This is a genomic window from Streptomyces sp. Y2F8-2 (assembly GCF_014905555.1).
GTDB lineage: Bacteria > Actinomycetota > Actinomycetes > Streptomycetales > Streptomycetaceae > Streptomyces > Streptomyces cynarae.
In genome coordinates, this window is record NZ_BNGS01000017.1 from 1 (window position 1) to 57671 (window position 57671).

Here is a 57671-nt window from a genome sequence, read left to right on the forward strand (position 1 = left end):
GCCCGGGCCACCGCCCAGGTCGCCGAGACCGCACGGCAGGGCGTCGGCATCCTCGGCCCCGGCACCCCGGCCGGCGCCCGCCTCGAGAACACCGCCCGCTTCCTCGACTACGTCTCCGAGAGCCTCGTCCGCGCAGCGGACCAGGCCCGCGAGATCCTCCACACGAAAGCCGAAACGACCGCAGGTGATACCGCCGAGCCGAGTTCGGATCGCGGATAGACAGCCGTCCTGACGGCCGCGGCCGGTGGTGCCCGCGCCGGATCCGTCACCCCGAGCCGACACCGTCAGGGGGTCGCCGGTTCGCGGCGGGGGCCGGTTCCGGCCGTATCGGTGCGGGACGGACGGCCGGCTTGCATATCGCCATGCAGGGTTCTCGGTGCTTGAATAGTCGGGCGGTGATCAGGGACCCTGGGAGGGGGAGCACGTCATGAGCGTGGCCGACAGCCCCGCCACACGGCTGCAGGCGCTCTTCGAGGGGCACCGGCTCACGCCGACCCAGCGGCGCATCGCGCACAGCATGGTGCGACGGGCCGCCGACGTGCCGTTCCTGTCGAGCGTGGAGCTGGCCGAACTCGCCGGGGTCAGCCAGCCGTCCGTGACCCGCTTCGCGGTCGCTCTCGGCTTCGACGGCTACCCGGCGCTGCGCCGGCACCTGCGCGAGGTCGCGCCCCCGGAACAGACGGCGGGGGTCGGGGCGTACAACGAGTACCAGCAGGCCGTCGAGGCCGAGATAGAGAACCTGAGGCATCTGGCGGAGGCGCTGGCCGCCCCGCAGCCGGTGCACGAGGCCGGCCGGATCCTCGCCGCCTCGCGCCCCCTGCCGGTGCTCGGCCTGCGCGCCGCGGCCTCCCAGGCGTACGGCTTCGCGTACTTCGCGGCCAAGGTTCACCCGGACGTCCGGCTGCTCGACGAGGGCGGCACGATGCTCCAGGACCGCATCGACGCGGCCGTACGGGCGGGCGCGAGCGCGCTGCTCTGCTTCGCGCTGCCCCGGCATCCGCGCGAGGTCGTCGACACGCTGGCGTATGCCAGGGAGGCGGGCCTGACGGTGGTGACGGTCGCCGACTCGGCGTTCGCGCCCGTGGCCAAGGTGTCCGACCTGTTGCTGCCGGCCGCCGTCGGTACGGGGCTCGCCTTCGACACGGCCTGTGCGCCGATGCTCCTCGGGCGGGTCCTCCTCGAAGCGATGTGCGACGACCTGCCCGACGCCCAGGCGCGCCTGGAGGAGTTCGACACGCGGGCCGCGGCCCGGGGGCTGTTCGTCGAGTAGCCCCGTCCGCACGCCTTGGCCCGGGTTTTTTTCAGACTCGTCTCAGGTTCCCCCGCTAGCCTCCCTGCGCTGAGGCGCTTCACAGGAGGAGACGGGAGGCCGGACGTGGCGCGCGGAGGACAGGGACTGGCTCGGGTGGCCGTCGTCGTGCGGGCGGGGGCAGCACCGCTGTGGTGGCTCGGGGTGTTCGCGGCCGGGATCGGGGTGCTCGTGCCGGGTCTGACCGGACGCCGGATCGGCGTCCTGGCCGGGGCGGCGCTGTTCATCGTCGCGACCGCCGTCGTCGCCTGGTCCCGCCGCAAGCGGTACGCCGCCCTCGCCGGCGCTGCCGCCCGCGCCGGGAAGTACGACGTCCTCCAGGACCGCGCGGTCACCGTCCGCACCTGGCGGCGAGGGCACCGCTGGTGGCTGCTGGCCGCCTTCGCCGCTGCGCTCGGCAGCTCCTTGGCGGTGCCCGCCGCCGGGGGCCTGCTGCTCGCCGGAACCGGCGCCGGGCTGCGCCTGAAGGCCGCCTGGCTCGGGCGGCGGGAGAAGGCCGACGACGTGCTGCTGTGGGTGCGCGTCGACTGGCTGGGCCGCCGGGGCGGCGGCCCGGCGGGCAAGCCGGTCAAGGGCTACCGCAGCACCGGCATCGCGGCAGGCGACGCGGCCCCGGGCGGGGCGCGCCGCCGTACCGCTGAGCTGGTCTAGCGCCCCTGTCGGGGCACTGGTGGGGGAGCGGCCGGGCGGAGGGTCAGACCTCCAGTTCCTCCTCGATCTTCTTCAGCTGGTGGCGGGCCATCGCCAGGTTGGCCCGCTTGGCGTCCAGGACGAGGTAGAGGAACAGGCCGTTGCCGCCGCGGCCGGTGAGCAGCCGGATCAGGTGGTACTGGTCGGTCAGCGTGATCAGGATGTCCTCGATCTGGGCCTTGAGGCCGAGGTGTTCCATGGTGCGCAGCTTGGCCCGTACGACGTCGGTGTTGCCGGCGGCCGCGACGGTGAGGTCGAAGCTCTTGCTGCCGCCCATCGTGCCCAGGGCCATGCCGCTGGTGTAGTCGACGAGCGCGGCTCCGGTCGCACCCTCGATGGAGGCGAGCGCCTCTTTCAGCGCGGTTTCGGTGTTGGCCATTTCGGGATGAGTCCTTTCAACTTTCGGTGGTGGTTCGCGCGTCCGCGGCCGGACGTGGGGTCGCGGGGGTGCGCGCGGTGCGGGTCCGCGTGGGTGCGGGCCTGGTGGGTGGGGGCTGGGTGGGGGTCCATGGGGCGGGGGGCTGTGGTGGCGGCTCGGCGCGGGCGGCCGCCTCGTCGACCAACTCGCCGATCCGGGCGCTCGCACGGCGGCCCTCCAGGTGCAGCCGGCCGACGTTGACGCGGTCCTGGGCGAGTACCGTCAGGACGGCGTTGCGGCCCGCGGCGTACGTGGCCACATAGCCGTGGACGCCGCGGACGAGCACCTCGCGGAAGTCACCCTGTCCCGTCGCCTGCGCCAGCCGTACGGCGACGCCCAGCGCGGCCGCGGTGAGCGCGGCGACGCCTTCCGGTTCGACGCCGGGCGCGTCCTGGGCGAGGACGAGTCCGTCGACGCTGGCGGCGAGGGAGCCGGTCAGCTGGGGGATGCGGGATCTGAGTCGGCGGAGTTCGTCCAGGACGTCCGCCTCGGCTGTCATCAGCTGTCTCCTCTCGGCGCGAGGTCGCTGCCGCGCGGGGCGGTCAAAGGGCCTCCAGCGCATCTCTCAGCCTTTTCAGCAAGGTGATGTGGGGGTCTTGGTAGGGCAGCAGCTCTTCGGTGGGCGCGGGTGGTACCTCGCCCGGCACCGGGGCCGGCGCAGGGGCTGCTGTCGGCGCGGCGATGCGAGGCGATACGAACCCCGCCGCTGCCAGGCGCCTTATGTCCACGAGCGTGTGGAACGCCGGGCGGGCCAGTGCTCGTGAGATGTCCGCCGCCGTTCGTGTTCCGTCGATGCGGGCCAGTACGGCTTCCTGGCGGGGCGTGACCGTCGGGACCTTCGGGCGGTCGGCGCGGACCAGGGGGGCCTCGTCGATCGCGGGGTCGGGCCAGATGGTGTGGAGCAGGTCCCGGCGGCGCAGCGTCTCCCGCTCCACGGCGGTCACCGGAACCGGGTGCACCGGTCCCAGCCAGTGGGCCTCGCCGTAGCGGAAGCGGGCGGGGGCGCTGCTCGGGCCGAGCACGAAGTACACCGCGTCGAACAGCGCCCCCAGATGACACAGCTCCAGCGCTCCCTGGACGATCCGGCCGGTGTCGACGAGGAACCGGCCCACCAGCCGCTGGGGCCCCGCCTGCGTGAGCGCCTCCCGCCAGCCCTCCTCGTCGAGCACGCCGTGCGCGATGAGCAGGCTGTCGAGGCCGGGGGTCGCGGGGCTCTCCGCGTACACCACCTGGCCCTCGGACAGGTGGAGCATGCCGCCCTCGCGCATCAGCACACCGGTGGCCCGCTCGGCGGCGAGCCGGCTGAGCATGGGGGACAGGCCGCCGCCCGGGATCCGCGTCCCCTGCCGTACGGGCAGCGGGGGCGGTGAGGGGACTCTCACCGTCGTCATCCCAGCACCAGCCGTCCGGCCATCTCGCCGAGCCGGATGCGGGCGAGGGCCAGGTTGCCGTCCTCGCGCGCCAGCCACAGGTGCAGGAAGACGCTGCTGTCGAAGGTCGTCGGGACGAAGCGGAGCAGGTGGTAGCTGTCCCGGTTGGCGATGATCAGGTCCTCGACCGGGCAGGCGTCCTCGGACCAGTCGGCGTCCCCCTCCGGGGCGAACGCGCGGTGTTCGGCCGCCAGCCGGGCCAGTTCCGCCGCCTCCGCCGCCGTCGTCTCGTGGTCACCGCCGGGTGCGTCGCCGACCGTGCCCAGCGCGAGCCCGCTCGTCCAGTCGACCACCGAGGCACCCCGGGCACCGGGCAGGCGCATGGCTTCCAGCAGACACTCGTCGATTCCGGGCACAGCGGTGCTCCCCTCCCGCCTCGGGTACGGCTGAGTCACACAGACGCTACGCAACGTGTGCGCGAGGGGTGAGGGATCTGGCATTTTCCAGTGGAACATGCGCGGGACCACTAAGATGGGTCAACTGGCCCTGTTTGCCGGGGTGTTGGGTGCGAGTGGGGCTGCTCTTCGCTGACGTGCGGGGATGCGGGCCGCGTGCATACCGGAGGGGTGCCGGGGAGGGTGCGCGGTTTCCTCAGAGTTCCGACAGTGCTCCCGCGCGCCCCCCGCCCGACTCCGCCACGATCTCCTCGACCGACTGCGACTCCCGTACGACGGCGAACCGGATCCCGCCGTCCCCGTCCGGCGCGTAGCCGTACACCCCCGGCCGGGCAAGGGAGTTGTAGGCGTAGTGGTGCGCGAAGTAGTACGCGCCGGTGTCCAGTACCGCCACGTGGTCGCCCTGCTCCAGGAGCGGCAGCGCCCGTGCCTCGGCCAGCAGGTCGCCCGCGAAGCAGGCCGGTCCCGCCACGTCCTGCACCACCGCGGGTCCCTGCTTGGGGCGCCCCTTCGCGTCGTAGGCGGCGATCCGCAGCGGCCAGGACGCCGGCGCGTACACCGTCCGCACCGCGACCTGCACCCCCGCGTGCGTGACCGCGACGGCCCGGCCGCCCGCGCTCTTGGTGTACTCCACGCGCGCCACCAGCGTCCCGTGCTTGGCCAGCAGCGACCGCCCGAACTCCGTGACCAGTCCGTACCGCCCGTCGAACAGCCCCGGCACCGACTCCGCCAGCAGCCGCGCGTACTGCGCGTACGTCGGCGTCGTGACATCGGAGCCGAAGTCGACGTGCAGCCCGCCGCCGATGTCGATCGTGTCGATCTGGCGGCGCCCGACGTGCCGGTTGATCTCCTCGGCGAGCGCGTACGTCTCCGCGATGCCCCGCGCCATCAGCGACAGCGGCACCCCCTGAGAGCCGGAGTGCGCGTGCAGCCGCGTCAGCCAGGGCCGCTCCGCATAGGCGCGCACCAGCCACTCGCGCGCCCCCTCGTCCCGCAACGCCACCCCGAACTTCGAGGTGGCCGTCGCCGTCGACAGCGCCTGGATCGAACCGGCCCCGGTCTGCGGATTCACCCGGATCCCCAGCGGGGAGTCCGTCCTCACCGTGCGGACCAGCTCGTCGAGCCGCGACAGCTCCTGCGGGCTGTCCGCGTTCACGGCGACGCCCAGCTCCAGCGCCTGGCGCAGCTCGGCCGCCGTCTTGGCGGGCGAGTCCAGCACGATGCACTCCGGGGCCACCCCGGCCGCCCGGGCCAGCGCCAGCTCTCCCGGGCTCGCCACCTCGGCGCCGATGCCCGCCTCCCGCAGCAGCCGCAGCACCGGCACCAGCGGGGTCGCCTTGACCGCGAAGGCGTGCAGCACCGGCGTCCCCGGCGCCACCACCGCGTCGAAGGCCGCCCGCAGCGCCGCCGCCGAGTCCCGGATGCCCGCGACGTCCAGCAGGCCGGCGAGTGGAGCGTCCGGCCCCAGCAGCCCCTGTTCGACGGCGGCCCGCACGGCCTCGTCCCGCCGCGCCACCCGCTCGGCGGTGCGGTCGTCGCCGCGTTCCCCTGCCCCGATGTTCACCACGTTCACCGCGTCCCCCGTCCCCGTGTCACCGTCTGCGGTCATGCATCCAGCCAAACATCCCGGCCCGCGCCCTGCTGGCGCAAGGACGTATTGACTAGCTCTATTCAGACGGTCAGGATGTGAATAACCACTGCAACAGTCCCGCGCGCCCCCGCCGCGTGACGCCGTCCACCAGGAGGCAGACCATGTCAGGACCCCGGCCCGTCCGAGCGCCCCGCGGCACGGAACGCAGCGCCCTGGGATGGCAGCAGGAGGCCGCCCTGCGGATGCTGCAGAACAACCTCGACCCCGAGGTCGCCGAGCACCCCGACAAGCTCGTCGTCTACGGCGGCACCGGCAAGGCCGCGCGCGACTGGCGCTCCTTCGACGCCATGGTCCGCACGCTGAAGACCCTCAAGCAGGACGAGACGATGCTCGTCCAGTCCGGCCGCCCCGTCGGCGTCATGCAGACCCACGAGTGGGCGCCGCGCGTCCTCATCGCCAACTCCAACCTCGTCGGCGACTGGGCCAACTGGGAGGAGTTCCGCCGCCTGGAGGCCCTCGGCCTGACGATGTACGGGCAGATGACCGCCGGCTCCTGGATCTACATCGGCACCCAGGGCATCCTGCAGGGCACCTACGAGACGTTCTCCGCCGTCGCCGCCAAGAAGTTCGGCGGTTCGCTGGCCGGAACGATCACCCTGACCGCCGGCCTCGGCGGCATGGGCGGCGCCCAGCCGCTCGCCGTCACCATGAACGACGGCGTCGCGATCTGCATCGACTGCGACCCGCGTGCCATCGAGCGCCGCATCGAGCACCGGTACCTGGACGTCAAGGCCGACTCCCTGGAGCACGCACTCCAGCTGGCCGTCGAGGCGCGCGACGCCCGCCGTCCGCTGTCCATCGGCGTGCTCGGCAACGCCGCCGAGCTGGTCCCGCAGCTGCTCGCCATGGGTGCCCCCATCGACGTCGTCACCGACCAGACCTCGGCCCACGACCCGCTGTCGTACCTGCCGGTCGGCGTCGCCTTCGAGGACATGGCCGCCTACGCCGCCAAGGACCCGGCCGGCTTCACCACCCGCGCGCGCGAGTCGATGGCCCGGCACGTCGAGGCCATGGTCGGCTTCATGGACGCCGGTGCGGAGGTCTTCGACTACGGCAACTCGATCCGCGGCGAGGCGCAGCTCGCGGGCTACGAGCGGGCGTTCGCCTTCCCCGGGTTCGTCCCCGCCTACATCCGGCCGCTGTTCTGCGAGGGGAAGGGCCCGTTCCGCTGGGCGGCGCTGTCGGGCGACCCGGCGGACATCGCGAAGACCGACAAGGCGATCCTCGAGCTCTTCCCCGAGAACGAGTCCCTCGCGCGCTGGATCAAGATGGCCGGTGAGCGGGTCCACTTCCAGGGGCTTCCGGCACGTATCTGCTGGCTCGGGTACGGGGAGCGGGACAGGGCCGGAGAGCGGTTCAACGACATGGTGGCGAGCGGGGAGCTGAGCGCGCCGATCGTCATCGGCCGCGACCACCTCGACTGCGGGTCCGTCGCCTCGCCGTACCGCGAGACGGAGGCGATGCTCGACGGGTCGGACGCGATCGCGGACTGGCCGCTGCTGAACGCCATGGTCAACGTGGCGTCCGGCGCGTCGTGGGTGTCCATCCACCACGGTGGTGGCGTGGGGATGGGCCGGTCCATCCACGCCGGTCAGGTGACGGTGGCCGACGGCACCAGGCTCGGCGGCGAGAAGATCCGCCGGGTGCTCACCAACGACCCCGGGATGGGTGTCATCCGGCATGTCGACGCCGGGTACGACATCGCGGAGTCCGTCGCCGAGGAGCGGGGTGTTCGGGTTCCGATGCGCGAGGGTGACGACGCGTGAGCTTCCACAGCATGTGGGCGGAGTTGCTGCCGGTCGGCCGCGACTCCGCCTCCGGTGGCTACCGCCGCTTCGCCTGGACCGGTGCCGATGCCGAGTGCCGGGCCTGGTTCCAGGAGCAGGCGGAAGCCCGGGGACTGGTCCACGAAGTCGACCGGAACGGGAACCAGTGGGCCTGGCTGGGGGACCCCGCCCAGGGGGACGCCGTGGTCACCGGGTCCCACCTCGACTCCGTGCCCGACGGCGGGGCCTTCGACGGGCCTCTCGGGGTCGTGTCCGCCTTCGCCGCGCTCGACGAGCTTCGGAGCAGGAACGTCCGGTTCGCCAAGCCCCTCGGCATCGTCAACTTCGGCGACGAGGAAGGCGCCCGGTTCGGGCTGGCCTGCGTCGGGTCGCGGCTCGCCGCCGGGCAGCTCACCCGCGAGCAGGCCCACCGGCTCACCGACGGAGACGGGGTCACCTTGCCGCGGGCCATGGAGGCCGCCGGGTACGACCCCGACGCCATCGGGGCCGATCCCGAGCGGCTCGCCCGTATCGGCGCGTTCGTCGAACTGCACGTCGAGCAGGGGCGGGCGCTCGACATCGGCGGGGACGCCGTCGGGGTCGCCAGTGCCATCTGGCCGCACGGCCGGTGGCGGTTCGACTTCCGGGGCGAGGCCAACCACGCGGGGACCACCCGGCTCGCCGACCGGCGCGACCCCATGCTGCCGTACGCCGAGACCGTGCTCGCCGCCCGTCGCGAGGCCGAACTCGCCGGTGCCGTCGCCACCTTCGGGAAGATCGCCGTCGAGCCCAACGGGGTCAACGCGATCCCGTCCCTCGTCCGTGGCTGGCTCGACTCCCGTGCCGCCGACCAGGCGAGCCTGGACACCGTGCTCGGCGGCATCCAGAAGGCGGCCCGGGAGTGCGCCGAGGCACACGGTGTCGATCTGGACGTGGTGCGCGAGTCGTTCACGCCGGTCGTCGAGTTCGACCACGCCCTGCGGGACGAACTGGCCCGCATCCTCGGCCGGGACACCGGCCTGACCGTGCCCGTCCTCGGGACCGGGGCGGGACACGATGCCGGGATCCTCTCGGGGAGCATCCCTACCGCCATGCTGTTCGTGCGCAACCCCACGGGCGTGTCGCACTCCCCGGCCGAGTACGCCGCCGAGGACGACTGCCTGGCCGGGGTGGCCGCACTCGCCGACGTACTGGAAGGGCTGGTGTGCAGGTGACACGGACGTACTGGCTGGAGCACGCCTGGCTCGACCCGGCCGTCGAGCCGGGGGTCGCCCTGGAGGTGGCCGACGGGCGCATCACCGCGGTCCGCACCGGCGTCGACGCCCCACCGCCCGGCGCCGAGGTCCTGCGCGGGCTGACCCTCCCCGGGCTCGCCAACGCCCACAGCCACGCCTTCCACCGCGCCCTGCGCGGCACCGTCCAGATCGGCTCGGGGACCTTCTGGACCTGGCGGGAGGTCATGTACTCGTTCGCGGACAGACTGACCCCCGACACGTACCACGCGCTCGCCCGCGCCGTGTACGCGGAGATGGCGCTGGCCGGGGTCACCGCCGTCGGAGAGTTCCACTACGTGCACCACGCCCCCGGCGGCACCCCCTACGCCGACCCCAACGCCATGGGGGAGGCGCTGATCGTGGCCGCCGCCGAGGCCGGCATCCGTATCACCCTCCTGGACACCGCCTACCTGTCCGCCGGCTTCGGACAGCCGCCCAACACCCACCAGCTCCGCTTCTCCGACGGCACGGCCGAGGCCTGGGCCGAACGCTGTTCAGTTCTCAAGGAACGCGATCACGCACGGATCGGTGCGGCGATCCACTCCGTACGGGCGGTGCCCGCCGAACAGTTGGCGACGGTGGCGCGCTGGGCGCAGGAGCGGCGGGCCCCGCTGCATGTGCACCTGTCCGAGCAGACGGCCGAGAACGACGCCTGCCAGGAGGCACACGGCCGCACCCCGACCCGGCTCCTCGCCGACCACGGCGTCCTCGGGCCGCGCACCACCGGGGTGCACAACACGCACCTCACGGACGAGGACATCCGGCTGATCGGCTCCACCGGCACCGGCACCTGCATGTGCCCCACCACCGAGCGGGACCTCGCCGACGGCATCGGTCCGGCCCCGGCCCTGCAGGCGGCCGGCTCGCCGCTGTGCCTCGGCTCCGACAGCCACGCCGTCATCGACCTGTTCGAGGAGGCACGCGCGATGGAGCTGAACGAGCGGCTGCGCACCCGCACCCGCGGCCACTGGACGGCGGCAGCCCTGCTGCGGGCCGCCTCCGCCGACGGGCACGCCGCGCTCGGCTGGGACGGCGCGGGTGCCCTGGAGCCGGGCGCGCTCGCCGACTTCACGACGATCGCGCTCGACTCGGTCAGGACCGCGGGGCCCCTGCCACGGCTGGGCGCCGAGACGGCCGTATTCGCCGCGACGGCAGCGGATGTGCGCCATACGGTCGTGGGCGGCCGGCAGGTCGTCCGCGACGGAGCCCACCTGCTCGTACCGGACGTGCCGCGCGCGCTGGCGGACGCCGTCGAAGCCCTGCGCGCCTGACGACCCGAAGCCACACGTCCGCGACGCCGCCCGCCGACGGCCCGGCCACCCACGAGGAACCCATGAGCAGCACCGTCATCACCAACATCGCCAGCCTGGTCACCAACGACCCCTCCCTCGGTGACAGGTCCCCCCTTGGACTGATCCGGGACGCGGCCCTCGTCATCGACGGCGACCGCGTCTCGTGGACCGGTGAGTCGAGCAAAGCACCCGCCACTGACAATCGGGTCGACGCCGGCGGCCGCGCTGTGATCCCGGGCTTCGTGGACTCCCACTCGCACCTGGTCTTCGCGGGCGACCGCACCGAGGAGTTCAACGCCCGCATGTCGGGCCGCGGTTACTCGGCGGGCGGCATCCGCACCACAGTGGCGGCGACCCGGACCGCGACGGACGCGGAACTGGAGACCAACCTCGTCCGCCACCTCACCGAGGCCCTCCGCCAGGGCACCACCACTTTGGAGACCAAGTCCGGTTACGGCCTCACGGTCCACGACGAGGAACGCGCCCTGCGGATCGCCTCCGCGCACACCGACGAGGTCACCTACCTCGGCGCCCACATCGTCTCCCCCGACTACGCCGACGACCCGGCCGCCTACGTGGCCCTGGTCACCGGCGAGATGCTCGACGCCTGCGCGCCGCACGCCCGCTGGATCGACGTCTTCTGCGAGAAGGGCGCCTTCGACGGCGACCAGGCCCGCGCGATCCTCACCGCCGGCCGGGAGAAGGGCCTGCACCCGCGGGTCCACGCCAACCAGCTGTCGTACGGCCCCGGCGTGCAGCTCGCCGTCGAACTCGGCGCGGCCAGCGCCGACCACTGCACGCACCTGACGGACGCCGACGTCGACGCCCTCGCGAACAGCGACACGGTCGCCACCCTGCTGCCGGGCGCCGAGTTCTCCACCCGCGCCGAGTGGCCCGACGCCCGCCGCCTCCTCGACGCGGGCGTCACGGTCGCCCTGTCCACCGACTGCAACCCCGGCTCGTCCTACACGTCCTCCGTGCCGTTCTGCATCGCGCTCGCCGTGCGGGACATGCGGATGACCCCGGACGAGGCGCTCTGGTCGGCCACGGCGGGCGGCGCCCGCGCCCTGCGCCGCACGGACGTCGGCCGCCTCTCCCCGGGCGCCTACGCGGACCTGGCGTTCCTCGACGCCCCGAGCCACGTCCACCTGGCCTACCGCCCGGGCGTGCCCCTGGTCGACGAGGTGTGGCGGCGGGGCCGGAGGGTCGCCTAGGGCCTCTCGTTTGGATCATGCCGGGCTCCCGGGGCCTGGCACCGTGCCTCGCCGCGTTGTCGTCGGTTGCCATGGCTCCGCCATGGCGCCCTCCTCCGCCTTGCGATGCACGGCACCAGGCCCCGCTCCCTGATCCGGCCTGATCCAAACGAAAGACCCTAACCCTCAGACGCCCTGTCAGGCAGCGCCCGCCTTCCAGCGCTGTTCGTCGCCGCCCTGGTCCCACATCAGGAACACCGTGTCGCCGCCGTACGGCGTCACCGCGTGGTCCGGAGCGATCGCCGGGCGGATCACTCCGCGGGAGTCGACCGTGAAGCGCAGGTTCTGCCCGTTGCGGCCGTCGACCGAGGAGCACTCCCAGATGCCGACGCCCCGGTAGGTGGAGCCGCGGCTGTCCAGGCAGAAGGCGGGGTCGGCCTCCGACTGCAGGACGCCGCGCGAGGTGTCGACGCGCCAGCGCTGCGTCGGGGACGAGGTGCACGGGGCGGTGATGACGTCGGTGCCCAGGTCCATCACCCCGTCGCGGATGTCCAGGCACAGACCCGAGGCGACGTTCACGACTTGGGCGTACGTGCCGTTCGGCGGGTGCGGAGCGGGAGGCTTCGGCTTCGGGGACGCCGGGTGCGTCGTCGCCGTGCGCGAGGGCCTCGGCGTCGGGCTCGGTGACGTCGTCGGAGTGGGGGAAGGGGACGGGGAGGGCGAGGACGACGGCGTCACCGAGACGGTCGTCGTCACCGTCACGGCGGGCAGCGGCGTCGGCCTGCGGATCTCGCTCGCGGCCCGCGCCGGCTGCGAACCGCCCGAGGTCATCAGGTAGACCAGCAGCGGAGCCAGTGCCACGCCCACGGCCGTCGCCGCCAGCGCGAACCGCCGCGAGGGCCACCAGTCGGCGAGCCGGGCCCCGGCGGCCGCACACTGCTCCTCCCCGTCGCCCCTCACGTACGCGGCGCCGCCCCACGGCAGCAGCCCCTCGGCCAGTGCCGTACGCGGGGCGTCGCGCAGGTGCGACAGCTCCTCGTACGCGGTGGCGCAGTGCACGCAGTACGCCATGTGGGCGTGCAGATCGGCGCTGTAGCGCGGCTTGTCGGGACGCACCGACTCCTCGATGAGCCGCCGGAAGTCCTGGCAGCGGGGGTTGCCCGAGCCGGCGAGCCGGGTCTTCAGGACCGACTCGCGCAGCGCCTTGAACGCCGGTTCGATGTCGTACGCCACGTCCTGCGGGGACAGGCCGAGCAGGACCGCCGTGCGCTCCGGCGGCTCCTGGTCGACCACTGCGTACCAGACCAGCCCCTGCACCCGGACCGGCAGCGCCTGGAACGCCGCCAGCATCGCCGGAGTCACGCCCTCGGGTCCGACCGCGCTCAGATGCGCCAGCAGCCCCGGATCGAGCCGGGCGGCACGCTCGTCCGTCGCCCATGACTGGGTCACCTGGCCCGCGAGCAGCAGGAGTTGGTGACGCCAGGGGCCGCGCGGGTCGGCGCCGCGGGCGGTGTCGCGGGCCGCGAGCGCGAACGCCTGCGCGGTCAGTTGCCGGGCCGTCGGCTCGTCGACCGTGCACAGCCGTGCGTAGCCGAGGACGGCGGCGCGATGGCGCATGCGTAGTTCGCGCAGAGCTGGATACGCGGTCGGGGTGTCCGTTCTCAGCAGTTCGGTGAGGCGGGCGTCGGGCACCGTACCGTGCATACCGACGCCGGCCTCGACGTCATCGTCGTCGTCCCGCTCCGCCCGGGTCATCCCGCTGCCTCCTCGCAGCCCGCGTGTGTCGGCCGGCACGCCTGGGACCCAGACATACCGGCCGGTAGCGAGTGACCATAGTGAGGGAAGTCACTCTGCGGGAAAAGGGGTTCCCGCGGGTAACCGGGGAACGCGTTATGAGCGGGTGATGAACGGCAGCGAAACGACGTGTGAGACACCTGTCGAACGCAAGTCGCCCGGTGCCCGGCCGAGTTCGGGGATTCGGCCGGACACCGGGCGGCTGGTACCACTCGGCAGGTGCCACGTGGCGCGCGTCACTCACCGCGTACCGCGGCGGGCTTCACTCGTCGCCCACCGCGGCAGGGCTCACTCCTCGACGGTGAGGCCCTTCCGCAGGCGTCCCAGGGTGCGGGACAGCAGTCGTGACACGTGCATCTGCGAGATGCCCAGCTCCTCGCCTATCTCCGACTGCGTCATGTTGGCCACGAAGCGCAGCGAGAGGATCTTCCGGTCACGCTGCGGAAGTTCGGCGATCAGCGGCTTCAGGGACTCGACGTACTCGATGCCCTCGAGCCCGTGGTCCTCGTAGCCGATGCGGTCCGCGAGCGCACCCTCGGAGTCGTCCTCCTCGGGCTGGGCGTCGAGGGAGCTGGCCGTATACGCGTTCGACGCGGCCATGCCTTCGACGACCTCCTCGTTGGAGATGCCGAGGCGCTCTGCCAGCTCGGCCACGGTGGGTGCGCGGTCGAGCTTCTGGGCCAGTTCGTCGCCGGCCTTGGCCAGGTCGAGGCGGAGTTCCTGGAGCCGGCGCGGGACACGGACCGACCAGGAGGTGTCGCGGAAGAAGCGCTTGATCTCACCGACGATCGTCGGCATCGCGAAAGTGGGGAACTCGACGCCTCGGCTGAGTTCGAACCGGTCGATGGCCTTTATCAGGCCGATCGTGCCCACCTGGACGATGTCCTCCATCGGCTCGCTGCGCGAGCGGAAGCGGGAGGCGGCGAACTTCACCAGGGCCAGGTTCAGTTCGACGAGCGTGTTGCGCACGTACGAATATTCGTGCGTGCCTTCTTCGAGTGACTCGAGCCTCTCGAAGAGAGTCTTGGACAGGGCCCGGGCGTCGACCGGTCCCACTTCGTCGTACGGGGGAATCTCCGGTAGATCGGCGAGGCCGTCGGGCCCGGTGGGGCCTTCGTGGTCGGCCAGGCCGTAGCCGTGGTCCGGTCGTTCCAGGGGGGTTGTCGACGTCGCCCTCTGGGTCTGCGATGCGTCGAGCCGGGGTGACATGATGTCCTCCATCGTTGTCGGCATATGGCCGCCGATGCCCATATGTGCACTGCGGTGTGCGGCGCCCTCCAAAGCCGGCCGTGTTGAATAGGTGTCTGTACTAGGCCTACCCGCTTTCGTTGGCCGTTCGCAAGTGCGTACTGTGGCGAAATGTCCGAATTGGTAGGGTTGTTCGGGTGCCGAGAGGCGCACAGAGGGCGTAATGTTCGAGGGCGTCCAGCATCAACCACGACGGTCGGGAGAGAGACGGCATGGACCGCGGGACGGTCGGCAGCGCACAGTCGGGCCGGCTTCTGGTCGAGGTGCGACAAGAAGGCACGAGTGCCGTCGTGACCCCGGCGGGTGAGTTGGATCACCACACCGCCGATCTGCTGCGCGAACCTCTCGAGGACTGCCTCGAGAAGGGGTCCTCGCGCCTGGTCGTCGACTGCTCGAGGCTGGAGTTCTGCGACTCCACCGGGCTCAACGTCCTGCTCTCCGCCCGGCTGAAGGCCGAGTCCGCGGGTGGTGGGGTCCATCTCGTGGGGATGCAGCCGGTGGTGGCCCGGGTCTTCGAGATCACCGGAGCGGACGCCGTCTTCACCGTCCACGACACGCTGGACGCGGCGCTGGCCGAGTGACGCCGCCGATGCTTCGCGCTCCGGGTCCCTCCGCGTTATCGGCACGTTACGCGCGTCACAGATCGCCGACCGAATCCATGGGTGTTCCGGCGGTCCGGTCGGGCAGGAGACATGCTGACCATGTCGGCGGTGAGGGCGAAAGCCGCAAGAAAAGGGCCTCGAACGCACGGCACGAGCAACAATCGACGGATACCACGTCGACCCCGTACCGAGTCTTGAATCGTGAACTGGTGAATCGGTGAGGTGAAGCGCTGATGAGCACCACCCGGCCCTACCCGCCGGGCGACCGCGGCCCCGAGCCCAGCGGCGCTTCCGGAACGCCCGCGCAGGGCCCGTCGGGCGAGGGTGCCTCGTCCGGTGTGCCCGGGGAGGCGGCGTCCTCCTCCACCCGGCAGGTCCGCAGGATGAGCTTCGCGGGCGAGAGCGGTGTCGTTCCGCTCGCCCGCGACTTCACCCGCCAGGCGCTGTACGCGTGGGGCTGGCTGCCCGCCGCCACCGCCGACCAGCGGGCCGCGGCCGAGGACGTGCTGCTCGTCGTCTCCGAACTGGTCACCAACGCGTGCCTGCACGCCGAGGGTCCCGAAGAGCTGTGGATCGCGTGCGACAACAAGGTGCTGCGCATCGAGGTCTCTGACCGGGGGTCCGGACAGCCCGCCCCGCGCACCCCGCACCGCGCCGGACGACCCGGAGGCCACGGGATGTTCATCGTGCAGCGGCTCTGCCTGGACTGGGGCGTCGTCAGGACCCCCGGCGTCGCCGGCAAGACGGTATGGGCGGAGCTCGGCGCGCCCGCGTGACGCGGCTCGGCGCGCCCGGGTGAGGCGGCTCCGAGCGTCCGTGTGACGCGGCTCGGTCGCCTCGTGGGTGGGCGACCTCCGGTTACCCAGGGTTCGAACCCTTCTTCGTGCGACACGCCTCGCGCACCCGATCGCCACCGATCCCGCGCGCACTGTGTCTTCCCTCCCCAAGGCCCCGGGCGTACCTTGACGGCCGATCTGATGTGCCGTCAGGAATGAGGGGACCGTGTCGTACCACAAACGAAGCGCGGCGCTCGCGTCCGCCGCCGTCCTGGCCGGCTCGGCGGTCCTGACGGCCGCTCCCGTGGCCCGGGCCGACGTCGTCGACGTCGACTACCAGTGCAAGACGCCGATCGGCGACAAGAGTGCCGTCTCGCCCATCGACATCAAGGGCGTCCGGAGCGGCAGCGGCTACAGGATCACCATGTCCTGGCAGAAGGGCGTCTCCTCGAGCCCGGTCGAACTGGGCAAGGGTGCGATGAACCCGAGCGCCACGATCGTGCTGGGCGGCGCCGACAGCGGCACCCTGACGGTCACCGGCCCGGCCAACCAGGCGGCGATCCCCGCCGACACCCCCATCAAGATCAGCGACTTGAGCGGCACGTACACGCCCAGGAAGACCGGCAAGGTCACCTTCACCGCGGGTGTGCTCACCATCAAGGCGCTCGGTACGACGACCACGTGCACGCCCGCCCACCCCCCGGGCCCGTCCCTGACCCTCGACGTCACCGCGGCCGGCGGCGGCACCTCCGGCTCCGCCACGAGCGGCTCCGGCGCAAGCGGCTCCGCCTCCGGCGGGCAGCTGCCGCAGACCGGACCCGAGGACTCCGTGCTCGCCCTCGGCACCCTCGGCGGCACCGTCCTGCTCGCCGGCGCGGCCGGGGCGCTGTGGCTGACCCGCCGCAACCAGGCGGTACGCCACTGAGCAGACCTCCGTACCAGCAGGAGCCGCCATGCCGTACGTCCGCCCCGCCTCCGCCTGCGCCCTCGCTCTCGCCGTCGCCTGTGCGAGCCCGCCGGTCGCCGCGCCCGCCGTCGCCGAGGCCGGCTGGTCCCTGGGCGGTGCGGGCGGGCGGCCGTACGTGTACGCGGAGGGCGAGCCCGGTTCGGTCCTCGAGGACGCGGTGTCGGTGCGCAACCCGGGCGGGCGGCCGCTGACCGTCCGGCTGCGCGGCGCCCAGGAGGCACGGGGGGCACCGGGCGACTCCGGCCCGTGGATCGCCTTCGCACGCACGACGGGAGGGCACCGGATCCCGGTGCGCACCGTCTCGGTGACCGTGCCCGCCCGGTCCCGCGCCGACGTGCCGTTCACCGTGGCGGTGCCCGCGGGAGCGGCACCCGGTGACCACCCGGGCTCGGTCGTGGCGAGCGCGGACGGCCGCTCCACCGCCGTACGCCTCCGACTCCGCGTCGTCGGACCGGCGTTGTCCGCGCTGACCGTGGAGCACATGGCGGTGCGCGGCGGACGGATCACCTACGAGCTGGTCAACCGCGGTACGACCGTGCTCACGCCGAGGCTCGCCGTCCGTGCCGACGGTGTCCTCGGCCGGCTCCTGGACCGTCCCGAGCGCACCCTGCCCCTCGACCTGCCGCCCGGCCACCGGGTCCGGCTCACCGAGCCGTGGCCGCACCACCCGGTGCTCGACGCGGTGCACGTCCGGGTCACGGTCACGGCGGCGGGCGGGGCGCAGGCTTCCGGGTCGGCGTCGGCGCGGTTCGTGCCGTGGGGCGCGGTGGCGGGCAGCGGGGCGGGGCTGCTCGCGGCTGCGGTCGCCGGTGTCGCCGTACGGCGCCGCAGGCACCGGCCGCCGGACCGGCGGACCGGTGAACGGCCGTGTCCGGACCCCGAGTCGACGGGAGCGCTGAGGTGAAGGGGCGTATCTCCGCACTGGTGGCGGTGCTGGCGCCCGTGGCGGTGCTCGCGCTCGTCCTGGCGCCCCTGGCGGCGCCCGCCTGGGGCGCCGGCAAACCGGCCGTCGAGCTGTCCGCGTCCCAGGCGGGTTCCGGCGGTTCGATCACCGTGTCCGGCAGCGGCTGGCGGGCGAAGACGCTGCTGATGATCCTCATCTGCGGGCAGGCCACGCCGTCCCGGGGGGTGATCGGCGGCACCAACTCCTGCGCCAACGCGGACGGACGAGCCGTCACGACCGACGCGCGGGGCCACTTCAGCAGGAAGCTGCCGGTCGCCGAGCCGCCCGCGCCGTGCCCCTGTGTGGTGCACGTCGCCGCCGTCACCGGGGCCGGGGCCACCGCCGACGAGGCCTTCCAGGTCGCCGGGCATGCCGTCAGGCCGCTGCCCGGCGAGTCCGCCGCCGGGCGTCTTTCGGTGCTGACGGACACCCGTCTCGACGGCTCCAGTGGGCTGCTGACCTGGTTCGGGGCGCCGCCGCAGCGCACACTCGTGTTCACCGTCGGCAACGTCGGCTCGTCGCCGGTGAGGGAACCCGTCTTCCTTGTCGGCACCTCGCACGGCGTGTTCGCGCCGCAGTGGGACGAGCGGCAGTGGCACGGCACGGTCGCGCCCGGCAGGAAGGCGGAGATCAGGCTGCCGGTGGAGCTCACGGCGGGCGCCCACGGCGACTACACGGTCTCCCTCGAGTACGGCGGCAAGGTCCTCGCCGAGCAGCCGTGGGGTGTCGGCCGGCCCTGGGGCGTGACCGTCTTCTGGGTCCTGGTCTGCCTGGTAGTGCCGACGGCAGCCTTCCGCGTCGGCATGGCGGTCGTGGACCGGGTGCGGCCGCGCGGCGCGGTGGTACGCCACCGGGGGCTTCGGCTGCCAGGCGTCGCCCTGCGCCCGCCGAAGCCGCCCGCTCCCGCGAGGACCGGCACCACTTCGGCCCTCCCGTGGTTCACCCCGGACACGGATCCGGGGACCGCGGCGAGCGGCCGGCTCTCCGCACCGCACGAGGACAGTCCGGCGACCCCGACGAAGGGAAACACGTGAGAACGCAACGGAGAGTGTCCAAGGCGGCGGGCGGAAACAGCGCGGCCGGTGACAGGGGGAGAAGGACGGCCGCGGCAGGTGCGGCACTGATGCTGTGCGGTGCGGGGCTTCTGCTCGGCGTCGCCGCGGCACCGGCCCAGGCGGCCGAGGTGTCGTACGCCACCGAGTGCATCCCGCCCGCGATCTCCGGGCTGCCGCCGGTCCAGGGCACCACGAAGGTGGAGATCACGGCACCGGCCGAGGCCAAGGTCGGCGACGAGGTCACGGTCACCTGGAAGTTCGTGCGTGCCGCTTCCAAGAACCCCGACGTGCTCGACCTGGACAAGGACACGGTCAAGCCGACCGGCACGCTGAAGGCGGGCGGCGCGCAGACCGCCGGCATCGCCATGGCGGGGCCGCGGTCGAACCCGCCGATCCCCAAGAACAGCGACATGAAGCTGTCCGACATGACGGGCACCCTGAAGCTGACGTCGGCGGGCGAGGTGACGCTGACCCCGGACGCCTACACCATCAACGTCGACAAGCCGATCTCCACGGACACCAAGTGCACCCCGAAGGAGACGGTGGGACCGGCGGCGACCATCAAGGTGACCGGCGGGAGCGGGGGAGCGGGCGGTACGACGGGCGGGCTGCCGACAGTGGTGCCGACGACGCTCCTCCCCACCAACCCGCCGACGGGCCTGCCGACCGCGTCCTCCACCGCGACGTCCCCGACGGCCACCTCCTCCGCGTCGACGTCCCCGACGGCGAGCGCGAGTGCGACCGGCGGCGACGGCGGCGGGCAGCGGGACTTCACGGGAAAGGAGGTGCAGGTCCCGTACGCCTGCAAGACGCCCATCGGCGACAAGAGCGCCACGTCGCCGGTGCAGATCAACGCGAAGAAGGACGGCGGGAACTTCGATCTCACCGTGCGGTTCAAGAAGTCGGTGATGAACAGTCCGGTGGACATCCCGAAAGGCTCGGTGAAACCGTCGATGGAGGTCCTGGTGGGCGGCGCGGACAAGGGCGCGGTCCATGTCGAGGGCCCGGCGAACGCGCAGGAGGTCAAGTCGGGTGATCCGATCGAGATCCCGGACCTGACGGGAACGTACAAACCGGGCACGAGCGGGGAGTCGACGCTGTCGCCGGGCGTGCTGACCATCAAGGCCCTCGGCACGACCACGACGTGCACACCGGCGAAGACGGAGGTGTCGCTGACACTGGACACCGCCCAGCAGCCGGGCGGGACGTCCGGAGGCACGTCGTCGGGCGGTACGACGGGCGGCGGTACGACGGCCGGGGGTACGACAGGCGGCGGCCTGGCCCAGACGGGCACGGACGACCACGGAACCCTCAAGGCCCTCGGCCTGGTGGCGGGCACGGCGATCCTGCTGGGCGGCGCGGTCTTCACGTTCCTGCCCCGCCGCGTTCGCTGACCCTCAGAACGGCGGAGGGCCGCCGCATCCACGTGGGTGCGGCGGCCCTCCGAGAGCCCGGGCGCGACGTCAGTGCACGTCGCCCATGAGCTCCTTGACCTTGCTGCGGTACATCCACACCGCGAGACCGGCGAGCACGGCGAGCGCGGCCTGCAGGGCCACGATGCCCGTCTTGTTCAGGTCGACGCCCGCGATCGACAGCAGACCGGTCGTGGCGTCACCGGCGGTGACGGCCAGGAACCAGACGCCCATCATCTGGGAGGCGTACTTCGCCGGCGCCATCTTCGTGGTGACCGACAGGCCCACCGGCGACAGCGTCAGCTCACCGATCGTCTGCACGAAGTAGATCGCCACCAGCCACATCGCGGCCGCCTTGTGACCGCCGTCGGCGATCCCCAGCGGGGCGAGGAAGAGGAAGAAGGACGCGCCGATCAGGACCAGGCCCATCGCGAACTTCACCGCGGTGCTCGGCTCCTTGCCGCGCCGGGCCAGCGCCAGCCACGCCCAGGCGAAGACCGGGGCCAGCGCCATGATCATGACCGGGTTGACCGACTGGTACCAGGAGACCGGGAAGTTCCAGCCGAAGATCGTGTTCTTCGCCGAGGAGTCGGCGAACAGCGACACCGTCGAGCCGCCCTGGTCGTAGATCATCCAGAACACGGCCGCGGCGACGAAGAACCAGATGTACGCCGTCATCTTCGACTGCTCGGTGCGGTCCAGCTCCTTGTCCCGCTTGATGCGGGCGATGACCAGGACCGGGATGATCAGGCCGGCGAGGGTGATCGGGACCAGCAGCCAGTTCAGCGTGTAGACGCCGGAGAAACCGACGATCGCGTAGAAGACGACCGCGACGCCCGCCCACAGGGCGGCCTTGGTCAGGGTGGCCTTCTTCTGCTCGGCCGTCAGCGGGGTCGGGACGACCTGCGAGCGGGAGCTGAGGTGACGGCCCCCGAGCAGGAACTGGCCGAGGCCGAGCGCCATGCCGAGCGCGGCGAGCGCGAAGCCCAGGTGCCAGTTGACGTTCTGGCCGACGGTGCCGATGACCAGCGGCGCGGCGAAGGCACCGAGGTTGATGCCGATGTAGAAGAGGGTGAAGCCACCGTCGCGGCGCGGGTCGTCCGGGCCCTCGTAGAGGTGGCCGACCATCGTGGAGATGTTCGCCTTCAGCAGGCCCGAGCCGATCGCCACGAGGCCGAGACCGGCGAAGAAGGTACCGGCGGTGGGCAGAGCCAGCGTGAGGTGGCCCAGCATGATGACGAAGCCCGCCACGGCGACCGTCTTGCGCGGACCGAGGACCCGGTCGGCGAACCAGCCGCCCGGCAGGGCGAGCAGGTATACGAGCGACAGGTACACCGAGTAGATCGCGGTCGCGGTGGCCGCGCTCATGTGCAGGCCGCCCGGTGCCACCAGGTACAGCGGGAGGAGGGCCTTCATGCCGTAGTAGGAGAACCTCTCCCACATCTCGGTCATGAAGAGGGTGGCCAGTCCGCGGGGGTGGCCGAAGAAGGTCTTCTCGGATCCGGGGGTGCCCGGGCGGACCGAGTCCTTCGTCAGGCTGGACGCCATGGTCGTTCCTTGCTGGTCGGGACGCGCTGCACGAGCGTCACGCGCCCGTGGGGGGACGGCCGGCACCGGCGGGATCGGACGTCCGCCCCACGCCCACGGGGTGTCCGCCCCGGATCACGGAGCGGTGGACGGCGACCACCGGGATCCACGCCTCTACGCGCGTTGAGCGCTCAAGGCCCGGCCACAGGTCATTCCTTCAAGGCTGGGAGGAGGCCAGCCCGCACACAAAAGAGACCTTCAGCGTCGAGCTACCGCCAAAGGTCCTGCTGGTGCTACAGGCGTTCTCCTCACCATACGTCACGGCGCAGCCGGATATGGAAGGACTTGAGACACGGATCACAGGTGGTTACGGAACTATGGTCACCCATTCGAAGGTCTACGCCCAAATGGCCCCCGAGAGGTGCAGGTGTGACCACGGAGCGTCACGGACGTCGGCGCCGCCGCATCGTCCCAGGTCCAGGTAAGAATTCGCATTCCCATCACACCCGTGCTCACACCTTTGCTCTTGTCCTGGGCGGACTACCATCACCCCATGACCCGTGTACTGCTCGCCGAGGACGACGCGTCCATCTCGGAGCCGCTGGCCCGTGCCCTGCGCCGGGAGGGTTACGAGGTCGAGGTGCGCGAGGACGGACCCACCGCGCTCGACGCCGGAATGCAGGGCGGCGTCGACCTGGTCGTGCTGGACCTCGGGCTGCCCGGCATGGACGGTCTGGAGGTGGCCCGCCGGCTGCGCGCCGAGGGCCACACCGTCCCGATCCTGATCCTGACCGCACGGGCCGACGAGGTGGACACCGTCGTCGGCCTCGACGCGGGCGCCGACGACTACGTCACCAAGCCGTTCCGGCTGGCGGAACTGCTCGCCCGGGTCCGCGCCCTGCTGCGGCGCGGCGCCACCGAGCCCGCGCAGCCGCCCGCCACGCACGGCGTGCGCATCGACGTGGAGTCGCACCGGGCCTGGATGGGCGACGAGGAGCTGCAGCTCACCGCGAAGGAGTTCGACCTGCTCCGGGTCCTGGTCCGGGACGCGGGCCGGGTCGTCACCCGCGACCAGCTGATGCGCGAGGTCTGGGACACGACGTGGTGGTCGTCCACGAAGACCCTGGACATGCACATCTCCTGGCTCCGCAAGAAGCTGGGCGACGACGCGGCGAACCCGCGGTACATCGCGACGGTACGGGGTGTGGGCTTCCGGTTCGAGAAGAACTAGGCGCTGCCGCTGGGCTCCGCCGGGATCCGGTGTGGGTCGGGGTGGCCACAGGGCATCACGCCGTTGTGGCCGGTGTGCGTCCACGGCCGCGGGTCTCCTGCGGCTGGTCGCGCAGTTCCCCGCGCCCCTTCAGGACGCGGCTCCACCCCATGGCCCAGACGTGCCCGGGGCACACTGGTCGTCGTAAAGCCACCGCCCGGAGGGCCCCGTGCGTCGTCGTCTCATCCAGTCCACCCTCGCCGTCGTCCTCGTGGTGATCGCGGTCTTCGGCGTCTCCCTCGTGATCGTCGAGACCCGGACGATCAGCAACAGCGCCCAGGAGCGCGTCGACTCCGAGGCGCTGCGGCTGGCCAGCATCGTGGACAGCCGGATCCTCGGTGACGAGAAGGTCAGCGCCACGGTCTTCAAGGACCAGGTCACCGGCGACAGGTACGCGGTGATCGACATCCCCGGCAAGCCCACCATCCGGGTCGGCAACCAGCCCGCCGGTGACGTCATCCACTCCACGACCAAGGGCGAGGAGGGGGAGACGGTCCGCGTCGAGGAGCCACGCTCCGCCGTCACGCGTGAAGTCGGCCGTACGCTGCTGATCATCGCCCTGGTGGCGCTGCTCGCGATCATCGCTGCGGTGCTGCTCGCGGTGCGCCAGGCCAACCGTCTGGCCTCCCCGCTCACCGACCTCGCCGAGACCGCCGAGCGCCTCGGGTCCGGCGACCCGCGCCCGCGCCACAAGCGGTACGGCGTCCCGGAGCTGGACCGGGTCGCCGATGTCCTCGACGCCTCCGCCGAGCGGATCGCCCGCATACTGACCGCCGAGCGGCGCCTGGCGGCCGACGCCTCGCACCAGCTGCGCACACCCCTGACGGCGTTGTCCATGCGGCTGGAGGAGATCACGCTCACGGACGACCCGGACACCGTGAAGGAGGAGGCGACGATCGCGCTGACGCAGGTGGAGCGGCTCACGGACGTCGTGGAGCGGCTGCTGACGAACGCCCGCGACCCGCGCACCGGCTCCGCCGTCTCCTTCGACCTGGACGAGGTCATCCAGCAGCAGCTCGCCGAGTGGCGGCCCGCCTACCGCAGCGCGGGACGTGCGATCGTCAGCTCCGGCAAACGGCACCTGCGGGCCGTGGGTACGCCGGGGGCGGTCGCCCAGGTGCTCGCGGCGCTGATCGAGAACTCGCTCATGCACGGGGGCGGCACGGTCGCCCTGCGCACCCGGGTCACCGGCAACCAGGCGGTCGTGGAGGTCACGGACGAGGGGCCGGGGGTGCCGCCGGAGCTGGGCTCCCGCATCTTCGAGCGCACCATCAGCGGCCGTAACTCCACGGGCATCGGTCTGGCGGTGGCGCGTGACCTCGCGGAGGCCGACGGCGGCCGTCTGGAGATGCTCCAGGCCAAGCCCCCGGTCTTCGGCCTGTTCCTGTCCCGCACCCCGCTGAAGGTGCCCGCCGAACCGGAGGAGGAATCGGAACGCACGGTGAGGTGAACCGGGGAGCGGGGGCCCGGTGCAGCGGTCGGTCGGGACTTCTTCGCCGCCCAGGCTTGGACGACCTTCTTCGCCGTACGACGCGGGGAATGTTCGCCGTACGACGCCGGGCGGTGCTCTTCGCCGTACGACGCGAGGGATGTTCGCCGTACGACGCCGGCCGGTGCTCTTCGCCGCACGACGCCAGGGCGATGTTCTGCTCACGCGCCTGTCAGGGCGCGCCGACGGTCAGCGGGTCACGTGCTCGTCGTGGCGGCGCTGCTCCTCCACCGCCTGGAGTATCGACTCGGCGCCCGCCACCGCCGACGCCGCCGGCATGGCCTTGAACACCCAGGTGCGGTAGGACCAGAAACGGAACAGCGTCCCGAGGCCGATGCCGAGGAACTTGAACACGTTGCTCTGCAGCGGGCTGTCCCAGCCGAACCCGTACGTCGCCAGGAACAGCACGCCGTTCTCGATGACCAGCCCGGCCGCGCTGAACACCAGGAACAGGGTCATCTCGCGGGTGCGCCCGCTCTTGTCCCGGTCCCGGTAGGTGAAGTAGCGGAAGCCGATGTAGTTGAAGGCGATCGCGACGACCGTGGCGATGATGCTCGCCCGGACCACCTGGAGCCCTGTGACATTCCGCACGAGGTTGAACACCAGGAGGTTGACCAGCAGTCCCGCCCCGCCGACCGCGCCGAACTTGGCGATCTCGCGCAGCAGCCGGTCGAACTTCCGGCGCACTGCGGCCTGGGGCCTGTCCTGCAGACTTGTGGAACCACTGCCCATCGTGTCGCCAGCCCCCGTCGGGTCGGTCGTACTCGGTTGCATCCGTCGTCTCGTTCGTGTCGATCGGGTTGTACCGGACCCTCGGCCGAAAGCGCCGAACGGCTCCGTCAACCCGGCCATGCTAACGAGCGCCGGTGAACGGTGTCCGGGGACCATACATGAGGACGGAAAGAAAGCCGCCTCGACCCCGTGCCGGAAACCCTTCATGGATTTCCTTCGGGTACCCCTTCGAAAGCCCCTCGGAAACGGCGCTCCAAACGCCCTGGGCGGGGACGGAAACCGGCCTCCCCGGCCGGGCCGATACCCTGGGTGCGTGACGTTCCCGGTAGTAGGCATGGTCGGCGGTGGCCAGCTCGCCCGTATGACCCACGAGGCAGGCATCCCGCTGGGCATCAGGTTCAAGCTCCTCAGTGACACCCCACAGGACTCCGCGGCACAGGTCGTCGGCGACGTCGTCGTCGGCGACTACCGCGACCTGGAGACGCTGCGTGCCTTCGCGCAGGGCTGTGACGTGATCACCTTCGATCACGAGCACGTGCCCACCGAGCACCTGCGGGCCCTGGAGGCGGACGGCATCGCCGTGCGTCCCGGCCCGGACGCGCTCGTGCACGCCCAGGACAAGGGCGTGATGCGCGCCAAACTCGACGCGATCGGTGTGCCGTGCCCGCGGCACCGGATCGTCAGCGACCCGGAGGACGTCGCCGCGTTCGCCGCCGAGGGCGATGGCTTCCCCGTCGTCCTCAAGACCGTCCGCGGCGGCTACGACGGCAAGGGCGTGTGGGTGGTGGACTCCGTCGAGGAGGCCGCCGACCCCTTCCGCGCCGGCGTCCCCGTCCTCGCCGAGGAGAAGGTCGACTTCGTCCGGGAGCTGGCCGCCAACGTCGTACGCTCGCCGCACGGGCAGGCAGTCGCCTACCCGGTCGTGGAGTCCCGGCAGGTGGACGGCGTCTGCGACACCGTGATCGCCCCGGCCCCCGACCTGGACGACGAACTGGCCCTGGAGGCCGAGCAGCTCGCGCTCACCATAGCCAAGGAACTCGGCGTCGTCGGTCACCTCGCCGTGGAGCTGTTCCAGACCCGCGACGGCCGCATCCTGGTCAACGAGCTGGCGATGCGCCCGCACAACTCGGGCCACTGGTCGATGGACGGCGCGATCACCTCGCAGTTCGCCAACCACGTGCGGGCCGTCCTCGACCTCCCGCTCGGCGACCCGCGCCCGCGCGCCAAATGGACGGTCATGGTCAACGTCCTCGGCGGCGACTACCCCGACATGTACTCGGCGTACCTGCACTGCATGGCGCGCGACCCGCAGCTCAAGATCCACATGTATGGCAAGGACGTGAAGCCCGGCCGCAAGGTGGGCCACGTCAACACCTACGGCGACGACCTCGACGACGTGCTGGAGCGCGCCCGTCACGCAGCCGGCTACCTGAGAGGCACGATCACCGAATGAGCCCTGTTGTTGGCATCGTCATGGGGTCGGACTCCGACTGGCCCGTCATGGAGGCCGCCGCCAAGGCCCTCGACGAGTTCGAGATCGCGTACGAGGTCGACGTCGTCTCCGCACACCGTATGCCGCGCGAGATGATCGCGTACGGCGAGCAGGCGGCGGACCGCGGGCTGAAGGCGATCATCGCGGGCGCCGGCGGCGCCGCCCACCTGCCCGGCATGCTCGCCTCCGTCACCCCGCTGCCCGTCATCGGCGTCCCGGTCCCGCTGAAGTACCTCGACGGCATGGACTCGCTGCTGTCGATCGTGCAGATGCCGGCCGGTGTCCCCGTGGCCACCGTGTCCGTCGCCGGCGCCCGCAACGCCGGGCTGCTCGCGGCGCGCATCCTCGCCGCGCACGACGAGGAACTGCTGCAGCGGATGCGGGAGTTCCAGCAGGACCTCAACGACCAGGCCACCGAGAAGGGCAAGCGCCTGCGCTCCAAGGTCGAGGGAGCGGCGGCGGGCTTCGGCTTCAACTCGGGGAAGTGACGCGATGACCTCGCCGTCCTTGCAGGCCGCCCGGGAACTGCTGCGGGAGTTCCCGGTCGTCGACGGGCACAACGACCTGCCCTGGGCGCTGCGCAAACAGGCCCGCTACGACCTCGACGCCCTGGACATCGCCCGGCACCAGAACGCCCGCCTGCACACCGACCTGCCCCGTCTGCGCGAGGGCGGGGTCGGCGCCCAGTACTGGTCGGTGTACGTGCCGTGCGACCTGCCCGACCCGGTGCCCGCGACGCTGGAACAGATCGACTGCGTACGGCAGCTGCTCGCCCGCTACCCGGCGGACCTGGCCCCGGCCCTGACCGCCGCCGACATGGAGACGGCGCGCAAGGACGGCCGGATCGCCTCCCTCATGGGCGCCGAGGGCGGCCACTCCATCGCGAACTCGCTCGGCACGCTGCGCGGCCTGTACGGGCTCGGCGTGCGCTACATGACCCTCACCCACAACGACAACGTGGCGTGGGCGGACTCCGCGACGGACGAACCGGGCGTCGGCGGCCTCTCGGACTTCGGCCGTGAGGTGGTCCGGGAGATGAACCGCCTCGGCATGCTCGTCGACCTCTCGCATGTGGCGGCGACCACGATGCGCGACGCGCTGGACACCACCGAAGCGCCGGTGATCTTCTCCCACTCCTCCGCCCGCGCGGTGTGCGACCACCCGCGCAACATCCCCGACGACGTCCTCGAACGCCTGCCCGCCAACGGCGGTGTGGCGATGGTGACGTTCGTGCCGAAGTTCGTGCTCCAGGCGGCCGTCGACTGGACGGCCGCGGCGGACGACAACATGCGCGCGCACGGCCTGCACCCCCTCGACACCACCCCCGAGGCGATGAAGGTCCACCGCGCCTTCGAGGAGCGCACCCCGCGCCCGGCCGCCACGGTCGGGACGGTCGCCGACCACCTCGACCACATGCGCGAGGTGGCGGGCATCGACCACGTCGGCATCGGCGGCGACTACGACGGCACGGCCTTCACCCCGGACGGCCTGGGCGACGTCTCCGGCTACCCGAACCTGGTCGCGGAGCTGCTGGACCGCGGCTGGTCGAGAGCCGACCTGGCGAAGCTGACCTGGCAGAACGCGGTACGGGTGCTGGGCGCGGCCGAGGACGTGGCGCGCGACGTGCAGACCAGGCGCGCGCCGTCCCACGCGACCATCGAGGACCTCGACGGCTGACGGTCAGGGGCCGGACGGGACGACGGTCCTCTGCGTCCCACCGGGCCCGAACCGCCGTCCGCGCGGCCCGGCTGTCGACGGCCGGGCCGGGCAGGGCAACGGCCGGTTCAGGCGTGCTCGATCCGGCACAGGCAGAACGGGTGTCCCGCCGGGTCGGCGTACACCATGAAGTCCTTCTTCTCCCGGTCCTCCACGTCCAGCGGCCGCGCGCCCAGCGCCAGCACCTTCTCGTGCGCCGCGTCCACCTCCTCCCAGGTGGAACCGGCGTCGAAGTCGAGGTGGAACTGCTGCGGGTTGCGGTCCGCGCGCGGCCATTCGGGCGGGGTGTATCCCTCCACCCGCTGGAACCCGATCCGCGGCCCGTCGGGGATCCGCAGGACGACCCACTCCTCGTCCTCGGCCTTGGGCGTGCCGCCGCCCACGCGCGCGTAGAACTCGGCGAGCGCGCGCGGGTCCGGGCAGTCGATCACCACGTTGCGGAAACGTGCCACAGCGGGCATGAGGGGTCTCCTTCGGCGTCAGCAGGCGCAGAGACAGAACGGGTGCCCGGCCGGGTCCGAGTAAACGCGGAAGCTGCGCGAGCGGTCCTCCGCGTCGAGCGGCTTCGCGCCCAGCTCCAGCACCCCCTTCTCGGCCGCGTCCAGGTCCTCCACCACCAGGTCCAGGTGGAACTGCTGCGAGTGGTCGGACGCGGGCCACTTCGGCGGTACGAATCCGGGCGCCGCCTGGAAGGCCAGCGCCTGTCCGCCGGGCACCCGCAGGTCCACCCAGTCCCCCTCGCCCTCGACGCGGCCGCCGAGCACCTCGGCGTAGAAGGCGGCGAGCGCGCCCGGGTCGGGGCAGTCCAGGACGACGGGGCCGAGCTTGGCGAGAGCCATGACTTCCTCCTCCAGATCGCAGTTACCGATAGGGCGCCGTCACCGACAGGCGCTGTTACCGATAGAGGCAAGTAACCGGTAACGCTCACCGCACGCTCATGCTCCCGGTCATGAGGTGGCAGCGCAAGAGGTACACGCCGACCGGCCGCGGTTACCGCAGTTACCGCATCAGTGCGTGCTGGAGGTAACGTCGCGGGCATGAGTGACAGATCGCCCGCGCCCGGAGGCCTGGAGCTCGTCCAGGCCCTGGTGAACACGCTGGACATCGAGTCGGGCACCGACTCGCTGGACACCGTGGAGGGCCGGGCCCGTTTCGCTCTCACCGAGGACGAGCTGCCGCGCGCCCGCGAACTGCGCGAGTCGTTGCGGGCCGCGCTGCTCGCCCACGCGGGCCACCCGCCGCACCGCGAGGTGACCCCGCTGACCCGGCTGCTGGCGCGGGCCCCGCTGTATGTGGCCGTCGACGAGCGCGACGGCTCGGCCTGCCTGACGCCCACCGACGACTCCCTGCACGCGCGCGTGGCCCTCGCCGTGGCAGAGGCGCTGGCGGCGGGCACCTGGGGCCGTCTGAAGGCCTGTGAGGCCGTGACCTGCCACTGGGCGTACTACGACCGCAGTCCCGCCGGACGCGGCCGCTGGTGCTCGATGTCGGTCTGCGGGGCGCGCGCGAAGATGCGGCGGTACCGGGCGAAGGAGGCGTGATCCACAGGGAGTTCACCGGTCGGCCGGTGACCCGGTGGGGCAGAATGCAACAGGACGCCGGTCCGGCCGACTGAGCCTCGGCCGGACCGGCGTCTCCCTTGCGTCTATGCGGTGGGGCGGCCCATCGCCCGGTACGTCCACCCGGCCCGGCGCCAGACGTCCGGGTCGAGCGCGTTGCGGCCGTCGAGGAGGACCCGGGACGCCACCGCCTCGCCCAGCTCCGCCGGGTCAAGCTCGCGGAACTCACGCCACTCGGTCAGGTGTAGGACGACATCGGCGCTCCGCACCGCCTCCAGCGCCGAGTCGGCGTAGCCGAGCGTCGGGAAGAGCCGTCGTGCGTTGTCCATGCCCTTGGGGTCGTAGACCGTGACCTGGCCGCCCTGGAGGTGGATCTGCCCGGCGACGTTCAGCGCGGGCGAGTCACGGACGTCGTCGGAGTCCGGCTTGAAGGTGGCGCCGAGCACCGCGACCCGCTTGCCGAGGAACGGACCGCCGCCCAGCGCCTCCCGCGCCATTTCCACCATCTGGCCACGCCGGCGCATGTTGATGGAGTCGATCTCCCGCAGGAACGTCAGCGCCTGGTCGGCGCCCAGCTCACCGGCGCGCGCCATGAAGGCCCGGATGTCCTTCGGCAGACAGCCGCCGCCGAAACCGATCCCGGCGCGCAGGAACTTCTTGCCGATCCGGTCGTCGTACCCGATGGCCTCCGCCAGCTTGGCCACGTCAGCTCCCGCGGCCTCGCACACCTCCGCCATCGCGTTGATGAACGAGATCTTGGTGGCGAGGAAGGAGTTCGCGGCGGTCTTCACCAGCTCGGCGGTCGGGAAGTCGGTCACCACGAACGGCGTGCCCTCGGCGAGCGGCGTCGCGTACACCTCGCGCAGCAGCTTCTCGGCGCGCTCGCTGCGCACGCCGACCACGATCCGGTCCGGGTGCAGCGTGTCCTCGACGGCGAAGCCCTCGCGCAGGAACTCCGGGTTCCAGGCCAGTTCGGCGTCCCCGCCGGCGGGCGCGCGCTCCGCGAGGTACGCGGCGAGGCGGTCCGCGGAGCCGACGGGCACGGTCGACTTGCCGACGACGAGCGCGGGGCCCTTCAGGTGCGGCGCGAGGGAGGCGATCGCGGCGTCGACGTACGACATGTCGCAGGCGTACTCGCCGTGCTTCTGCGGGGTGTTCACACAGACGAAGTGGACATCGCCGAACTCGCCCAGCTCCGCCCAGTCCATGGTGAAGCGCAGCCGTCCGCTGGAGCCCTCGATCCCCGCGACGTGCTTGCGCAGCAACTCCTCCAGACCGGGCTCGTACATCGGGGCCTCGCCCCGCTCGAGCCTCTCGATCTTCTCGGGTACGACGTCCAGCCCCAGCACCTCGAACCCCAGCTCGGCCATGGCCGCGGCGTGTGTCGCGCCGAGATAGCCGGTGCCGATCACGGTGATCTTGAGGCTCATGGATGCTCCAGAACAGGTAGGGCGGTGAACCGGTGCCCGAGCATAGCCGGGCTCTTCGCGGGGCAATTTCCCAGCTGTCGCCAAGCTCACGTACCTGTCCCGTGGGCGGCCCCCTAAAATTCCAGTTACTTAACGGTAATTAGCGTCACCGACACTGCGTCTTCTGGAGCGTGAGACACCTTGGCCGGATCGGCTGACTTCGACCTGTACCGCCCGTCCGAAGAGCACGACATGCTCCGTGACGCCATCCGCTCGCTGGCCGAGGCGAAGATCGCGCCGTACGCCGCGGCGGTGGACGAGGAGGCCCGCTTCCCGCAGGAGGCGCTCGAGGCCCTGGTCGCGAACGACCTGCACGCGGTCCACGTACCGGAGGAGTACGGCGGCGCGGGCGCCGACGCGCTCGCCACCGTCATCGTGATCGAGGAGGTGGCCCGCGTCTGCGTGTCGTCCTCCCTCATCCCGGCGGTCAACAAGCTCGGCTCCCTGCCGGTGATCCTCTCCGGCTCCGAGGAGCTGAAGAAGAAGTACCTCGCGCCGCTGGCCAAGGGCGACGCGATGTTCTCGTACTGCCTCTCCGAGCCGGAGGCGGGCTCGGACGCGGCCGGCATGAAGACGCGGGCCGTGCGCGACGGCGACCACTGGGTGCTCAACGGCGTCAAGCGCTGGATCACCAACGCGGGCGTCTCCGAGTACTACACGGTCATGGCGGTGACCGACCCGGAGAAGCGGTCCAAGGGCATATCCGCCTTCGTCGTCGAGAAGTCGGACCCGGGCGTGTCCTTCGGTGCCCCGGAGAAGAAGCTCGGCATCAAGGGCTCGCCCACCCGCGAGGTCTACTTCGACAACGTCCGCATCCCCGCCGACCGCATGATCGGCGAGGAGGGCACCGGCTTCGCCACGGCGATGAAGACCCTGGACCACACCCGCATCACCATCGCCGCCCAGGCCCTCGGTGTCGCGCAGGGCGCCTTCGACTACGCCAAGAACTACGTCAAGGAGCGCAAGCAGTTCGGCAAGCCGATCGCCGACTTCCAGGGCGTCCAGTTCATGCTCGCCGACATGGCGATGAAGATCGAGGCCGCCCGCCAGCTGACCTACGCGGCCGCCGCCAAGTCCGAGCGCGGCGACTCGGACCTCACCTTCCAGGGCGCCGCCGCCAAGTGCTTCGCCTCGGACGTGGCCATGGAGGTCACCACGGACGCCGTCCAGCTGCTCGGCGGCTACGGCTACACCCGCGACTACCCGGTCGAGCGCATGATGCGCGACGCGAAGATCACGCAGATTTACGAAGGCACGAACCAGGTCCAGCGGATCGTGATGGCCAGGAACCTTCCCTAGCAGGAACCTTCCCTAGCGGGAACCGCCTTCGCCTGCGGAAACACCTCGGCCCCCGGCATCGCCCGGGGGCCGTTCGCATGGGTGGCCGGGCCGGGAGGCGTCCGGGTGGCTGGTGGGGACGTGGCCGGTGGGGACCGGACGGCGCCGGCGGGGAATGAAGCCGACGGGGAATGAAGCCGACGGGGAATGAAGGAGATGTCAGGGAAGGGTGCGACGCATCTCGGATGCGGCCGCCCAAGAGCACGCCGGGCATCGGCCGGCTGAAGGGCGTTCCTCATGCCTGAGCTGCCAGACGTCGAGGGATTCCGGAAGGTGCTCGAGCCCTGTGCGAAGGGCAGAGTCGTTCAACGCGTCGACGTGCGCGACGCAGGCGTCCTGCGCGGGGTGAGCGTGCGGCGGCTGCGCGCCGCGCTGGAAGGCCGGCGGTTCACCGAGCCGCAGCGGCACGGGAAGTGGCTGCTCGCCCGCACCGGCGACGGTCCCACGCTCCTGCTGCACTTCGGAATGACGGGCCGGCTGGTCTGCGGTCACCCCGACGACGCGGTCGGGGCCCACGACCGTGTCCTGTTCACCGTGGGCGGCGACCGCCAGCTCCGCTACCGCGACCAGCGCAAGCTTCAGGGACTCTGGCTGGCCGACGACTGCGACGTCGCCCGGCTGCTGGGCCGCCAGGGCCCCGACGCCATGGCGGTGGACGGCGAGGAGTTCGAGGCCGCGCTCTCTTCCCGCCGCGGGTGCGTCAAGGGCGTCCTCATGGACCAGTCCGTCCTGGCCGGACTGGGCAATCTGCTCGCCGACGAGATCCTGTGGCGCGCCGGGCTTCGCCCCACCCGCCGGGCAAGCGATCTCACCCAGGCCGAACTCCGGCGCCTGTACACACACATGCGCCGCACCCTGCGCTGGGCGGTCGCCGCCGGCTGCGTGCCCCCGCGCGACTCCTGGCTCACCGGCCACCGCGACGACCCGTACCCGGCCTGCCCGCGCTGCGGCGACACCTTGCGTCGTTCGCGGGTCGCGGGGCGCGGGACGGTGTGGTGCCCGCGGTGCCAGCCGGACGGGTCCTGACCTGCGTCGGTGCTGCGCCGCTCCGGGCTAGTCGCCGGAGACCGTCACCGTCTGGTCGTTCTTCAGCTCGTTCACCAGCGTCTTGACCTTGGCCTTGTCCCACAGCAGGTTGCCGCCGGTCGAGCCGGAGATCGGCATGTTCATGGACTTGCCGTCGCCGCCGTTGACGCCCTTCATCGCCCAGAACATGGAGCCCAGGTCCCACAGGGACATGTCCTTGTCCACGGTCAGCGCGTCCAGGCCGGCGCCCATCGTCGGGTAGAGCTTGAACGGGTTGAGGACCGTCGACGGGGTCGCGACCTGGTGGGCGAGCGCCGCCAGGAACTTCTGCTGGTTCTTGGTGCGCTGCAGGTCGCTCTGCGCGAAGGCGTGCCGGGTGCGGACGAAGGCGAGGGCCTGCTCGCCGTTCAGTTTCTGCGTGCCGGCCTGGAAGTCGGCACCCGAGTACTTGTCCTTGAAGCCCTTGTCGATGGTGATCGTGACACCGCCGACCGCGTCCACGATGTTCGCGAAGCCGTCGAAGCCGATCTCCGCGTAGTGGTCGATGCGCAGTCCGGTGTTGTACTCGATCGTGCGGACCAGCAGCTCCGGGCCGTCCTCCGCGTAGGCCGCGTTCAGCTTCGCATGGCGTCCGGTGCCCTGGTAGACCTTGCCGGACGTGGACCCCTTGTACGTGGGTATCTCCACGTCCGAGTCGCGCGGCAGCGAGATCAGCGTGTCGCCGTTGTCGCCGACGTGCAGGATCATCATCGTGTCCGTGCGCTTGCCCTCGGCGGACCCGGTGTGCAGCTTCTTCTTGTCCGCGTCCGACATGCCGGCGCGGCTGTCGGAGCCGACGATCAGGTAGTTGGTGCCCTTGCCCGCGGCGGGCCGGTCGATGACCTTGGAGAGGTCGACGTCGCGGTGGAGCTTGGAGTCGGCCCAGAAGTAGGTGGCGACCGAGGTCACCGCGAAGGCGGTGACCAGCGTGATCGCGGTCCACTTGATCCGGCGGCGCCAGTTGGGGGCGGGGCGCGCCCCGCCGGGTCCGCCGCCGCCCGGTCCATGGGGTCTGCCGGCCGGGCTGCCGTAGACCTCGCCGGTGTTGTAACCGCTGTCATAGCCGTTGTCGTAGCCGCCGTACCCCTGGTCGTCGTACGTCGGCTGCTGCGGCACCCCGCCGTACGGCGGCGCGGCCTGGGGGCCGCCCGGTCCGCCGGGTGTGCGCCGGACCTGCCGCATCACGCGCGCGCCCTCGGGCTGGGCGCTGGTGCTGCCGCGTCCGTAGCGGTTGCCGCGGCTGTCGTCGGACCATCCCTCAGGCCAATCGTTCATGCGCCCCAGTGTGCAGGGTCGGGCTGTGGGCCGTACAAGAGCCGAGGAAAAACAGGGTCAGGGCTGTTGCGAAGCCGACACAAAGTCTCCGGATCGTGGCGCGGCATAAGGTGGAGGCCATGACAGACCAGGCCCCCGCCCCGGAATCAGAAATTCTGGGCGAAACAGAGGCTGCACTCCCCGGGAAGCCCACCTCCGCGTCCCGGACCACGCTCAGCCACATCATGACCCACAACGACACCAACCTGCTGGGCACGGTGCACGGCGGCGTGATCATGAAACTCGTCGACGACGCGGCGGGCGCGGTGGCCGGCCGGCACAGCGGCGGGCCCGCGGTGACGGCGTCCATGGACGAGATGGTGTTCCTGGAGCCCGTCCGGGTCGGCGACCTGGTCCATGTGAAAGCGCAGGTCAACTGGACGGGCCGGACGTCGATGGAGGTAGGCGTACGGGTCCTGGCCGAACGCTGGAACGAGTCCACCCCGCCCACCCAGGTCGGCTCCGCCTACCTGGTCTTCGCCGCGGTCGACGCGGACGGCAAGCCCCGCCCGGTCCCGCCGGTGATCCCGGAGACGGACCGGGACAGGCGCCGCTACCAGGAGGCCCAGATCCGCCGCACCCACCGCCTGGCCCGCCGCCGAGCGATCAAGGAACTGAGGGAGAAGAGGGCGGCGGAGGGTTTCGAGGACTGACGCACGGTAGTTCCGTTTCGACGCCCGGCGTTCCCTACGCCGGGCACACCACCTGATCCCCGGTCACCACCGCCTGCTGCGGCGTCGGCGAAGCCTGCGGTTCCGGCGTCCGCACCCGCACGGGCCGCACCTCCTTGAAGTCCGCCCCCACGATCACCCGCAGCGTCGCCCCCTGCCCCGGCACCGCCCGCAGCTCGCTCCCCGGCAACGCCGCCTCGAGGACCTTCGCCGCGCGGTCCCAGCGCGGGTCGTACATCACGGCCGTGCGCCGCACTCCGCGCTGCGCCGCGTTCGCCGGCTGCCGCGTCGTCCGGAACCCGGCGGCCGCAAGCCCGTCGTCCGCCCGCTTGCCGAGCCCCTCCGTCAGCGTGCCGTTCTCCACCCGCACCTGGATCTGCTGCGGAGGCATCTCCACCTCCGCCGGCGCGGGTCCCCGGGCAGGAGCCTCCGGTTTCGCCTGCCCCTTCGGCCGCGCCTCGCGAGGAGCGAGCGGCCGGTCCTCCCGTAGTGAGTCGAACAACGCCTTCGCCTTCGCGTCGTCCCACTTCACCGTCGACCCCAGCCCCTTGACCTGGTACTCCATCCGCCCGATCGGCACGGTCGTGAACTCCGACGACCGCGGCGAGAAGTTCCGCATCGCCCGCCCCAGGTCCAGCAACTGGTCCGTCCCGAACCCCTGATCCGCCCGCACCGCCCCGAGCGCCGCCTGCGCCGTGTCCCGGAGCTTCACCGGGTTCAGCAGCACACCCGACGACGTCGCCCGGTCGATCAGCGCGGCCAGGAACCTCTGCTGCCGCTGCATCCGCCCCAGGTCGGACGCCCCGTCCACATGCCGGGACCGCACGTACTGCAAGGCCTGCCCGCCGCTCAGCACATGGGTGCCCGCGGCCAGATCGAGCCCGGTGTACGCGTCCTTCAGCGGCTGTGTGGTGCACACCCGTACCCCGCCGAGGGCGTCCACGGTCTTCATGAAGCTGATGAAGTCGACCTCCAGGTAGTGGTCGATCTTCAGATGGGTCATGTCCTCGACCGTCCGCACGGTCAGGTTCGGTCCGCCCTCCGCGTACGCCGCGTTCAGCCGGACCGGATGGGTGGCGCGCCGTTGCCCCGTCGCCTCGTCGGTGTGCTCCGGCACCTCCGCGTAGGAGTCGCGCGGCAGGCTGACCACGGTCGCCCGCTCCCGGTCCGCCGAGATGTGCACGATCATGATCGTGTCGGTGCAGTGGCAGGGCTCGCCGCCCAGGTGGAACGCCCGCCGCTCCCTCTCCGTGATCCTGTCGCGCCCGTCGGTGCCGACCAGCAGGACGTTCATGCCGTTCCCCGCCGGGGGACGGTTCTTCATGTCCCTGAAGGGGTCGATGCGGGAGATCCCGCCGTCGAGGCTGGTGACCACCGCGTGCCCGATGCCCGCGGCGACCAGGACCACCACCGACAGCGTTGTGGTCATCCGCACGGGCCAGCCGCGCTTCCGCGGCCGGACGGGGGGCCGTCCGGCGGGGGAGCGGCGGACCGGCTCGCGGCGCGCGGGCGAGCGGGTGGGCGTGGGCACGGGGGAGACCTCCGCGGGGCTGGGCATGGGTCCGCGAGCACCGTAGGCCCCCGCGATCTTCGGCCCTCGGCGGCGCCCGGGCGGCGCGCACCGGTGTCCCCCGTTCGCGGTAACGTGAGGCTCCTATGAACGCCAAGCCCGACCTGCAGCTGCCTGCCGTGTCCGTGATCATGCCCGTGCTCAACGAGGAGCGGCATCTGCGCGGAGCCGTCCGAGCGATCCTCGCGCAGGAGTACGGCGGCGAGATGGAAGTCGTGATCGCGCTCGGCCCGTCCACGGACCGCACGGACGAGATCGCGGCCGAGCTGGTCCGGGAGGACCCCCGCGTGCACACGGTCCCGAACCCGACCGGCCGCACACCCGCCGCGCTCAACGCCGCGATCAAGGCTTCCCGGCACCCGATCGTGGTCCGCGTCGACGGCCACGGCATGCTCTCGCCGAACTACATCGCGACCGCCGTACGGCTCCTGGAGGAGACCGGCGCGCAGAACGTCGGCGGCATCATGCACGCCGAGGGCGAGAACGACTGGGAGCGCGCGGTCGCTGCCGCCATGACCTCGAAGATCGGGGTCGGGAACGCCGCCTTCCACACCGGCGGCGAGGCCGGCCCCGCGGAGACGGTCTATCTCGGCGTCTTCCGCCGGGAGGCCCTCGAGCAGCAGGGCGGCTACAACGAGGAGTTCATCAGGGCCCAGGACTGGGAGCTGAACTTCCGCATCCGCGAGGCGGGCGGCCTGATCTGGTTCTCACCGGAGCTGAAGGTGTCGTACCGGCCGAGGCCCTCGGTGCGCGCGCTCGCCAAGCAGTACAAGGACTACGGCCGCTGGCGCCATGTCGTCGCCCGCTACCACGAGGGCTCCATCAACCTGCGCTACCTCGCCCCGCCGGCCGCCGTGTGCGGGATCGCTGCGGGAATCGTGGCGGGCGCTGCGATCACCCCGTGGGGCTTCGTGATCCCCGGCGGCTACCTCGCGGCGATCGCCCTGGGCTCGATCCCGGCGGGCCGGGGCCTGCCGCTGAAGGCGCGTCTGCAGATCCCCGTCGCCCTCGCCACGATGCACATGTCGTGGGGCTGGGGCTTCCTGACGAGCCCCAGGTCCCTGGCGAGGAAGGTCATCGCGTCCCGGCGGCCGGCAGTGGTCGGCCAGGCCTGACCGGACTGATTGCCCTAAGCCCCCGGCAGACACACATCAGCCCCGGAAACCCGGCGTTCTCCGGGGCTGATGCACGGGAGGGACGTCAGCACACGGAGCTGGTCGATCCCCCGGTCGAGTTCAGGTAGCCGGTGGCGTGCGTGCAGTACGCGGCTGTGTTGGCCGCGGGACCCCACAACTCGGAACGGGTGGTGTTGTTCAGGGTGGCGCTGCCGGAGGCGGCTGCCGGACAACGGACGAGGGGCTCACCGTGAAGCACGGTGAGCCCTCGACTCGTCACCGGAGCCGGCCCCTCGGACCGGCTCCGGACGTTCACCACCGGTAGGGCGCGTACACGTCCATGCACTGACCGGTGTCCGAGCCGTTGATGGCGTCGGAGTTGCTGGGGATGTCCCCGGGCTTCGGTGTGGACTGCTTCGGGTAGCTGGAGCCGGTACGCCAGTCGGAGCCGACGATGACGGTGACGCCCGACACGTCGGTGGACTTCTTCACGGCACTCATGGGGATGCCCAGTGCCGTGGCGACGCTCCGGGCATCGCCCTCCATGTCTGCGCTCGGGTAGCGCACGACCGTCTGGTCCTCGGACAGCGCCGCGGTCGTGTCGGGCACCGCCCTGGCGAAGCCCTTCCCCACGAGCACCTCGCTGATGTCGCGCGCCCGGCGGGGCACCGGGGCCTGTGTGGACGTCCTGGTGGCGTTCTGCACCACCACGCCCAACCGGTCGGCCGCGACCGTGGCCGAGGGAGCCTTGGCCGCCTGGCTCGTGCTCGTCGTCTTCTTCTGCGTCGGCGTCGTGCCCTTGTCGTCGAACGGCACGTCGTCGCGGATCATCTCCCAGATCTTGTCCGCGTTGGCACCGTCGGGGACCACGTGGTCGTCGTTCTGCGGGTCGGTGACGTTGGGCATCGTCGTCATGGTGATGCGGTTCGTCGGGACCGTCTTGAGCTGCATGGCCAGGTCGTAGAGCTTCTTCACCGAGCCGATCTCCTCGGAGACCTGCAGGGACTTCGTGGCCGCCTCGGCCAGGTTCATCAGCCGGCCGGTGTCGGTGAAGACGTTCTGGCTCTTCAGCGTGCGGATCATCGAGTTCAGGTACATGTGCTGAGCCCTGGCCCGCAGCAGGTCACTGCCCCAGGCGTGCCGGGTGCGCAGCCACTGCAGGGCCTGTACGCCCTTGATGTTGTGCGTGCCGGCCGTCATCTTCAGGCCGGAACCACCGGGCGCCTTGGGCAGCGGGCGGTCCCAGACGTTCTGGTTCACGCAGACGTCGACGCCGCCGATGGCGTCCGCCATCCTCACCACGCCCGCGAAGTCGATCATCATCCAGTGGTCGATGTAGACCTTGGTCAGGTTCTGCCAGGTGGCCAGCGTGCAGCCGGGGCCGCCGCGGGCCAGCGACTCGTTGATGATGGCGTTGGTCGGCGGGTACTCGTGGCCGGTCGCCGGATCCTTGCACTTGGGGATCTCGACCCTGGTGTCGCGGGGGATGCTCACCACGGCCGCGCTCTTGCGGTCGGCGGACAGGTGGATGAGCATCTCGACGTCGGCCAGCGGCGGGTTGCCACGGTTGTCCCTGCTGCCGCCCAGCGCCACGTTCGCGTCGGAGTTACGGCTGTCGGAGCCGATCAGCAGGATGTTCATCGGGGTCTGGCCGGCGGCGTTCGGCTGGGTCTTCTGCGCCTTGGAGTCGCCACTGCTGCGCTCGCCCTTACGGATGTTGCCGTTCAGGTGCTGGTAGTAGAGGTATCCGGCGCCGGCCGTGCCGAGTATGACGACCGACAGAACCGTCGCCGACCACCGCAGCGCACGCCTTCTGCGGCCTCTGCTGCCGCCGCCGCGTCCGCCGCCCGGCCGTCGTCCCCCGCTCGAGCCGTGGTCGTCCGTCGTGTGCCGTTCCTGAGATGAGAGGGACATGGCCTCTTCGACCGCAGATGCTTCCCCGCGCAGACCGTACTGCGTCAACTACCCGTCCTCCCCACCCTTGCGGCACCTGACGGACCTGTCAGGCGTCCTGTTAGACGCACGACCGGCCCATAAGGTGGCGCTGTGCGCTCAACTGGCGCACTGAACCTTGTCCGCTGTGGACTTGTTGGGGACGTCCGGCGCCTTGGTCGGAGCGGTGAGCGGCGTGCCCGGGCCCTGGAAGTCCTGTCCGAGGGTCAGAACGATCGCGGGCAGCCCTTGGTCGTTCTTCTCGCTCTTGCCCGGCTTCAGCGCCGAAGCGGGCAATCCCATGATGTCCGCCAGCTTCCGCGCCTGGTCGGCCTGGTCGGGAGAGTACTCGAGCGTCGTCTTGCTGAGCGTCTTGCCCGCATTGCCGAGCTGGCTGGACTTGGTCACGCCCTCGTTGTTCTGCAGCCAGCTCAGAGTCGCCTGTGCGCTGCCGGCGGGGGCGCCGCCGTTGTAGATGTCGACGCGGATGTCTGCGGCGGCGGAGCGGGACCCCTTGAGGGGGTCGTTCGCGGCAGTCTTCGCCGCCTTCTCCTTCTTCACCGTGGTGAAGGACACGTCGTTCTTGATCGCGTCGAAGACCTCGGGAGCCGAGTCCGGGTCGACGATGACCGTCTTGTGCACCGGGCCGTCCGCCGGATTGTCGCGCACCGGCACGGTCAGGAAGGTGATGTTCTTCGTCGGCACCTTCTTGAGCTCCAGGGCCACGTCCTTGAGGGTGCTCACCTTGTGCAGGCCCGTGTCGACGGTCAGCGCCTTGGTGGCGGCCTCGGCGAGGTCGAGCAGCTTCGTCGGGTTGGTCAGTGTGTCGCTCGAGGCCATCTTGCGCATCAGCGACGCCATGAACTGCTGCTGCACCTTGATCCGGTCCAGGTCGCCCTTGTTACCCCAGGCGTGCCGCGTGCGCACGAACGCGAGGGCCTGCTCGCCCTCGATCTTGGACGGGCCTGCGGGCAGCTTGAGGTGCGACTTCGGGTCGCTGACCGCGTGCTTGAGACACACGTCGACGCCGCCCACCGCCGTCGTCAGCGTCTTCACCGCGTTGAAGTCGAGCATCATGAAGTGGTCGGGCTCTATGCCCCCGGTGATCTCCTTCACCGTGCGCATGGTGCAGCCCGGGTCGCGGCCGTCCTGCCCGAGGCTCGTGTTGAAGCGGACGTTCTGTGTGCCGGGGATGACCTTGACGGTGCCGTCGGGCTGCTTGGTCGGGCAGTCCGGGACGTTGACGATCAGGTCGCGGGGGATGCTCAGCGCGGTCGCGTTCGTCCGGTCCTTGGAGACGTGCAGCAGGATGTTGGTGTCGGCATGGCCGACGCTGCCCGCGTCGCCGTAGCCCTCGTTTCCCTTACCGGTGCGCTTGTCGGTACCGATGATCAGGATGTTGAAGGCCTCGTCCTTGCTGAAGCCGTTCTTCGCGGCGTCACCCACGTCCGTCGTCGAGACGTTGCCCTCGAGGTGCTGCAGGTAGAAGTAACCGGCCGCCGTGACCGCGACGAGCACGAACGCCATGCTGCCGCCGGTCCACAACAGTATCTTCTTCGCTTTGCCCTTCTTGGGCTTGGTACGGCCCCGGCGGCGCCCCGGCGGCTCCGGCGGCGCGCCACGGTGGCGGCGCTGGCCGGGGAGGACGTCCGGGGCCGGTTCCCCGCGGCCGGGTGCCGTGCGGGCGCCCCCCTGCGCGCTGCCGGCGGGGGTTCCCCTACGCGGTCTCGGCACGGACGACTGCGCTCCGGGAGCGGCCAGTCGCAGTTCGTATTCGCCGGTGTTCGGGTTGAGCACCCACTGGTCTGCGGGGTCCATGTTGTCCGCCCGCCCACGGCCTTGCGCGTCCACGGTTGTCCGAATCCTCCGTCGGGGCCACGCGGCGCCTTCCCCCTCGAGGCGCTCGGGTCTCTTCAGCCAGTGCGTGTGCCCAGGACGGACCTCGGGGCGTGGCACCGGATCGCTCACACTATCCGCCCAGTTCAGCCTCGAGCGACGGCGGTGACAAATTCCACGTCCCTACAACCGGGCAATCCGCCCTATTTCTCAGACACTTCTTAGCTCACGCGTTCCCCACCATGGGGTGCGCTTTACCCGCAGGCGTCTTGGGCGGCCGTGTTGCCGGTGAAAGTGGGGGTCGGTCCAGGGGGTGTCTTCTCCTGGGAGCCGGGCCCGGAACCGGGCGGTGTATTGCTCGTTTTTGCGACTGAATTACCCGGAACTTCCTTGGTGACCTCGACCGGCTGGTCCGCGCGCAGGCGCCCGAAGAGTCTGTCCGCCGCCGGCTGCACGAGTTGGTCACGATTGATGTCACCCGGATATGGGGTGCGCGGGGCCGTCAGGAACCGCACATGTTCGGCGGAGAGGTTCCCCAGTCCGCGCACGAGTGCGTAGAGTCCGCGCAGACTCGCCAGACCCGGGTCCGTGGTGAGGGCCGAGGTGGCCGCGTCCAGCACGGGATACAGCTTCACCGGGTTGAGCAGGACGCCGTTGCTGCGCACCTTGGTCACCAGCGCGCCGAGGAAACGCTGCTGGCGCTCCATCCGCTCGGTGTCGCTGCCGTCGCCGAGGCTCTTGCGGGCCCGTACGTAGCCGAGCGCCTGCTCGCCGTCGAGCGTCACCTTGCCCGCGGGCAGTCTGAGCCTGGCGGCCGTGTCGTCGATCGGCTGCCTCAGACACACCTGGACGCCGCCGAGCGCGTCGATCATCTTCTTGAAGCCGTTGAAGTCGACGACCATGTGGTGGTCGATCCGGATGTCCGTGAGCTTCTCGACGGTACGGATCGTGCAGGCCGAACCCCCGGTCGCGAAGGCGTGATTGAACATGGTGAACTGCGCCTCGCTGCGGGTGCCGTCCGGCCGGCCGCAGCTCGGCACGTTCACCATGAGGTCACGGGGCAGGGAGACGGCGGTGGCACTGCGCCGGTCGGCCGCGAGGTGCAGCAGGATCGTGGTGTCGGACCGCTCGGTCCCGGAATCCCGCCCGTACCGGCCGTTGCCGGCGCCCGCACGCGAGTCGGACCCGATGAGCAGGATGTTCCGCGCGCCGCGCACGAGCGAAGCGGGCCGCTCCTTCTCGTGCCGGGCGAGCTCGGCGGCGGCGGCCTCGTCCGCGGTGATGTTCGAGTCCAGCTTCTCGTACGCGACCCACCCGGCCCCGGCGGCACTCAGCAGGAGCGCGGCCAGCCCGACCGCACACCATCGCACCCAGCGCCACCGCCGATGACGTGCTCTCACTGCCGGGTCCACCGCCTTGCGTCGTATGAGCGTGAGCTGCTGTTACGACCATGGCCCGAGGCCGGGTTGCGGGGCGTCCGGTACTGGTCCGGATGGACGCCGACCGCGCCTCTATAGGGGCGCGGGGCTGGGACGATCGTGCGGCTCCGCGGCGTGGCGTGATCAGCCGCAAGGGGCGCGTGGTCGGACGGGGGGCGGGAGCCGCACGCCGCTGATCAGCTGACGGCCGTCGCCGTCACCTTTTCGCTCTCGATCCGCTTCGCCAGCCCTTCCTCTCCCAGCCGCTCGAGATGCCGGCACAACACGACCGAGCCCCCCGCGGCCAAAGGCGCGTACAACCCGGCGCTCAATCCCGCCCACGTGTCATACGGCAACCCCGACAGCAACCGCGCCCCCGGCCCCGTCAGCCCGAGGGGCAGTGCCTCCGTCCGGGCCCGCTCCACGACCTCCGCCGCCGTGCACTCGGCCCCGGCGACGATCAGCGCCGGCTCGTCCGGGTCGACGGGGGTGTACGGCTGGAAGCGGTCGCCCTGGCTCGGCACTTCGACGGCGTAGTCGAGGAAGCCGTCCGGGGTCTGCGGGAAGCGGCCGCCGAGGGGGCGCAGGGCGAGGGCCACGCGCTCTCCGGAACAGGCGCGCGCCGCGTCCAGCGTGTCGGGTCCGCTGACCACGAGGTCGGCGGCGGCCGGATCGCCGCCGACGTCCGCGAGGACGCCCACGGACGAGCAGGCGAGCAGCCACACCGCCGTCTGCCAGTGCGCGGGCAGCAGCAGCGCGACCCGGTCGCCGGGCTCGGCGGCGAGGTCACCCTGAAGGAGATTGGCGGTCTTGGCCACCCAATTGGCGAAGGTGGCCACGGAGAGTTCGACGCGTTCGCCGGTGGCGTCGTCGTAGAAGGTCACCAGGGGACGCGCGGGGTCCGCGGCGAGCGCGGATCGCAGCAGGTCGGCGGGGGTGCGATCGGTGGCGTTCACGGCGCAAGCGTACGCGGGGGCGGACGTGCGCGCGTCGGCGGCGGGGTGTCGGGCGCCACCGGTTCGGCCGAGTGTGGTCGACGGGTCGTCAGATTCCAAATGGACATATATGTCTGACTATGTTCAAGATCGTGGGTATGCGTGGATATCTTGCTTCTTCGATCGGCGTCACCTGCGCGGCGGTACTGACCCTTCCGCTCGAGATCCCGGCCGCGGTGGCCGGAACGGGTGTGCGGGGTCCGTCGGCTTCGGCGGCCGTCCCCGGCAGTACCCAGTCCTTCCCCCTCGTGCCCTTCACCCGTGCCGCCGGGGCGGTGGTCGAAGCGGGCCTGAGCCCGCTGGCGGTGCGCTCCTTCTCCCTCGTGGGCGTCGTCTGGGACGACCCGGGCGCCGAAATCCACGGTCACGTCGAGGTCCGTACCCGCGCGAGCGGGACGCACCGGTGGTCCGGGTGGCAGGAACTCGAGACGCACCACCACGGCCACGGCCCCGACCCCGATACCGCGGAGGGCCGGTCCAGCAGGGCACGCGGGGCGACCGCGCCGCTGTGGGTCGGCGACTCGGACGGAGTGGCGGTACGGGTGAGCACCGAGGGGTACGACGCCGGATCGACACGATCACCGGCGCTCCCCAACGGACTCCGTGTCGAACTGGTCGATCCCGGTGTGGATTCGAAGGCGGGCGCCCCCGGCCCCACCGCCCACGCCCCCGTGCCGGAACCGTCGAACGGGGGCGCACCCGACACCGCGGCCGGCGCGGGCTCGAACGCGTTCGGCCGGGACGCAGGCCGCGCGTCCCTGGATGAGGGCGCGGCCCCGTCACCCTCGCGCGGGGGACGGGAGCCGCAGGGGGCGAAGGAAGCGCAGAGACCGCAGGGGACGGCGAAGGAACCCGGCGAGGCGGAGGAGGCCGTCGACCCTGCGCAGGGGACGGCGAACCCTGCGCAGGAGGCCCCGAACCCCGACAAAGAGACACCGAACACGACGAAAGGGACCGCGAATCCAGTACAGGAGACCGCGAATCCGGCACAGGAGACCACGAATCCGGCAAAGGAGACCGCGAGCCCCGCGGACCCCGTCGGCCCCGCAAAGGAGGCGACCCACACCGCCCCGCGCCCGAAAATCGTCACCCGCAGCGGCTGGGGCGCCGACGAGACCCTGCGCGAGGCGGGTTTCGTCTACACGGACAGCGTGAAGGTGGCGTTCGTGCACCACACGGCGTCGGGCAACAACTACACCTGCGCGCAGGCGCCTTCCGTCATCCGCAGTATCTACCGCTACCACGTGGTGAGTAACGGCTGGCGGGACATCGGCTACAACTTCCTGGTCGACAAGTGCGGAACCATCTACGAGGGCCGCGCCGGAGGCATCGACAAGCCCGTGCTGGGCGCCCACACCCTCGGATTCAACAGCGACAGCATGGGCATCGCCGTCCTCGGCACCTACTCCGGCGACACCAAGCCGCCGGCCCAGACGCTGGACGGCGTGGGCGCACTGAGCGCGTGGAAACTCGGTCTGTACGGCATGGATCCGCGCGGCACGACATACCTGGTGTCCGGGGGTGGCAATCTGTACCCAAAGGGCGAGAAGGCACGACTGAATGTGCTCTCCGGCCATCGCGACGGGTACGCAACGGACTGTCCTGGAGTGCAGCTCTACGGCAGACTCTCCACGATCCGCTCCACCGCGGCCCGCCTGCAGGGCCGCTGAGCGCGGAGGCCGCCGCATGACGAAGGTGTCGGAGAGGGACCTCTCTCACGGTCCTCATAACGCCCCTTGCGGTCCTCGCAACACGGTCTGCATACACTGGTCGGCCGATTCACAGTTTGGCCGGTCCCGGCAGGAAGCAGAGACGACAGGTGACAGAAGCGATCCTCCTGGTCGGCGGTAGAGGCACCCGACTTCGCCCGCTCACGGTGAACACCCCCAAGCCGATGGTTCCGGCGGCCGGGGTCCCGTTCCTCACACACCAGCTGGCGCGGGCGAAGGCGGCGGGCGTGGAGCACGTCGTGCTCGCCACCTCCTACCTGGCAGAGGTCTTCGAGCCGTACTTCGGTGACGGCTCGTCCCTCGGCCTCCGCCTCGAGTACGTGACGGAGGAGGAGCCTCTCGGCACGGGCGGCGCCATCCGCAACGTGGCGAGCCGCCTCCAGTCCGGTCCCGAAGAACCGGTACTGATCTTCAACGGGGACATTCTCACGGGCCTCGACATCCGTGCCCTGGTCCACACCCACCAGTCGACGGGTGCGGACGTGTCGCTGCACCTGACGAAGGTGACGGACCCGAGGGCGTACGGCCTGGTCCCCACGGACGAAACGGGCCGGGTGACGGCGTTCCTGGAGAAGCCGCAGACCCCCGAGGAGATCGTCACCGACCAGATCAACGCCGGCGCGTACGTCTTCCGCCGCTCGGTGATCGACACGATTCCCCTGGGCCGCCCGGTGTCGGTGGAACGCGAGACGTTCCCGGACCTGCTGGCGGCGGGAGCCCATCTCCAGGGCATGGTCGACTCCACGTACTGGCTGGACCTGGGCACCCCGGCTGCCTTCGTGCGCGGCTCGGCGGACCTGGTCCTCGGGCGGGCCCCGTCCCCGGCCGTGCCCGGCCGCTGCGGCGACCGCCTGATCCTGCCGACGGCCTCGGTCGCGTCGGACGCGAAGCTGACGGACGGCACGGTGGTGGGCGAGGGCGCGTTCGTCGGAGAGGGCGCCCGGATCTCCGGCAGCACGGTGCTCTCCGGCGCCGTGGTGGAGCCCGGGGCGGTCATCACGGACTCCCTGATCGGCGCCCGCTCCCGCATCGGCGAGCGCTCGATCGTCACGGGCGCGGTCATCGGTGACGGCGCGGTGGTCGGCGCGGACAACGAACTCCGAGAAGGAGTGCGGGTCTGGTGCGACGCGCGGATCCCGGCGGGCGCGGTGCGCTTCTCTTCCGACCAGCAGTAGCGCCTTTCGACGACGCCGGGTGCCCTGTGTCACACGGGCACCCGGCGTCGCGCTACAACCGCCCGATGTCGCCCCGCCGCATCCGCGGGGCGCGCCGCGGCGGCGCACATCCGCTCAACAGGATCAGCCGTGCCGCCCGGTGCCGCTGGCCGGCGTACGGCTGAAGCAACGACAGCATCACGGAGTCGTCCGCGTCCCGGTCCCCGGCCAGCGCGTATCCGACGATGCCGGGCAGGTGCAGGTCCCCCACGGTCACCGAGTCCGCCGCCCCGTGACTGCGCTGCACGGTCTCGGCCGAGGTCCACGGCCCGATGCCGGGCACCACCTCGAGTCGGGCCTGCGCCTCGGCCGGTTCCATCCCCGCGGCCTGCTCCAGCCGGGCGGCGACCCGCACGGCCCGCAGGATCGTCGACGCCCGCTTGTTGTCCACCCCGGCCCGGTGCCACTCCCAGGACGGAATGAGCGCCCACGTCCGCGGCGCCGGCATCACATGCATCCGCCCCGGCGCGGGTCCCGGCGCCGGTTCCCCGAACTTCCGTACGAGCAGCCGCCACGCCCGGTATGCCTCGTCCGTCGTGACCTTCTGCTCCAGGATCGACGGGATCAACGACTCCAGTACCAGGCCGGTCCGGGTGAGCCGCAGTCCCGGTCGGCGGTGCCGTGCCAGCGCGACCAGTCGGTGCCGTGGCTCGAAGGCGTCGGGATCGTCCAACGCGCCGAGAAGTTCCGGCAGTTGGTCCAGCAGCCACTCCGCACCGGGCCCCCAGGCCTCCGCCTCGGCGACCCCGCCCCGGAGCGCGACCCGCAGCGTGCCCGGACCGAGCGGCGTACGGCTGGCTCGCCACACCGAGCCGTCGGGCGTCGCCCGGAAGGTGGGATCGGCGGGCCCTCGCCGCAGCGGCCCGAGCACCAGGCCCAGGTCCAGCGGCCCGGGCGGGGTCCAGGTCCGCCGCCGTCCGGGTGCCGCGGCCGGCCGGGGAACGCCCGCGGGCACGACGACATGCCCACCGCGCGCGGTCGTGGGGGTGGGGCGGGGAGCGAATCGTCCGGCCACGGATGAGGTCCTGGTGGGTGTCGTCGTGTTCTGGGTGTCGTCCTACGAGGGTTCTGAGCGCGGTCCCACGAGGGTTCCGGGTGTCGTCCCACGAGGGTTCCGGTTGTCGTCCTACGAGGGTAGGGGCGCGTGCCCGGCTCCGGGCGCCTTGCGGCTGCGCCCCCGCTCACCGCACCTCGATGAACGCCCCCGCATCCCGCTGAGGCCGCGGCTTCGGTTCCTCAGCCGGATGCCCCACCGCCACGGCGCCCATCGGCTCCCAGTTCGCCGGCAGTTCCAGCACCTCGCGCACGACGTCCCGGCAGAACATCGTCGAGGACACCCACGCCGAGCCCAGCCGTTCCCCGGCAAGCGCGACGAGGAGGTTCTGCACCCCCGCGCCCGTCGCGACCACGAACATCTCCCGCTCGGCCGCGTCCCGCCGCGCGTCGCCGTAGGTGTGGGAGCCGTCCATGACCATGCACGGCACGACGAGGTACGGCGCGTTGCGCAGCACGTCGCCGCGCCGGACGCGCTTGGCGATGGACTCCTCGGTCTTCCCGTCCCGGCGCAGGTCGGCGATCCACGCGTCCCGCATCGCGTCGAGCAGCCGCGTCCGCGACTCCTCGGACTCCAGCAGCACGAACCGCCACGGTGTGGTGTGGTGCGGCGCCGGAGCCGTCACGGCGGCGGCCACCGCACGGCGTACGGCACCGGCGTCGACGGGCTCGTCGGTGAACGCGCGCACCGTACGCCGCTGGACCACCGCCTCCCGTACCGCCTCGGACGTGCCCAGCCGGAACATGTCGTCGTGCGCACCGCGCACCATCGCCCGCGCGCCGTCGCCGTGGTCACCGGTCACCACGTGCGGCAGCCCGCGGACCACCGCGACGGGCAGCCCGGCTGCCTTGCCCTTGACCAGGTCGCCCGCGGCCGCCAGCTCGTCGGCCGTGGCGACGACGGTCGCGCTCAACGGGTTGCCGTGCGCGTCCGTGCCGCCCCGCAGGTCGTCGAGGACCCGTACGCCCGCCGCCCCGATGGCGACGTCGGTGAGCCCGGTGCGCCAGGGCCGTCCGAAGGTGTCCGTGACGATCACGCCGACCTCCACGCCGAGCGTGTCCCGCAGGCCCTCGCGGATGGCGCGCGCGGACGCGTCGGGGTCCTCGGGCAGCAACAGCACGGTGCCCGCAGGGGTGTTGGAGGCGTCGACACCGGCGGCGGCCATCACCAGGCCCTGCCGGTTCTCCACGATCCTGAGCGGACCGCGCCGGGCCACGACCCGCACGGTCTCGGCGTCGATGGCGGCCTCCCGGTCGTCCGCCCGGACGACGCGTCCTTCCGCCTTCGAGACGATCTTGGAGGTGACGAGCAGGACGTCGCCGTCGACGAGCCCCGGCTCGGCCGCGGCGATCACCTTGGCGAGGTCGTCGCCCTCACGGATCTCCGGCAGCCCCGCAAGCGCCCAGACCCGGTAGGCGGGTGCCGCGACGGGAGTCCGGCCACCGGTCCCGGCATCCATGGAAAGCCCGCCGCTCAAGCCCCCCGCACCTCCTCCGCCAGCGCGAGGGCCTCCCGGGCCATCCGCGCCGTCGCTTCCAGGTCCGTCATCATCAGCGGTACCGCTCGGCAGCGGATGCCGGCCGTCTCCACGCGCTCCACGGCGGCCGCGTCGACCGTGTCGACGAGCCAGCCGTCCAGCAGCCCCGAGCCGTAGTGCTCGGCCACCGCGGCGGCCGTGGACTCCACGCCGACCGCGGCGAGCACCTTGTCGGCCATCCCGCGCACCGGAGCGTCACCGATGATGGGGGACAGGCCCACCACCGGGACCCCGGCGTCCGCGATGGCCTCCCGGATGCCGGGGACCGCGAGGATCGTGCCGATGGAGACGACGGGATTGGACGGCGGAAAGAGGATCACGTCCGCCTCGGCGATCGCCTCCAGGACACCCGGCGCGGGTTTCGCCTGCTCGGCGCCGACCGGCACGACCGCCTCGGCCGGGACGGAGGCGCGCAGGCGCACCCAGTACTCCTGGAAGTGGATCGCCTTGCGCTCGCCCGGGCCCGCGGCTGAGCCGCTGTCGGGCAGGGTGACGGCGACATGGGTCTCGACGCGGTCGTCCGACATGGGGATGAGCCGGACCCCCGGCTTCCAGCGGTCGCACAGGGCCTCCGTCACCGCGCTCAGCGGGTAGCCCGCGCCCAGCATCTGGGTCCGCACGATGTGCGTGGCGAAGTCGCGGTCGCCGAGCCCGAACCACTCCGGCCCGACGCCGTACGCCGCGAGTTCCTCCTTGAGGTGGAAGGTCTCGTCGGCCCGGCCCCAGCCCTGTTCCTCGTTGATGCCGCCGCCGAGCGTGTACATCACCGTGTCGAGGTCCGGGCAGACCTTCAGCCCGAAGAGGTGGATGTCGTCGCCGGTGTTGCCGATGACGGTGATCTCCGCGTCGGGGACGGCCCGCTTCAGACCCCGCAGAAACCGGGCACCGCCGATGCCGCCTGCCAGAACCACAATGCGCATGGATGCAGTCTTGCAGGCGCCTACGACAACGCGTGACCCGGCGGTGACACCCGCGACGCCCCCCCGGCACCGGGCGGGTCCCGGCCCGCCGCCGGGCTCCCCTGCCGTCGGGGCTCCCCTTTTCTTCCTTCCGGGGGCTCTCAGGCCGTGACCGTGTCCACCGTGCCGCGCTCCGCCGTGCACGCCCTGGTGTGCATCGGCATCTCCGTCAGCCCGGGGAAGTAGACGTGCAGGCTGACCGCCGGTTCCAGCGCGTCGTTCACCACTTCGTGTACGTAGCCGGGCGCGAACACGCGCTGCGCCCCCTTGCGCAGTGCGCGCGTGCCGCGCTCCGTGCGCTCCGTGAGTGCGCCGTGCAGGACGGTCAGTACGCCCGACGAGCGCCCGTGGTCGTGCAGCCCGCTGCCCTGCCCGGGAACCCAGGACAGAAGCCACACCTCGTAGCCGGGCCCGGTCTGCAGCCGGTGGTACCAGCGGGAGGTCGCGTCGTAGCGGACCAGGTGCTCCCACCTGGAGCGGTCGGCGGCGATGGAGCGGGCGAGCCCGGCGAACTCGGAAACGGTGACCGGGTGCTCGCGCGGCGGCTGAAGCAGGTGCGGTACTTCCAGGATGTCGCCGGCGATCTGCAGGTCGCTGTTGCTGTTCATGGGTGCGGTGGTTCCTCGGCGGGAGAGAGCGGGGGGTGGGGTGTCGCGTGTCGTGCGCCCGGGGCACGGGCATGACGCGAGCCCTGGTGCGGGCGGAGGGAACTACAGCCGGTCCGTGTGGACCCGGGAGCGGCCGGAGCGCGAGGGAAGGCTCAACAGCCGGAACAGCAACAGCTACAGCGAGCGCGGGCAGCACCGTGGGACCCGGCGGTGCGGGTCTGGGTGAGTGCCGAGTTCGCGAGCATGCCCACTAGGACATCGGTTCACACCTTTCCCTGTCAACTTGACGTCCGCCATGTGGGAGCTGTTTCACCTCATCCGGTTCATCCTGCAGAGGAAAGGTTTGTTCAGTGCGGTCGGGGGGACACATGGCGCACCGCCGGGCGCGTGGACGTCGTTGCGATCTCGTGATCCGAATGTGATCCGGTTCGCTGCGGCGTGCGTGTCGGAACGAGATCGAACTGCTGGGCGTCCTTCTCGGTGAGGGGTGACAGGGCCACCTGGACCCCCACAGGCTGTCAGGGTTTATGCCGATTTGAACACTTTCCGCATAGCCTTGGTTCCGCAGAGTGAATAAGGGGCCCAATAGCAGATCTCGGCTTGACTGGCCCGGATCGGCACACTTGTAATTTCACTCGTGTCGTTCAGCCGGATTCGGTAACGGCTACATCACGGGGACGCGAAAGACAGACGAGGGGCGCACATGACCGAGCTGGTGCAGCAACTGCTGGTCGACGACGCGGACGAGGAACTCGGCTGGCAGGAGCGCGCGCTGTGCGCCCAGACCGACCCCGAGTCCTTCTTTCCCGAGAAGGGCGGCTCCACCCGCGAGGCCAAGAAGGTCTGCCTCGCCTGCGAGGTCCGCTCCGAGTGCCTCGAGTACGCGCTCGCCAACGACGAGCGGTTCGGCATCTGGGGCGGTCTGTCCGAGCGGGAGCGCCGCCGTCTGAAGAAGGCCGCCGTCTGACGTCGCCGTGGTCACCGTCGACACTGCCCGAAAAGAGTCGTTCACGTCGTAAAGCAGTCGCATGCGGGTGTGGCGGCCGGCTCGCCCGGCGAGCGGCGAAAAGCCGCACATCCTTTCGTAACGAATGGCCCGTCGCAGGTGGGTTGTCCACAGGCGGCGGGCCGTGATCTTGTCCAGCCGTTAGTGTGGGCCTCCGTCCGAGACGTCCCGCTGCCCCCTCGGGGCACAGGCGTCCACCGCAGTCCAACGAACCGGGGCCCGTACCTCGATGTCCGTGCACAGCCATACGGCGGTCCAACACGACCCGTCACCACCAGAGTTCCCGCGTCACGTGGTCACCGCGGTGCTCGTCGCCCACGACGGCGCCCGCTGGCTGCCCGACGCGCTCGCCGGGCTGCTCGGCCAGGAGCGCCCCGTGCAGAACGCCGTGGCGGCCGACACCGGCAGCGCTGACGACTCCGCCCAGCTGCTCACCGACGCCCTCGGCCCCGACCGCGTCCTGCACCTGGCCCGGCGCACCGGTTTCGGCCAGGCCGTCGAGGAGGCGAACCGCTCCGCGCCCGTACCGACCCCGGACGATCTGCCGTACCTCAGGCGCCCCAGCGGCTGGGACCCCGTGACCCGCACCTGGCGGGACGAGGCCTACGACATGCCCGAGCTGCCGTACGGCGAGCCGGTGCAGTGGCTGTGGCTCCTGCACGACGACTGCGCCCCCGAACCGGGCGCACTGGCCGAGCTCCTGCGCGTCGTGGAGCACGAGGCCGAGCTGGGTCGCGAGGTCGCCGTGGTCGGCCCCAAGCTCCGCGGCTGGTACGACCGCCGGCAGCTGCTCGAGGTCGGCGTCACCATCGCCAACTCCGGCCGTCGCTGGACCGGCCTGGACCGCCGTGAACAGGACCAGGGCCAGCACGACCACGTCCGCCCGGTCCTGTCCGTGTCCACCGCCGGCATGCTGATCCGGCGTGATGTCTTCGATCAGCTCGGCGGATTCGACCGGAACCTGCCGCTGATGCGTGACGACGTCGACCTGTGCTGGCGCGCCCAGGCCGCCGGCCACCGCGTCCTCGTCGCCCCCGACGCGGTCGTACGGCACGCCGAGGCGGCGTCCCGCGAGCGCCGCACCGTCGACTGCGTGGGCCGCACCGCGGCCTCCCCGCACAAGGTCGACAAGGCGGGCGCCGTCTACACGCTCCTCGTCAACGCCCGTTCCGCACAGCTGCCCTGGGTCCTGCTCCGTCTGGTGCTCGGCACCCTGCTGCGCACGGTGGCGTACCTCGTCGGCAAGGTGCCCGGGCAGGCCGTCGACGAGATCCGCGGCCTGCTGGGGACGCTGCTGCGGCCCGAGCGGATCATCGCCGGACGCCGCAGGCGCGGCCGCCCGCAGGTCGACAAGGGCGAGCTGCGGGCGTTGTTCCCGCCGCCCGGAGCGACCGTCCGGGCCACCGTCGAACAGGTCGCGAGCAACCTGGTGGGTCGCTCCGACCCCGAGGTGTCCTCGGCCGGCCGGCACGGCGGCGGCCTGGAGTCCGGACCCGGAGGCGACGACGCCGACTTCCTGGAGGTCGAACAGTTCGCCCGACTCAGGCGCATCGCCCGCAAGCCCGGACCGGTGCTCTTCGGCGTCCTCCTGCTGGTCTCGCTCGTCGCCTGCCGCGCGCTGCTCGGCGGCGGCGCGCTCGCGGGCGGTGCGCTGCTGCCCGCGCCCGCCGACTCCTCCGAGCTGTGGTCGCGCTATCTCGACGCCTGGCATCCGGTGGGCACCGGCGGTACGCATTCCGCGCCGCCCTATCTGGCACTCGTCGCCCTGCTCGCCTCGATGCTGCTCGGCTCCACCGGTCTCGCGGTCACGGTGCTGCTCGTCTGCTCGGTGCCGCTCGCCGGGTTCACCGCGTACTTCGCCTCGCGTCCCCTGGTCGAGTCGAGGCTGCTGCGCGCGTGGGCGTCCGTCGCCTACGCCTTCCTGCCCGCCGCCACCGGCGCCCTCGCCGGCGGCCGCATCGGCACCGCGGTCCTCGCGGTCCTGCTGCCGCTCATCGCGCGCGCGGGTATCGCGGCCAGCGGTCTCGCCCACGCCTCCGGTGCGCGTGGCAGCTGGCGCGCCACCTGGGCCTACGCACTCCTGCTGACGGTCACCACCGCGTTCACCCCGATCGTGTGGCCGATCGCCGTGCTCCTGGGCGTCGCGCTGCTCGTCGTGCGCCGCGACGACATCGTCGCCTACGGTCTGCGCTTCCTCGCCCAGGTCGGCACCCCGCTGCTGCTGCTCGCCCCGTGGTCGCTGTCGCTGCTGCCGTTCGGCTTCTTCAAGGAGGCCGGTCTGGCGTACGGCGCGAGTGCGGCCTCCGCCTCCGACCTGCTCGGCGCCAGCCCGGGCGGACCGGGCACGGTCAGCGGGCTCATGCTCATCGGCGTCGTCCTCGCCGCGCTGGCCGCCCTGATGCGCGGCGAGCGCCAGGCCGCCGTCTGGACGGCGTGGGCGGCCGCCCTGGTGGCGCTCGTCTTCGCGGTCCTGTCCAACCGCTCCGCCTGGGCCGGACCCGCGACCCTCGCCTACGGCCTCGCGCTGCTGGCCGCCGCGGCGGTCGGTGCGGACGGCGCACGCGCACGCGTGGCCGAGCAGAGCTTCGGCTGGCGCCAGCCCGTCGCCGCGCTCATCGCGTTCGCGTCCGCGGCCGGTCCCCTGCTCATCGCCGCCGGGTGGATGATCCGCGGCGCGGACGGTCCGCTGGAGCGGCGCGACCCCGTGCAGGTGCCCGCGTTCGTCGCCGAGGAGAGCGGCACCAGTGACCAGGCCCGCACTCTCGTCCTCGACGGCGAATCCACCGTGCGCGTGGGCTACACCCTGGTCCGCGGTTCCGGCGCCCGCCTGGGCGACGGCGAACTCGCCGCCGAGGACGGCGAGAACAAGCAGCTCGACAAGGTCGTCGCCAACCTCGTCGCGGGTTCCGGCGCCGACCAGGCCGACGAACTCGGCGGCTTCGCCGTGCGCTACGTCCTCGTCCGCAAGGGCGCGCCCCGCGACATCAGCCGCATCCTGGACGCCACACCCGGCCTGACCCGGCTCAGCCAGCAGGACGGCAGCGCACTGTGGCGCGTCGACCACGAGGTCTCCCGCGCCGCGATCGTCGGCGGCACGGGCGCGCCGCAGCCCGTCGCGGCCGGGCCCGTGGAGATCCACACCACGATCCCCTCGGGCGGCGAGGGCCGCATCCTGCGGATCGCCGACACGGCCGACCCGGACTGGACCGCCACCCTGGACGGCAAGCCGCTCACCGCCACCACCGTGGACGGCTGGGCCCAGGGCTTCCGACTGCCCGCCTCCGGCGGCAGGTTGGACGTCACCTATGACACCCCGTTCGGCCACACCGCCTGGCTGTGGGCGCAGGGCGCGCTCGCCGTCGTCCTGGTGGTGCTCGCCCTCCCCGGGCGCCGCCGTGACGTCGACGACGACCTCCCCGAGGAGCGGGTGGTGCCCGCGCAGGACACCACCGGCGAGGGCCGCCGCGCCCGCCGGCTGCGGGCGCAGGCCGAGGCGGAGGAGCCCGCCCAGGGCGCCGACACCCCGCCCGCCCCTCCGCAGGAGCCCCCCGCCGCCGTCCCGCACCAGCCGGCGTACGGGGAGTGGGACACGACGGGCTACGCGGACACCGAGTACGGCTCCTACGGCGGCGAGCACTACCAGGGCGTCCCCCAGCAGTACGCGCCGGGCGCCTACGAGCAGCAGCAGTACCAGGCCGACCCTTATCAGGGTGCCCAGTACGACCCGTACGGGTACGGCAACACGGCGCCGTACGACCCGACGTACACCCAGGGCTACGCCACGCCGTACGACCCGGCGCACGGCACCGACAGTGAGCGCCCCGACGGGAGCCAGCAGTGAACCGTACGACCCTGTCCCTGATCGTCGGCGCGACCGCGCTCGCCGCCGTGACCGGATTCGCGGCACTCGGCGCGCCGGCCGCCTCCGGCAGCGACACCCCGAAGGCGGCCGCACGGCTGCCGGTGGAGCAGACCCGGCTGCTGTGCCCCCAGCCGAGCAACTCGGACATCGCCGACACCTCGTACACGTCCTTCACGCCGGTCGCGCAGGGCACCGGCGGCAGCGGCAAGGCCCAACTGACCGCGGCCGCCGAGCAGTCGGCGGACAGCGCCGACACCGGCAAGAGCGGCAAGGCGGGCAAGGGCAAGGGCAAGAAGCAGTCCGACGCGCCGGCACTGACCCCCAAGCAGCCCGGCACCCCGGCCACCGGGGACGGCTCGGGCGCCGACACGCCCGCGCTGATCGGCACCGCCACGGGCAGGTTCGCGCCCGGCTGGACGGTCCAGGAGACCACCGCGGTCGCCGCCGGCTCCGGGCGCGGCTTGCTCGGCGTCAACTGCTCCGCCCCCGACACCGAGTTCTGGTTCCCTGGCGCCAGCACCGCCGCCTCGCGCACCGACTACGTGCACCTGACCAACCCCGACGACTCCGCCGCGGTCGTCGACATCGAGCTGTACGGCAAGGACGGCAACCTGAAGTCGGCGGTCGGCGAGGGCATCACCGTCCAGCCGCACTCCAGCGAACCGGTCCTGCTGTCCACGCTCACCGCAGCCAAGGAGAGCGACCTCACGGTCCACGTCAGTGTCCGCAGCGGTCGGGTCGGCGCCGCCGTGCAGGCCCTGGACGACAAGCTGGGCGGCGACTGGCTGCCCGCCTCCACGGACCCGGCGGCGTCCCTGGTGCTGCCCGGCATCCCCAAGGACGCCACCGACGTGCGTCTGGTCGTCTTCACGCCCGGTGACTCCGACGCCGACCTCAAGGTGCGCCTCGCCTCGCCCTCCGGGGAGATCACCCCGGCCGGGAACGAGACGGTGCACGTGAAGGCCGGCATGACCACCG

At 71.7% G+C, this 57671-nt stretch carries 49 protein-coding genes and 1 pseudogene (1 of these 50 running past the window's edge); 28 read left to right on the forward strand and 22 right to left on the reverse strand.

The genetic code is table 11. The features are described 5' to 3' along the window. The 3 genes and pseudogenes from SY2F82_RS37385 to SY2F82_RS37395 form a co-directional block, all read left to right on the forward strand. A pseudogene (locus SY2F82_RS37385) lies at positions 1-219 on the forward strand (MarR family transcriptional regulator); the annotation flags it as partial. 208 nt (positions 220-427) lie between these two features. Further along, complete coding sequence (locus SY2F82_RS37390; protein WP_200423552.1) at positions 428-1270, forward strand: MurR/RpiR family transcriptional regulator; 843 nt, start codon at positions 428-430, stop codon at positions 1268-1270. A gap of 105 nt (positions 1271-1375) precedes the next feature. Beyond that, complete coding sequence (locus SY2F82_RS37395) at positions 1376-1960, forward strand: hypothetical protein (RefSeq protein WP_200423553.1); 585 nt, start codon at positions 1376-1378, stop codon at positions 1958-1960. 43 nt (positions 1961-2003) lie between these two features. Here SY2F82_RS37395 and SY2F82_RS37400 read toward each other — a convergent pair whose 3' ends face one another. The 5 genes from SY2F82_RS37400 to SY2F82_RS37420 form a co-directional block, all read right to left on the reverse strand. Beyond that, positions 2004-2378: a hypothetical protein gene (locus tag SY2F82_RS37400; protein WP_200423554.1), complete on the reverse strand. Its 375-nt coding sequence runs from the start codon at positions 2376-2378 to the stop codon at positions 2004-2006. Between the two features lie 16 nt (positions 2379-2394). Then, positions 2395-2916 (reverse strand): roadblock/LC7 domain-containing protein, encoded by a 522-nt coding sequence (locus SY2F82_RS37405; RefSeq protein WP_200423555.1) that lies wholly within the window; start codon positions 2914-2916, stop codon positions 2395-2397. A gap of 43 nt (positions 2917-2959) precedes the next feature. Further along, positions 2960-3808: a transcriptional regulator gene (locus SY2F82_RS37410; protein WP_200423556.1), complete on the reverse strand. Its 849-nt coding sequence runs from the start codon at positions 3806-3808 to the stop codon at positions 2960-2962. Further along, positions 3805-4203 (reverse strand): hypothetical protein, encoded by a 399-nt coding sequence (locus SY2F82_RS37415; RefSeq protein WP_200423557.1) that lies wholly within the window; start codon positions 4201-4203, stop codon positions 3805-3807. Before SY2F82_RS37415 ends, SY2F82_RS37410 begins: the two co-directional genes overlap by 4 nt. A gap of 235 nt (positions 4204-4438) precedes the next feature. Then, a complete protein-coding gene (locus SY2F82_RS37420) occupies positions 4439-5851 on the reverse strand; it encodes a diaminopimelate decarboxylase (protein ID WP_200423558.1) in 1413 nt (470 codons plus the stop codon). 143 nt (positions 5852-5994) lie between these two features. On the opposite strand from SY2F82_RS37420, the gene hutU reads away from it, so the two are divergent. The 4 genes from hutU to hutI all read left to right on the forward strand — a co-directional run bounded on the left by hutU (position 5995) and on the right by hutI (position 11439). Next, complete coding sequence (hutU, locus tag SY2F82_RS37425) at positions 5995-7659, forward strand: urocanate hydratase (protein WP_200423559.1); 1665 nt, start codon at positions 5995-5997, stop codon at positions 7657-7659. Continuing rightward, the gene (locus SY2F82_RS37430; protein WP_200423560.1) at positions 7656-8873 is read left to right on the forward strand and encodes an allantoate amidohydrolase; all 1218 of its coding nucleotides are present in this window, start codon (positions 7656-7658) and stop codon (positions 8871-8873) included. Before hutU ends, SY2F82_RS37430 begins: the two co-directional genes overlap by 4 nt. After that, a complete protein-coding gene (locus SY2F82_RS37435; RefSeq protein ID WP_200423561.1) occupies positions 8864-10204 on the forward strand; it encodes a formimidoylglutamate deiminase in 1341 nt (446 codons plus the stop codon). Before SY2F82_RS37430 ends, SY2F82_RS37435 begins: the two co-directional genes overlap by 10 nt. A 62-nt stretch (positions 10205-10266) precedes the next feature. Then, positions 10267-11439, forward strand: a complete 1173-nt coding sequence (hutI, locus tag SY2F82_RS37440) for an imidazolonepropionase (RefSeq protein WP_200423562.1) — start codon at positions 10267-10269, stop codon at positions 11437-11439. A 177-nt stretch (positions 11440-11616) separates the two neighbouring features. Here the strand turns inward: hutI and SY2F82_RS37445 are convergent, their stop codons facing one another. Together SY2F82_RS37445 and SY2F82_RS37450 are read right to left on the reverse strand one after the other, a co-directional pair. Next, entirely contained in the window at positions 11617-13173 is a 1557-nt protein-coding gene (locus SY2F82_RS37445) for an RICIN domain-containing protein (RefSeq protein ID WP_200423563.1), read from the reverse strand. Between the two features lie 327 nt (positions 13174-13500). Next, positions 13501-14433, reverse strand: coding sequence for an RNA polymerase sigma factor SigF (locus SY2F82_RS37450; RefSeq protein ID WP_200423564.1), 933 nt, complete (start codon positions 14431-14433; stop codon positions 13501-13503). A gap of 239 nt (positions 14434-14672) precedes the next feature. On the opposite strand from SY2F82_RS37450, the gene SY2F82_RS37455 reads away from it, so the two are divergent. The 6 genes from SY2F82_RS37455 (at position 14673) to SY2F82_RS37480 (ending at position 20197) form a co-directional block, all read left to right on the forward strand. Beyond that, positions 14673-15041: an STAS domain-containing protein gene (locus SY2F82_RS37455; RefSeq protein ID WP_200423565.1), complete on the forward strand. Its 369-nt coding sequence runs from the start codon at positions 14673-14675 to the stop codon at positions 15039-15041. Between the two features lie 254 nt (positions 15042-15295). After that, positions 15296-15838, forward strand: a complete 543-nt coding sequence (locus SY2F82_RS37460) for an ATP-binding protein (protein WP_200423566.1) — start codon at positions 15296-15298, stop codon at positions 15836-15838. Between the two features lie 226 nt (positions 15839-16064). Beyond that, positions 16065-16763: an LPXTG cell wall anchor domain-containing protein gene (locus tag SY2F82_RS37465; protein WP_200423567.1), complete on the forward strand. Its 699-nt coding sequence runs from the start codon at positions 16065-16067 to the stop codon at positions 16761-16763. A gap of 28 nt (positions 16764-16791) precedes the next feature. Then, positions 16792-17709 carry a hypothetical protein gene (locus SY2F82_RS37470; protein WP_200423568.1) on the forward strand — a complete coding sequence of 306 codons (918 nt, stop codon included), beginning with the start codon at positions 16792-16794 and terminating at the stop codon, positions 17707-17709. Continuing rightward, positions 17706-18782, forward strand: a complete 1077-nt coding sequence (locus tag SY2F82_RS37475) for a hypothetical protein (protein ID WP_236042042.1) — start codon at positions 17706-17708, stop codon at positions 18780-18782. The genes SY2F82_RS37470 and SY2F82_RS37475 overlap by 4 nt, the downstream gene beginning before the upstream one ends. 89 nt (positions 18783-18871) lie before the next feature. Further along, on the forward strand, positions 18872-20197 hold the full coding sequence (locus SY2F82_RS37480; RefSeq protein ID WP_200423569.1) for a hypothetical protein: 1326 nt from the start codon (positions 18872-18874) through the stop codon (positions 20195-20197). A 69-nt stretch (positions 20198-20266) separates the two neighbouring features. Here the strand turns inward: SY2F82_RS37480 and SY2F82_RS37485 are convergent, their stop codons facing one another. Continuing rightward, positions 20267-21763, reverse strand: coding sequence for an oligopeptide:H+ symporter (locus SY2F82_RS37485; protein ID WP_200423570.1), 1497 nt, complete (start codon positions 21761-21763; stop codon positions 20267-20269). A gap of 532 nt (positions 21764-22295) precedes the next feature. Between SY2F82_RS37485 and SY2F82_RS37490 the strand changes: the two genes are divergently transcribed. Next, positions 22296-22973, forward strand: a complete 678-nt coding sequence (locus SY2F82_RS37490) for a response regulator transcription factor (protein WP_086747411.1) — start codon at positions 22296-22298, stop codon at positions 22971-22973. A 208-nt stretch (positions 22974-23181) separates the two neighbouring features. Next, the gene (locus SY2F82_RS37495; RefSeq protein ID WP_200423571.1) at positions 23182-24462 is read left to right on the forward strand and encodes an ATP-binding protein; all 1281 of its coding nucleotides are present in this window, start codon (positions 23182-23184) and stop codon (positions 24460-24462) included. Positions 24463-24690: 228 nt separating this feature from the next. Here SY2F82_RS37495 and SY2F82_RS37500 read toward each other — a convergent pair whose 3' ends face one another. Continuing rightward, positions 24691-25233, reverse strand: a complete 543-nt coding sequence (locus tag SY2F82_RS37500) for a GtrA family protein (RefSeq protein WP_200423600.1) — start codon at positions 25231-25233, stop codon at positions 24691-24693. 313 nt (positions 25234-25546) lie between these two features. On the opposite strand from SY2F82_RS37500, the gene SY2F82_RS37505 reads away from it, so the two are divergent. Genes SY2F82_RS37505 through SY2F82_RS37515 form a run of 3 tightly spaced genes read left to right on the forward strand, consistent with a single transcriptional unit; the run spans position 25547 to position 28402 of the window. After that, the gene (locus tag SY2F82_RS37505) at positions 25547-26686 is read left to right on the forward strand and encodes a 5-(carboxyamino)imidazole ribonucleotide synthase (protein ID WP_200423572.1); all 1140 of its coding nucleotides are present in this window, start codon (positions 25547-25549) and stop codon (positions 26684-26686) included. After that, complete coding sequence (gene purE / locus SY2F82_RS37510) at positions 26683-27213, forward strand: 5-(carboxyamino)imidazole ribonucleotide mutase (RefSeq protein ID WP_200423573.1); 531 nt, start codon at positions 26683-26685, stop codon at positions 27211-27213. Before SY2F82_RS37505 ends, purE begins: the two co-directional genes overlap by 4 nt. Positions 27214-27217: 4 nt before the next feature. Next, positions 27218-28402: a dipeptidase gene (locus SY2F82_RS37515; protein WP_200423574.1), complete on the forward strand. Its 1185-nt coding sequence runs from the start codon at positions 27218-27220 to the stop codon at positions 28400-28402. A gap of 107 nt (positions 28403-28509) precedes the next feature. On the opposite strand, the gene SY2F82_RS37520 is transcribed toward SY2F82_RS37515, so the two are convergent. Both SY2F82_RS37520 and SY2F82_RS37525 read right to left on the reverse strand, forming a co-directional pair. Beyond that, the gene (locus SY2F82_RS37520; protein ID WP_200423575.1) at positions 28510-28902 is read right to left on the reverse strand and encodes a VOC family protein; all 393 of its coding nucleotides are present in this window, start codon (positions 28900-28902) and stop codon (positions 28510-28512) included. A gap of 18 nt (positions 28903-28920) precedes the next feature. Continuing rightward, the gene (locus tag SY2F82_RS37525; protein WP_200423576.1) at positions 28921-29280 is read right to left on the reverse strand and encodes a VOC family protein; all 360 of its coding nucleotides are present in this window, start codon (positions 29278-29280) and stop codon (positions 28921-28923) included. Between the two features lie 198 nt (positions 29281-29478). Between SY2F82_RS37525 and SY2F82_RS37530 the strand changes: the two genes are divergently transcribed. Next, positions 29479-29982 (forward strand): CGNR zinc finger domain-containing protein, encoded by a 504-nt coding sequence (locus tag SY2F82_RS37530; protein WP_200423577.1) that lies wholly within the window; start codon positions 29479-29481, stop codon positions 29980-29982. 104 nt (positions 29983-30086) lie between these two features. Here SY2F82_RS37530 and SY2F82_RS37535 read toward each other — a convergent pair whose 3' ends face one another. After that, positions 30087-31430, reverse strand: a complete 1344-nt coding sequence (locus SY2F82_RS37535; RefSeq protein WP_200423578.1) for a UDP-glucose/GDP-mannose dehydrogenase family protein — start codon at positions 31428-31430, stop codon at positions 30087-30089. A 180-nt stretch (positions 31431-31610) separates the two neighbouring features. Between SY2F82_RS37535 and SY2F82_RS37540 the strand changes: the two genes are divergently transcribed. Continuing rightward, complete coding sequence (locus SY2F82_RS37540; RefSeq protein WP_268980423.1) at positions 31611-32768, forward strand: acyl-CoA dehydrogenase; 1158 nt, start codon at positions 31611-31613, stop codon at positions 32766-32768. A 276-nt stretch (positions 32769-33044) separates the two neighbouring features. Beyond that, positions 33045-33833, forward strand: coding sequence for an Fpg/Nei family DNA glycosylase (locus SY2F82_RS37545; protein WP_200423579.1), 789 nt, complete (start codon positions 33045-33047; stop codon positions 33831-33833). Between the two features lie 27 nt (positions 33834-33860). Here the strand turns inward: SY2F82_RS37545 and SY2F82_RS37550 are convergent, their stop codons facing one another. Then, positions 33861-35147 carry an LCP family protein gene (locus tag SY2F82_RS37550; RefSeq protein WP_200423580.1) on the reverse strand — a complete coding sequence of 429 codons (1287 nt, stop codon included), beginning with the start codon at positions 35145-35147 and terminating at the stop codon, positions 33861-33863. A 119-nt stretch (positions 35148-35266) separates the two neighbouring features. On the opposite strand from SY2F82_RS37550, the gene SY2F82_RS37555 reads away from it, so the two are divergent. Further along, positions 35267-35839, forward strand: coding sequence for an acyl-CoA thioesterase (locus tag SY2F82_RS37555; RefSeq protein ID WP_200423581.1), 573 nt, complete (start codon positions 35267-35269; stop codon positions 35837-35839). 34 nt (positions 35840-35873) lie between these two features. Here SY2F82_RS37555 and SY2F82_RS37560 read toward each other — a convergent pair whose 3' ends face one another. Further along, positions 35874-37415, reverse strand: a complete 1542-nt coding sequence (locus tag SY2F82_RS37560; protein ID WP_200423582.1) for an LCP family protein — start codon at positions 37413-37415, stop codon at positions 35874-35876. A gap of 98 nt (positions 37416-37513) precedes the next feature. On the opposite strand from SY2F82_RS37560, the gene SY2F82_RS37565 reads away from it, so the two are divergent. Next, positions 37514-38542, forward strand: a complete 1029-nt coding sequence (locus tag SY2F82_RS37565) for a glycosyltransferase family 2 protein (protein ID WP_200423583.1) — start codon at positions 37514-37516, stop codon at positions 38540-38542. Positions 38543-38854: 312 nt separating this feature from the next. On the opposite strand, the gene SY2F82_RS37570 is transcribed toward SY2F82_RS37565, so the two are convergent. The 4 genes from SY2F82_RS37570 to SY2F82_RS37585 form a co-directional block, all read right to left on the reverse strand. After that, on the reverse strand, positions 38855-40456 hold the full coding sequence (locus tag SY2F82_RS37570; protein ID WP_200423584.1) for an LCP family protein: 1602 nt from the start codon (positions 40454-40456) through the stop codon (positions 38855-38857). Positions 40457-40594: 138 nt separating this feature from the next. Next, positions 40595-42325, reverse strand: a complete 1731-nt coding sequence (locus SY2F82_RS37575; RefSeq protein ID WP_200423585.1) for an LCP family protein — start codon at positions 42323-42325, stop codon at positions 40595-40597. Positions 42326-42564: 239 nt separating this feature from the next. Next, entirely contained in the window at positions 42565-43710 is a 1146-nt protein-coding gene (locus SY2F82_RS37580) for an LCP family protein (RefSeq protein WP_308437812.1), read from the reverse strand. Positions 43711-43925: 215 nt separating this feature from the next. After that, entirely contained in the window at positions 43926-44684 is a 759-nt protein-coding gene (locus SY2F82_RS37585) for a TIGR03089 family protein (RefSeq protein WP_200423586.1), read from the reverse strand. Positions 44685-44821: 137 nt separating this feature from the next. On the opposite strand from SY2F82_RS37585, the gene SY2F82_RS37590 reads away from it, so the two are divergent. Continuing rightward, positions 44822-46393, forward strand: a complete 1572-nt coding sequence (locus SY2F82_RS37590) for an N-acetylmuramoyl-L-alanine amidase (protein WP_200423587.1) — start codon at positions 44822-44824, stop codon at positions 46391-46393. A gap of 149 nt (positions 46394-46542) precedes the next feature. Beyond that, positions 46543-47628, forward strand: a complete 1086-nt coding sequence (locus SY2F82_RS37595; RefSeq protein WP_200423588.1) for an NDP-sugar synthase — start codon at positions 46543-46545, stop codon at positions 47626-47628. A gap of 52 nt (positions 47629-47680) precedes the next feature. On the opposite strand, the gene SY2F82_RS37600 is transcribed toward SY2F82_RS37595, so the two are convergent. The 4 genes from SY2F82_RS37600 to SY2F82_RS37615 all read right to left on the reverse strand — a co-directional run bounded on the left by SY2F82_RS37600 (position 47681) and on the right by SY2F82_RS37615 (position 51825). Then, positions 47681-48682: a DNA-3-methyladenine glycosylase gene (locus SY2F82_RS37600; RefSeq protein WP_200423589.1), complete on the reverse strand. Its 1002-nt coding sequence runs from the start codon at positions 48680-48682 to the stop codon at positions 47681-47683. Positions 48683-48848: 166 nt separating this feature from the next. Continuing rightward, positions 48849-50180: a coenzyme F420-0:L-glutamate ligase gene (locus tag SY2F82_RS37605; protein WP_200423603.1), complete on the reverse strand. Its 1332-nt coding sequence runs from the start codon at positions 50178-50180 to the stop codon at positions 48849-48851. Between the two features lie 14 nt (positions 50181-50194). After that, the gene (cofD, locus tag SY2F82_RS37610; protein ID WP_200423590.1) at positions 50195-51178 is read right to left on the reverse strand and encodes a 2-phospho-L-lactate transferase; all 984 of its coding nucleotides are present in this window, start codon (positions 51176-51178) and stop codon (positions 50195-50197) included. Positions 51179-51318: 140 nt separating this feature from the next. Continuing rightward, on the reverse strand, positions 51319-51825 hold the full coding sequence (locus SY2F82_RS37615; protein ID WP_200423591.1) for a cysteine dioxygenase family protein: 507 nt from the start codon (positions 51823-51825) through the stop codon (positions 51319-51321). A 703-nt stretch (positions 51826-52528) separates the two neighbouring features. Between SY2F82_RS37615 and SY2F82_RS37620 the strand changes: the two genes are divergently transcribed. The 3 genes from SY2F82_RS37620 to SY2F82_RS37630 all read left to right on the forward strand — a co-directional run. Continuing rightward, complete coding sequence (locus tag SY2F82_RS37620; RefSeq protein ID WP_003975777.1) at positions 52529-52792, forward strand: WhiB family transcriptional regulator; 264 nt, start codon at positions 52529-52531, stop codon at positions 52790-52792. 268 nt (positions 52793-53060) lie between these two features. Next, the gene (locus tag SY2F82_RS37625) at positions 53061-56672 is read left to right on the forward strand and encodes a glycosyltransferase family 2 protein (protein WP_200423592.1); all 3612 of its coding nucleotides are present in this window, start codon (positions 53061-53063) and stop codon (positions 56670-56672) included. Beyond that, positions 56669-57671 carry the 5' portion of a DUF5719 family protein gene (locus SY2F82_RS37630; RefSeq protein ID WP_200423593.1) on the forward strand. The gene runs 521 nt beyond the window's last position, so the window shows 1003 of its 1524 coding nt (coding positions 1-1003); it begins with the start codon at positions 56669-56671; the stop codon falls past the right edge of the window. The genes SY2F82_RS37625 and SY2F82_RS37630 overlap by 4 nt, the downstream gene beginning before the upstream one ends.

Coding starts and splice junctions, on each gene's coding strand:
- SY2F82_RS37420 (WP_200423558.1), bottom strand. CDS start 5,851: ATGACCGCAGACGGTGACACGGGGACGGGGGACGCGGTGAACGTGGTG.
- SY2F82_RS37450 (WP_200423564.1), bottom strand. CDS start 14,433: ATGGAGGACATCATGTCACCCCGGCTCGACGCATCGCAGACCCAGAGG.
- SY2F82_RS37570 (WP_200423584.1), bottom strand. CDS start 40,456: ATGTCCCTCTCATCTCAGGAACGGCACACGACGGACGACCACGGCTCG.
- SY2F82_RS37390 (WP_200423552.1), top strand. CDS start 428: ATGAGCGTGGCCGACAGCCCCGCCACACGGCTGCAGGCGCTCTTCGAG.
- SY2F82_RS37615 (WP_200423591.1), bottom strand. CDS start 51,825: ATGAACAGCAACAGCGACCTGCAGATCGCCGGCGACATCCTGGAAGTA.
- SY2F82_RS37405 (WP_200423555.1), bottom strand. CDS start 2,916: ATGACAGCCGAGGCGGACGTCCTGGACGAACTCCGCCGACTCAGATCC.
- SY2F82_RS37560 (WP_200423582.1), bottom strand. CDS start 37,415: ATGCCCAGCCCCGCGGAGGTCTCCCCCGTGCCCACGCCCACCCGCTCG.
- SY2F82_RS37525 (WP_200423576.1), bottom strand. CDS start 29,280: ATGGCTCTCGCCAAGCTCGGCCCCGTCGTCCTGGACTGCCCCGACCCG.
- SY2F82_RS37460 (WP_200423566.1), top strand. CDS start 15,296: ATGAGCACCACCCGGCCCTACCCGCCGGGCGACCGCGGCCCCGAGCCC.
- SY2F82_RS37545 (WP_200423579.1), top strand. CDS start 33,045: ATGCCTGAGCTGCCAGACGTCGAGGGATTCCGGAAGGTGCTCGAGCCC.
- SY2F82_RS37480 (WP_200423569.1), top strand. CDS start 18,872: ATGCTGTGCGGTGCGGGGCTTCTGCTCGGCGTCGCCGCGGCACCGGCC.
- SY2F82_RS37625 (WP_200423592.1), top strand. CDS start 53,061: ATGTCCGTGCACAGCCATACGGCGGTCCAACACGACCCGTCACCACCA.
- SY2F82_RS37565 (WP_200423583.1), top strand. CDS start 37,514: ATGAACGCCAAGCCCGACCTGCAGCTGCCTGCCGTGTCCGTGATCATG.
- SY2F82_RS37590 (WP_200423587.1), top strand. CDS start 44,822: ATGCGTGGATATCTTGCTTCTTCGATCGGCGTCACCTGCGCGGCGGTA.
- hutI (WP_200423562.1), top strand. CDS start 10,267: ATGAGCAGCACCGTCATCACCAACATCGCCAGCCTGGTCACCAACGAC.
- SY2F82_RS37410 (WP_200423556.1), bottom strand. CDS start 3,808: ATGACGACGGTGAGAGTCCCCTCACCGCCCCCGCTGCCCGTACGGCAG.
- SY2F82_RS37530 (WP_200423577.1), top strand. CDS start 29,479: ATGAGTGACAGATCGCCCGCGCCCGGAGGCCTGGAGCTCGTCCAGGCC.
- SY2F82_RS37455 (WP_200423565.1), top strand. CDS start 14,673: ATGGACCGCGGGACGGTCGGCAGCGCACAGTCGGGCCGGCTTCTGGTC.
- SY2F82_RS37515 (WP_200423574.1), top strand. CDS start 27,218: ATGACCTCGCCGTCCTTGCAGGCCGCCCGGGAACTGCTGCGGGAGTTC.
- hutU (WP_200423559.1), top strand. CDS start 5,995: ATGTCAGGACCCCGGCCCGTCCGAGCGCCCCGCGGCACGGAACGCAGC.
- SY2F82_RS37485 (WP_200423570.1), bottom strand. CDS start 21,763: ATGGCGTCCAGCCTGACGAAGGACTCGGTCCGCCCGGGCACCCCCGGA.
- purE (WP_200423573.1), top strand. CDS start 26,683: ATGAGCCCTGTTGTTGGCATCGTCATGGGGTCGGACTCCGACTGGCCC.
- SY2F82_RS37605 (WP_200423603.1), bottom strand. CDS start 50,180: ATGGATGCCGGGACCGGTGGCCGGACTCCCGTCGCGGCACCCGCCTAC.
- SY2F82_RS37550 (WP_200423580.1), bottom strand. CDS start 35,147: ATGAACGATTGGCCTGAGGGATGGTCCGACGACAGCCGCGGCAACCGC.
- SY2F82_RS37620 (WP_003975777.1), top strand. CDS start 52,529: ATGACCGAGCTGGTGCAGCAACTGCTGGTCGACGACGCGGACGAGGAA.
- SY2F82_RS37470 (WP_200423568.1), top strand. CDS start 16,792: ATGCCGTACGTCCGCCCCGCCTCCGCCTGCGCCCTCGCTCTCGCCGTC.
- SY2F82_RS37555 (WP_200423581.1), top strand. CDS start 35,267: ATGACAGACCAGGCCCCCGCCCCGGAATCAGAAATTCTGGGCGAAACA.
- SY2F82_RS37500 (WP_200423600.1), bottom strand. CDS start 25,233: ATGGGCAGTGGTTCCACAAGTCTGCAGGACAGGCCCCAGGCCGCAGTG.
- SY2F82_RS37535 (WP_200423578.1), bottom strand. CDS start 31,430: ATGAGCCTCAAGATCACCGTGATCGGCACCGGCTATCTCGGCGCGACA.
- SY2F82_RS37445 (WP_200423563.1), bottom strand. CDS start 13,173: ATGACCCGGGCGGAGCGGGACGACGACGATGACGTCGAGGCCGGCGTC.
- SY2F82_RS37520 (WP_200423575.1), bottom strand. CDS start 28,902: ATGCCCGCTGTGGCACGTTTCCGCAACGTGGTGATCGACTGCCCGGAC.
- cofD (WP_200423590.1), bottom strand. CDS start 51,178: ATGCGCATTGTGGTTCTGGCAGGCGGCATCGGCGGTGCCCGGTTTCTG.
- SY2F82_RS37400 (WP_200423554.1), bottom strand. CDS start 2,378: ATGGCCAACACCGAAACCGCGCTGAAAGAGGCGCTCGCCTCCATCGAG.
- SY2F82_RS37490 (WP_086747411.1), top strand. CDS start 22,296: ATGACCCGTGTACTGCTCGCCGAGGACGACGCGTCCATCTCGGAGCCG.